The sequence below is a fragment of the Streptomyces sp. NPDC048481 genome, assembly GCF_043200075.1.
GTDB lineage: Bacteria > Actinomycetota > Actinomycetes > Streptomycetales > Streptomycetaceae > Streptomyces.
In genome coordinates this window covers 1-46,326 of sequence record NZ_JBICXC010000018.1, presented here as the reverse complement: position 1 = coordinate 46,326, position 46,326 = coordinate 1, and the positions used below count along the sequence as shown (strand labels likewise).

Below are 46,326 nucleotides of genomic sequence, written 5' to 3'. Positions count from 1 at the left end.
ACACCCCACCAAATGCCGCGCCACCAACGCACCCAACCCACCCGTACCACCCGTCACCAACACCGTCCCCCCACCCCACACCACACCCCGCCCGGGAGTCGCCTTCTCCATGCGCGGTACGAGCCAGGCGCCCGTGCGGTGGGCCAGTTCTGTCTCCCCGGAGGCCACGACGGCCTGCCACGCCTCGGAGTCGAGATCTTCGGGGTTGTCGACGTCCGCCAGGACGAAGCGTCCGGGGTTCTCCGCCTGCGCCGCCCGCACCAGGCCCCACACGGCGCCGGCCGCGGGGTTGTGCGGACCGTCCGGTCCCATGCCGCCGCGGGTGAGCACCACCAGGGTGCCGTCCGCCCGACGCCCGTCGGCGAGCCAGCTCTGTACGGCGTCGAGCGCGGCCTCGGTCGCGGCGGCGGTGATCGCGGGGACGTCGTCTCCGTCACGGGGCGTGCAGTCGCACACCACGATCGGCGCGTCGGCGGCCGCCAGACCGTCCGGGGTGACGGCCTGGACCGGTCCGGAGCCCTCCCGCGTCCCCATCGTGACCGGTTTCCAGACCACCCCGAAGAGCGCGTCGGCGCCCGGGGTGGGGGCGGCGGCCGAGAAGTGGTCGGCCGCCAGCGGCAACGAGGCCACCGAACCGATGGTGGCCACCGGCTGTCCGCTCTCGTCGGCGACGAACACCGCGGAGGCGGGCCGCCCTTCACTGCGCTCGATACGTACCCGCAGGGCCCGTGAGCCGGAGGCGTGCAGTGCGACGTCGGTCCAGGTGAAAGGCAGGAAGGTCTGTCCCTCCGCCTCCTCGTCCCCGGCGATCAGGTCGATGTGCAGGGCGGAGTCGAGCAGTGCCGGGTGCAGACCGTAGCTGTCGGCGTCGGCGGAATCGGGCAGGACGACCTCGGCGAAGACGTCGGTGCCGCGACGCCAGGCGGCGCGGAGGTTCCGGAACGTGGGGCCGTAGCGGTAGCCGCGTTCGGCCAGCCGTTCATAGCCTCCCTCGACCGGAATGGGCTGGGCGCCGGGAGGCGGCCACGCCGCAAGATCGAACGCGGCCGGGACGTCGGCCGTCGACAGCACCGCCTCGGCATGGCAGATCCACTCGCCGCTGTCCCCGCCGTCCCCGCTGTCGCCGGTCCGCGAGTACACGCCCACGGCGCGCCGTCCCGAACCGTCCGCCGCGGCAACGCTCACCTGTATGCGGACGCCTCCCGACGCGGGAACGACGAGCGGGGTCCGCAGCGTCAGCTCCTCCAGGGTGGAGCATCCGACCTCGTCACCCGCCCGGACGGCCAGCTCCACGAAGCCGGTTCCCGGAAAGATGATCGTCCCGTTGATGTCGTGGTCGGCGAGCCACGGCTGAGCCTCGGCCGAAAGCCGTCCGGTGAGGACGACGCCCCCCGTCCCGGCGACCGCGACCGCCGCCCCCAGCAACGGGTGACCGGTCGGTGACTGACCCACCCGCCGTGGATCGGCGCCGGCGAGGTGCGGCTCCTGCCAGAAGCGGCGGTGCTGGAAGGGATACGTGGGCAGATCGAGGTGGCGGACCGGGACGGGCAGGTGCCAGTCCACGGAGACACCGGACACGTAGAGGGCGGCGGCCGCCGTGAGGAGGAGGGTGTGCGCCGTGGGAGCCTGCGGCTTGGGGCGGCGCATCAGAGGGACGAGGGTCAACTCATCCACGTCGTCGAGGGTTTGGCGGGCGAGCGCGGTCAGGACCGCCTCCGGGCCGACCTCCACGAACCGGGTCACACCGAGCGTTCGGACCGTAGCCAAACCGTCGGCGAAACGGACCGCTTCCCGCACATGCCGCACCCAGTGGCCGGGGTCGGTCAGCTCCGCCGACACCACCTGCCCGGTCACGTTCGAGACCACTGCCGTCGTCGCCTCGTCGTAAGTCACGCTCGCGGCGACCTGCGCGAACTCATCCAGCATCGGCTCCATCAGCCGGGAGTGGAAAGCGTGCGACACCGACAACCGGGTCGCCCGCACCCCGGCCTCAGCGGCACGGGCCGTCACCTGCTCCAGTTCCGCGACCGGACCGGACACCACAACGGCCCTCGGTGCGTTGACGGCCGCGATATCCACGGCCAGTCCGGAGATCAGCGACGCTACCTGTTCCGGGCCGGCGGACAGGGCCAGCATGCCCCCGCCGTCCGGCAGGGCCTGCATCAACGACCCCCGCGCCGCCACCAGACGCGCTGCATCGTCCAGCCCGAACACCCCCGCCGCGTACGCAGCCGAGATCTCCCCGACCGAATGGCCCAGCAGCACATCCGGGCTCACACCCCAATGCCGCAGTACTGCCACCAGACCAGCCTGCACAGCGAACAAGCCCGCCTGCGTGAACACCGTCGCATCCACCAGCGACGCATCCTCACCCCACACCACCTCACGAAGCGGCCTCGGCAGATGCCGGTCCAGCGCCTCGCACGCCTCGTCGAAAGCAGCCGCGAACACCGGCTCGGCGCCGTACAGTTCACGGCCCATCCCCAGCCACTGCGACCCCTGCCCCGTGAACAGCCACCCCGTCCGCCCGGCAGACACCCGCCCCGTGACAGCGACTCCGGCACCCTGCGCATCCGATGCGAACGACCCCAGGCCGGCCAACGCCTCCTCGCGGGACGAGGCGAGGACGACGGCCCGGTGTTCCAGCGCGGCGCGTCCGTGCGTCAGCGCCGAGGCGGCCTCGTCCACCTCCACCTCCTCGCGTCCGGACCACCACGTCGCCAGACGGGCGGCGGACGCCGTGAGGGCCTCCGGGGTTCGAGCCGACCAGGTCAGCGCCACCGGCCGTCCGGTCCTCGGAACGGAGACCTCCTCTTCCTCGGGGACCTGTTCGATGATCACGTGGGCGTTGGTGCCGCTGATGCCGAACGACGACACCGCCGCCCGCCGTGGACGATCACCCACGGCAGACCAGGCCCGCGCCTCCGTCAGCAGCTCCACCGCGCCCGCCGACCAGTCCACCTGCGACGACGGAGCGTCCACATGCAGCGTCCGCGGCATCACACCGTGCCGCATCGCCTCCACCAGCTTGATCACACCGGCGACACCCGCCGCCGCCTGCGTATGACCCAGATTCGACTTCAACGACCCGAGATACAGAGGCTCTTGATCCTCCCGCCCCTGCCCGTACGTCGCCAGCAAAGCCTGCGCCTCGATCGGGTCGCCCAACCGGGTCCCGGTGCCGTGCCCCTCCACCAGGTCGACCTGGTCCGCGCCGACACGGGCGTTGGCGAGCGCGGCCCGGATCACCCGCTGCTGCGACGGCCCGTTCGGCGCCGTCAACCCGTTCGACGCACCGTCCTGGTTCACCGCCGAACCCCGCACCACCGCCAGCACCGGGTGCCCCAGCCTGCGCGCGTCCGACAGCTTCTCGACCAGCAGCAGACCGACGCCCTCCGACCAGCCGGTGCCGTCGGCCGCCTCCGCGTACGACTTGCACCGGCCGTCGGCTGCGAGTCCGCGCTGCCGGCTGAACTCGACGAAGGTGTCCGGGGTCGCCATCACCGTCACTCCGCCGACCAGGGCCAGGGAGCACTCCCCCGACCGCAGCGCCTGCACCGCCAGATGCAGGGCCACGAGCGACGACGAGCACGCCGTGTCCACCGTCACCGCCGGCCCCTCCAGGCCGAAGACGTAGGAGATGCGGCCGGAGGCGACGGCGCCGGTCGCGGCGTTGTACGGATAGTCGTGGTACATGACTCCCGCGAAGACACCCGTGCGGCTGCCCTTCAGCGTGCCGGGGTCGATGCCGGCGCGTTCGAACGCCTCCCAGGACGTCTCCAGCAGCAGGCGCTGCTGCGGATCCATGATCTGGGCTTCGTTGGGGCTGATGCTGAAGAACGCCGGATCGAACGACCCCGCGTCGTGGAGGAAGCCGCCCTCGCGGCAGTAGGACTCCCCTTCAGCGCTCGCCTCGGGGGCGGAGCAACCGCCGCCGTCCCAGCCGCGGTCGGTGGGGAACGGCGACACCGCGTCGCGGCCCTCATCGACCAGTCGCCACAGCTCCTCCGGGGACGTGACGCCACCCGGGTAGCGGCAGGCCATCGACACGATGGCGATGGGCTCGCGGCTGTCCGCGGTGACCTGCCGCAGTCGCCCACGCAGCCGCTCGGTCTCCTTGACGGAGGCGCGCAGCGCGGTGACCAGCTTCTCGTCGGTTCCTGTCATGACAGTCTCACGCATCCTCGGCGACGTCGTCGAAGTCGGCGCCTTCGAGCGCCAGGTTGATCAGGGCGTCCGCGTCCAAGGCGTCGACGTCCACGGCGCCGGAACCGGCGCCGTCGGTCGGTGCGCCGGCGGAGGTGGCGGTGGTGTCGGGTCCGGAGCGACCGGCGAGTTGGAGCAGGGTGTCGAGCAGCCCGGCGTCGCGCAGCCGGGCGAGGGGGATGCTCTGCAGGGCGGAGCGCACGTCGTGTTCCGCGGTGTCGTCGGACTGCCCCTCGGGGAAGAGCTGTTCGGCGAGGTGCGCGGCCAGGCTCGCGGTGGCCGGGTAGTCGAAGCTGAGCGTCGCGGGCAGCCGCAGACCGGTTGCCGTGCTGAGCGCGTTACGGAACTCGACGGCCGCCAGCGAGTCGAATCCCATGTCGCTGAACGGGCGTTGCTCGTCGATCGCCTCGGGGCCCGGGTAGCCGAGCAGCGTTGCGGCGTGTCCGCGGACCAGTTCGGAGATGTGTCCGAGCCGCTCGGCAGGAGCGAGGACGCCCAGCCGGTCGCGCAGCGCGGCTCCGCGGTCGGCGGTGGCGGCCTGGCGGCGTCCCGGCGCACGGATCAGGCTGCGCAACAGGTCGGGTACCTCGCCCTCGCCGGACGCGGAGGTGTCGAGCAGCATGGGGACGAGCAGAGGCGCGCCGGATCTGGTGGCCCGTTCGAAGAGTTCGGCGCCCTGCTTCTCGCTGAGTGGCTCGATGCCGGCTCTGCGCAGGCGCTGGAGTTCCGCGTCGCCGAGTTCGCCCGCCATGCCGCCGTCGAGCGACCACAATCCCCAGGCCAGGGACTGGGCGGGCAGCCCGGTGGCGTGACGGTGTGCGGCGAGAGCGTCGAGCAGTGCGTTGGCGGCGGCGTAGTTCCCCTGCCCCGGCGCGCCGAGCACGCCCGCGGCCGAGGAGAAGACGACGAAGGCCGACAGGTCCAGGTCCCGGGTCAGTTCGTGCAGGTGCAACGCGGCGTCGGCCTTCGGCCGGAACACCGTGTCGACGCGCTCGGGCGTCAGCGACGCGAGCACACCGTCGTCGAGCACGCCGGCCGAGTGGACGACCGCGCTGAGCGGGGCGTCCTCGGGTACGCCGGCCAGGACCTCGGCGAGCGCCGCACGGTCGCCGACGTCGCACGCGGCCACCCTGACATCGGCGCCCAGTGCGGTCAGCTCGTCGACGAACTCCGCCATCCCCGGCGCATCCACCCCCCTGCGTCCCACCAGGGTCAGGTTCCGTACGCCTCGTTCGGCGACGAGATGCCGGGAGAAGAGCCGGCCCAGGTTGCCCGTCGCGCCGGTGACGAGCACGGTGCCGGCGCCGAATCCGGCAGCCACCGGGGGTGTCGTGTCCGGTGCGGAGGGCGTCGGAGTGGTCGTGGCGCGCAGCAGCCGAGCGGCGAAGATCTCCCCGTCGCGGAGGGCCAGCTGGGATTCGTCCAAGTCGATCAGCATGTCGAACGGGAGCCCGTCGCCGTTCCGGCCGGTCCTGACGCCGCTGCTGGTGTCGGTACCGGTGTCGGTGTCGGTGTCGGTGTCGGTGTCGGTGTCGGTGTCGGTGTCGACGAGGACGATCCGGCCCGGGTTCTCCGCCTGCGCCGAGCGCACCAGTCCACGGACGGCAGCCCCTGCCAGGTCCGGCACCTCCTCGCCCGCGACGGCGACGGCGCCGCGTGTGAGAACGACGAGCGTCGATTCCGACGTCCGCGGGTCGGCGAGCCAGCCCTGCAAGGCCGCGAGCGCAGCGTGCACAGCCGCGCGGGGCTCCCCGTCGCCGGTGCGCAGCACGACGTGATCCGGCACCTCGCCGGCCGCGGGCAGCTCGGAGAGGTCGACCGTCGGACGTCTCGTCGCCGTCCCAGCGGGCGACGCGAGGCGCCCGCGCGAGACCCACCTCACCTCGTACAGCCCGTCCCCGGCCGGCGCGGCAGCTTCCAGGTATTCGGGTGACAGCTCGCGCAAAGCCAAGGAATCGACGGAGAGCACCGGCAGCCCGGTCGGATCACATGCCTGAAGCCGTACGCCGGTCCCGTCGAGGGTGAGACGGACCCGCAGCTGGGTCGGCCGTACCGCCAGCAGGGCGACCCCGGACCAGGCGAACGGCAGCCGTACGGTCGCCGCTCCGTCGTCGACGTCGTCGTCGCCGCCGCCGCCGCCGCCGCCGAGCAGGGCTACAGCGTGCAGCGCGGCGTCGAGCAGGGCCGGGTGAACCGTGTGTCCGGAGACGTCGATCTCCTCCGGCAGCACGACTTCCGCGTACACGTCGTCGCCGTGCCGCCAGGCCGCGCGCAGCCCTCGGAAGGCGGGGCCATACTGCAACCCGAGATCCTGCAGCTCCGCGTATGCGTCGGACACGTCGATGGACGCGGCACCGGTGGGGGGCCAAGTGTCCAGTGCGGCGGGCGCGAGGGCGGGAGCGGTTGTCCTTGTGAGGGTTCCGGTGGCGTGGGTGGTCCAGGGTGTTTCGGTGTCGTCGGCGGGTCGGGAGTGGATGGCGAGGTCGGCCTGCTCACCGGCGGTCGTGACCTGGACCTGCACATCCCGGTGACCGTGGGCGGGCAGGGTCAGGGGCTGGGCGATGATCAGTTCGCCGACCTCGGTGTAGTCGGTGACCTCGGCGGCGTGCAGTGCCATGTCCAGCAGGGCCGTCCCCGGCACGAGGACGACCCCGGCCACCGCGTGATCGGCCAGCCACGGGTGAGTGCTCACACCGATCCGGCCCGTCAACACCGTCGACACGCCGTCAGCGGTCGTCACCGACGCCGCCAGCAGACCATGACCCGACTCCCGCAGGCCGGCCGCACCCACTCCGACGGACACCTGCCCGGCACCCGACCCGGACACGGGCTCCGACAGCCAATAGCGGCTGCGCTGGAAGGGGTAGGTGGGCAGGTCGAGATGACGGACGGGGGCGGACAGGTGCCAGTCGACGGTTACTCCGGACACGTGCAGCGTGGCGGCTGCCGTGAGGAGGAGGGTTTGCGCCGTGGGAGCCTGCGGCTTCGGGCGGCGCATCAGCGGGGCGAAGGTCAACTCGTCCGCTTCGTCGAGGGTTTGGCGGGCGAGTGCGGTCAGGACCGCCTCCGGGCCCACCTCCACGAACCGGGTCACACCCAGCCCGTGTGCCGTGGCTACACCGTCGGCGAAACGCACCGCCTCCCGCACATGCCGCACCCAATAGCCGGGATCGGTCAACTCCGTCGAGACGACTTGCCCCGTCACGTTCGAAACCACCGCAGTCGTCGGCTCGCGATACGTCACCGTCGCGGCGACCTGGGCGAACTCCTCCAGCATCGGCTCCATCAACCGGGAGTGGAAAGCGTGCGACACGGACAACCGGGTCGCCCGCACCCCCGACTCAGCCGCTCGGGCCGCCACCTGCTCCAGATCCGCGACCGGACCTGACACCACGACGGCCCTCGGTGCGTTGACGGCCGCAATATCCACGGCAATGCCGGAGATCAGTTCCCCAACACGTTCAGGGCCGGCGGCCAGGGCCAGCATGCCCCCACCGCCTGGCAGGGCCTGCATCAACGACCCGCGTGCCGCCACCAGACGGGCCGCATCCTCCAGCCCGAAGACACCAGCCGCGTACGCAGCAGAAATCTCCCCGACCGAATGGCCCAGCAGCACATCCGGACTCACACCCCAATGCCGCAGAACGGCCACCAGACCAGCCTGCACAGCGAACAAGCCCGCCTGCGTGAACACCGTCGCATCCACCAACGACGCGTCCTCACCCCACACCACCTCACGAAGCGGCCTCGGCAGATGCCGGTCCAGCGCCTCGCACGCCTCGTCGAAGGCGGCCGCGAACACCGGCTCGGCCGCGTACAACTCACGCCCCATGCCCAGCCACTGCGAGCCCTGCCCCGTGAACAGCCACCCCGTCCGCCCCGCAGACACCCGCCCGCTGATCGCACCGGTCCCCTCCGAAGCGAACGCGGCCAAACGTGTCAGCGCCTCCTCGCGGTCGGCGGCGACGACCACCGCCCGGTGCTCCAGCAGGGCACGCCCATGCGCCAACCCCGAAGCCACCTCGGCGACTTCGACATCGTCACGCCGGGACCACCACGACGCCAGCCGGGCAGCCGAAGCCGTCAGCGCCTCGGGCGAACGCGCCGAGAGGGCGAGGGCCATAGAGGTCTCACTCGTGACATTGGCGTCTGCCTCGGCCGGCGTCGGCGTCCCCGTCGACGTCGGCGTCGCCTGCTCAATGATCACGTGTGTATTGGTGCCGCTGATGCCGAACGACGACACCGCCGCCCGCCGTGGACGGTCGCCCGTCGCGGGCCAGGGTCGCGCCTCCGTCAGCAGCTCCACCGCCCCCGCCGACCAGTCCACCTGTGACGACGGCACGTCCACGTGCAGCGTCGGCGGCATGACTCCGTGCCGCATCGCCTCCACCAGCTTGATGACGCCCCCGACGCCCGCGGCCGCCTGGGCGTGCCCCAGGTTGGACTTCAACGAGCCCAGATACAACGGTTCCTGGCCGTCCCGTCCCTGCCCGTAGGTCGCCAGCAAGGCCTGCGCCTCGATCGGATCACCCAGCCGGGTCCCGGTGCCGTGCCCCTCGACCAGGTCCACGTCCGCCACGGTCAAGCCCGCGTTGGCGAGCGCGGCCCGGATCACCCGCTGCTGCGACGGCCCGTTCGGCGCCGTCAGGCCGTTGGACGCACCGTCCTGGTTCACCGCCGAACCCCGCACCACCGCCAGCACCGGATGCCCCAGCCTTCGCGCGTCCGACAGCCGCTCCACCAGCAGCAGTCCGACGCCTTCCGACCAGCCGGTCCCGTCGGCCGCGTCCGCGAAGGCCTTGCACCGCCCGTCCGCGGCGAGCCCTCGCTGGCGGCTGAACTCCACGAAGGTCTCCGGCGTCGACATCACCGTGACGCCGCCGACCAGGGCCAGGGAGCACTCACCCGACCGCAGGGCCTGGGCCGCCAGGTGCAGGGCGACTAGCGAGGACGAGCACGCCGTGTCGATCGTCATCGACGGGCCTTCGAAGCCGAAGGCGTACGACACCCGGCCGGATGCGATGGCGCCGGTCACCGTGTTGTGGGGGTAGTCGTGGTACATCATGCCCGTGAAGACGCCGGTGTCGCTGCCCTTCAGCGTGCCCGGGTCGATGCCGGCGCGTTCGAAGACCTCCCAGGAGGTCTCCAGGAGCAGGCGCTGCTGCGGGTCCATGATCAGTGCCTCGTTGGGGCTGATGCCGAAGAAGTCGCCGTCGAAGAGGTCGGCGTCGTGGAGGAAGCCGCCGCTGTCGACGTATGAGGTGTCCGGCGCCGTACGGCTCGGATCCACGAGCCGGGCGATGTCCCAGCCGCGGTCGGTCGGGAACGGGGAGACGGCGTCGCGGCCCTCGGCGACCAGTCGCCACAGGTCCTCAGGGGAGGTGACGCCGCCGGGGTAGCGGCAGGCCATGGACACGATGACGATCGGTTCGTCGTCCTGGGGGGCGGGTGTGCGGCGTACCGGCGTCGCGGCGACGGCGGTCGGGCCCGCGGCCTCCTCCCGGAGGAGCCGTGCCAGCACGGCGGGCTCGGGTTGGTCGAAGACCAGCGTGGCGGGCAGCCGCAGGCCGGTGGCGGTGTTGATGCGGTTGCGCAGTTCCACGCCGGCCAGCGAGTCGAAGCCCATGTCCCGGAAGGCCTTGGTCGCCTCGATGGCGGCCGGGTCCGGATACTCCAGTACGGCCGCGGCCTCGCGCTGGACCAGGGCCAGCAGCGTCTGCTCCCACTCGGCCTCCGGGACGTCCTGGAGCAGGCGGCGCAGGCCGGACGTGTCGCCGGCCCGTGCGCTTCCGGCCCGTCGGCGGCGGACCGGGGCCAGCGTACGGAACATCGCGGGCAGCGACTCCGGGTCACGGCGGAGTTCCGCGAGGTCGAGGCGGATCGGTACGACGAGGGCCGGGGCGCAGTGCAGGGACGCGTCGAGCATGGCGAGCCCCTGCTCCGCGCTGTGGCCGAGGAGCGCACCGGACCCGGCCGCTTCGTCGGTGCCGGCCATGCCGTCGGCCACCGCCCACATGCCCCAGGCGAGGGAGAGGCCGGGCAGCTCTTGAGCGCGCCGGGTCTCGGCGAGCGCGTCGAGGAGGGTGTTCGCCGCCGCGTAGTTGCCCTGGCCGGGGGCGCCGAGCAGGCCTGAGGCGGAGGAGAACATCACGAACGCCGACAGGGGGATGTGGCGGGTGAGTTCATGCAGGTGGAGTGCGGCGTCGGCTTTGGCGGCGAGGACGACGTCCAGTCGCTCCGGTGTCAGTGCGGGGATCGCACCGTCGTCGAGTACGCCGGCGGCGTGGACGACCGCGGTCAGCGGTGCGTCGGCCGGGACCGCCGCAAGGAGGTCCGCGACCGCGTCACGATCCGACAGGTCGCAGGCAGCGGCGGTGACCTCCGCCCCCAACTCCCTCATACCCGCCATTAGTTCGGCCGCCCCCGGGGTGTCCGGGCCGCGACGGCCGACGAGCAGGAGGCGACGTACACCGTGTGCGGTCACCAGATGCCGGGCGACGCGTGCGCCGAGCGCGCCGAGGCCGCCGGTGACCAACGTCGTGCCCTCCCCGGCGAAGACGGGGGGCCTTTCGGCCGGGACGGCCAACGGCGTCAGTCGCGCGGCGAGCAATCGGGAACCGCGCAGAGCGAGTTGGGGCTCAGCGGTCGCCAGTGCCAGGCCCAGGACCCCCACTCCGGTGGCACCGCCGCCTACCTCTTCGTCGCCTCCGACCTCACCGCCGACGACGAGGTCGGGGTCGAGGTCGGGGTCTGCGTCGATCAGGACGAAGCGGTCCGGGTTCTCGGACTGCGCCGAGCGGACCAGCCCCCAGACAGCGGCTCCCGCCAGGTCGGCGACCGGCTCCCCGGCGGCGCGGACAGCCCCCTCGGTGACCACGGCGAGGGTTGCCCCTGCCAGTCGCGGCTCCGAAAGGAAGCGTTGCAGCACGGTGAGGACGTCGGCGGTGCGCGCATGGACCTCCGCTACGACGTCCCGGTCGCGCGCTCGCATCGTCCGCAGCACCACCACCCCGGTAGGCGCGTCCGCCGGGCCGACCTTCTCCCACTCCTGGACGGCGACCGGCTCCAGCGGCGTCGCGACCGGAACCCAGCTCTGCTGGTAGAGCGGCGGCGTCGCGTCGGACCGCCGGTCCAAGCCCGCGAGCGGGCGCAGCGAGAGGGCGTCTGCCGTGGCCACCGCGTGGCCTGCCTGGTCGGCGACGGTCAGCGCGACCTCGTTGACGGCGAGGGGCCGGATCCGCACCCGGAGCGCGCCGGCCCCGCTTCCGTGCAGCTCGAAGCCTGACCAGCTGAAGGGCAGCGCCGCCCCGCCTTCGTTCGCCGAGGAGAGGACGACAGCGTGCAGGGCGGCGTCGAGCACGGCGGGGTGCAGGCCGAACCCGGCCCCGTCCCGCACGTCCGCGAGGGCGACGTCGGCGAAGATCTCGTCATCGAGCCGCCAGGCCCGGCGCAGCCCCTGGAACACGGGACCGTAGCGCAGCCCCGCCTCGGCGAGGTCGGGGTACAGGGCCCCGACGTCGATGGACTGTGCCCCGACGGGCGGCCATTCGACGCCGAGCGCTTCCGCCGCGGCCGAGGTGGACGACACGGCGGCGGACAGCGCTCCCGAGGCGTGCCGCGTCCACTGCCCGGCGGTGTCCGCCCCGGCGGGGCGCGCGTGCACGGCGACCGGGTGCAGACCCTGCTCGTCGGCCGGCCCCACCGTCACCTGGACCTGAACGGCGCCCGTTTCGGGCAGCACCAGCGGTGCGTGCAGGGTCAGTTCCTCGACCCTGCGGCAGCCGACCTGGTCACCCGCCCGCACGGCGAGCTCCAGCATCCCGGTACCGGGGAAGAACACCTCGTCTCCGACGCGATGGTCCGCGAGCCACGGCTGCGTCTCGACGGACAGCCGGCCCGTGAGCAGAGCACCTCCGGTGTCGGCGACGCTCACCGCCGCACCGAGCAAGGGATGCTCGGCGGCGTCGAGTCCGGCCGCGCCGACATCGGTGACCGACACGGTGGGCTCGACCCAGTAGCGGCTGCGTTGGAAGGGGTAGGTGGGCAGGTCGAGGTGACGGGCGAGGGCGGGCAGGTGCCAGTCGACGGATACACCGGACACGTGGAGGACGGCGGCCGCGTTCAGCAAGGTGGCCTGGGCCGAGATGCCTTCCTTCGGTCGGCGCATCAGCGGGACGAAGGTCAACTCGTCCGCACCGTCCAGGGTTTGGCGGGCCATCGCGGTCAGGACCGCCTCCGGGCCCACCTCCACGAACCGGGACACACCCAGCCCACGTGCCGTGGTCAGACCGTCGGCGAAACGGACCGCTTCCCGCACATGCCGCACCCAGTGGCCGGGGTCGGCCAGCTCCGCCGACACCACCTGACCGGTGACGTTCGAGACTACTGCCGTCGTCGGCTCACGGTAAGCCACGCTGGCGGCGACCTGGGCGAACTCCTCCAGCATCGGCTCCATCAACCGGGAGTGGAAAGCGTGCGAGACCGACAACCGTGTCGCCCGGACTCCGTGCTTGTCAGCCCGCTCGGCCACCTGCTCCAGATCCGCGACCGGACCTGACACCACGACGGCCCTCGGCCCGTTGACGGCCGCAATATCCACGGCAAGCCCGAAGGTCAACTCCCCGATGCCTTCGAGGCCGGCGGACAAGGCCAGCATGCCCCCACCGTCCGGCAGGGCCTGCATCAACGACCCCCGCGCCGCCACCAGACGCGCCGCATCCTCCAGCCCGAAGACACCAGCCGCGTACGCAGCCGAAATCTCCCCGACCGAATGGCCCAGCAGCACATCCGGACTCACACCCCAATGCCGCAGAACAGCCACCAGACCAGCCTGCACAGCGAACAAGCCCGCCTGCGTGAACACCGTCGCATCCACCAGCGACGCATCCTCACCCCACACCACCTCACGAAGCGGCCTCGGCAGATGCCGGTCCAGCGCCTCGCACGCCTCGTCGAAAGCAGCCGCGAACACCGGCTCCGCGCCGTACAGTTCACGGCCCATCCCCAGCCACTGCGACCCCTGCCCCGTGAACAACCACCCCGTCCGCCCGGCAGACACCCGACCGGTGAGCGCACCGGCCCCCTCCGAAGCGAACGAGGCCAAACGTGTCAGCGCCTCCTCGCGGTCGGCGGCGACGACCACCGCCCGGTGCTCCAGCAGGGCACGCCCATGCGCCAACCCCGAAGCCACCTCGGCGACTTCGACATCGTCACGCCGGGACCACCACGACACCAGCCGACGAGCGGAAGCCGTCAACGCCTCCGGCGACCGCGCCGACAGGGTCAACGGCAGCGGGCCGTCGCAGCTTGGTGCGCCCACCGTCTCTGCCGTCTCGACCGACTCGGCCGTCTCAGCCGTCTCAGTCGGCTCATCCGGCGCGGCCGCCTGCTCCAGGATCACGTGGGCGTTGGTGCCGCTGATGCCGAACGACGACACCGCCGCCCGCCGTGGACGTTCGCCCTCCGTCGACCAGGCCCGTGCCTCGGCCAGCAGTTGCACCGTCCCCGACGACCAGTCGACCTGTGACGAGGGAGCGTCGACGTGCAGTGTCATCGGCATCACACCGTGCCGCATCGCCTCCACCAGCTTGATCACACCACCGACGCCCGCCGCCGCCTGCGTGTGTCCCAGGTTCGACTTCAACGACCCCAGATACAGCGGCTCCCGGCCCTCCCGCCCCTGCCCGTACGTCGCAAGCAAGGCCTGCGCCTCGATCGGATCGCCCAGCCGGGTCCCGGTGCCGTGCCCCTCGACCAGGTCCACGTCGGCGGGTGACAGACCGGCGTTGGCGAGCGCGGCACGGATCACCCGTTGCTGCGCCGGACCGTTGGGCGCCGTCAGCCCATTGGACGCACCGTCCTGGTTGACCGCCGAACCCCGCACCACCGCCAGCACCGGATGCCCCAGCCTGCGCGCATCCGACAGCTTCTCGACCAGCAGCAGACCGACGCCTTCGCCCCACGCGGTCCCGTCCGCCGCGTCCGCGAACGGCTTGCAGCGGCCGTCGGCCGCGAGGCCGCCCTGTTTGCTGAAACCGACGAAGGCCCCGGCGGTCGACATGATCATGACTCCGCCGGCCAGGGCCATGGAGCACTCACCGGCACGCAGGGCCTGTGCCGCGAGGTGCAGCGCGACCAGCGACGACGAGCACGCGGTGTCCACGGTCACCGTCGGCCCTTCGAAGCCGAAGGTGTAGGCGACGCGCCCGGCGAGCACGGATGCCGCCGTGGACGTCGCCTGGTAGGTCTGCGCGAGTTCGGGTGCGCCTTCGAGCAGGTAGCCGTAGTCCTGGAGGCCTGAGCCGATGAAGGTGCCGACCGGCATGCCCTTCAGCGTGTGGGCGTCGATCCCGGCGAGTTCGAAGGCCTCCCAGGCCGTTTCGAGCACCAGTCGCTGCTGGGGGTCCATCGCGACGGCCTCGCGCGGCGAGATGTCGAAGAAGCCCGGCTCGAACAGTGCGGCGTCGGTGACGAACCCGCCCCGGGTCACCGCGCTCGCCTCCGTCTCGTCGCCCATGCCGTCGGGCCCCGTGCCGTCGGGCTCGGCCGGGCCGTGGGGAACGATCGGGTCCGCGGGGCCGGCGGGATCCGCCCCGGACGCGTGCGGTGCCGCCGAGGTCCGCCAGCCGCGGTCGGCGGGGAAGTCCGACGTCGCGTCGACGCCGTCGCGGACCAGGTGCCACAGGTCGTCGGCCGAGGTCACCGAGCCGGGGTAGCGGCAGCTCATCGCGACGATGGCGATGGGCTCCTGATCCCGGGACTCGGCTTCGGCGAGGCGCTGCCGGGTCCGTGCGAGGTCGGCCGTGACCCGCTTGAGGTAGTCGAGGAGCTTGCCGTCAGAGGACATCGGTTCCGCCGCTTCCTTCGGGTCAGTTGCTCGCGCCGAGACCGAGCTCACTGTCGATGTAGTCGAAGACGTCGTCCGCGCTGGCGGACTCGAGCCGGTCGGTGAGTTCACCGCCGTCGGCGGGCTGGTCGAGCGAGGTGAGCAGTGAGCGCAGCCTCGCGGTCGCCCCGGACGCCTCCAGGCCGGCCGGCGTCATGGACTCGATCGCCCGTTCCAGGCCGGCCAGGTGCTCGCCGAGCAGTGCGGCCGCCTGTTCCGCCGGGTCGGGGCAGAGCCGCGAGAGGATGTGCTCGGCCAGGGTGGCGGGGGTGGCGAAGTCGAAGGCGAGCGTGCTGGGCAGTGCGAGTCCCGTGGCCTTGCCGAGCCCGCCGCGCAGCTCGACCGCCGCGAGCGAGTCGAAGCCGAGGTCGACGAAGGGACGGTCGAGACTGAGCGCCGAAGGGTCCGCGTAGGCGAGGACGGCCGCCACCTGGGCGCGTACGGCGTCCAGGACCGCGTGGAGCTGACCGGCGGGCGGCAGCGAGGCCAGCCTTCGCGTGAGTTCGGTGGTACCGCCCTCTCCCTCGGCCTGGCCGCCGCCGAGCGCGGCGCGCACCTCGGGCAGGGTGTCGAGCAGCGGTCGTGGCCGGGCGAGGGTGAAGGTGGGCGCGAACCTCTCCCAGTCGAAGGCGGCCACCACCTGGTGCGCCGGAGCACCCTCACCGGCGTGGCCGAGCGCCGTCAGGGCGGTCGCCGTCGCCATCGGGGGTGCTCCGATGCGCCGCATGTAGTCCGCCGCCTCGGCGTCGAGCATGCCGGTGTCGAGGGGTCCCCAGGCCATGGCCGTGGCGGGCCTGCCGCGTCGGCGCCGGTCCTGTACGAAGCCGTCCAGGAAGGCGTTGCCGGTGCTGTAGGCGGTCTGGTTGACGCTGCCCCACACCGCCGCGCCGGACGAGAACACGACGAAGGCGTCCAGGGGACGGTCGCCGACCGCCTCGTCGAGCGCCAGCGTGCCGGCCGCCTTGGCCCGGATCACGTCGACGAACTCCTCGGCGGACAGCTCGGTCAGTGGCGCCAACCGCTGCGACTGGCCGGCTGCGTGCACCACGGCGGTGAGCGGCCGGTCGGCGGGAACGCCGTCGACGAGACGTCGCAGACCTCCGGTGTCGGTGGCGTCGCACGCGGCGAGCGTCACCGGAGTACCGGCGGCGGTGAGCTCCTCCGCGAGCGCGGCGGCCTCGGGCGAGGCGCCGCCGCGACGGCCGGCCAGGACGATGTGCTCGGCTCCGTTCGCGGCGAGCCAGCGGGCGACCTCGCCGCCCACGCCTCCGGTCCCTCCGGTCACCAGGACGGTTCCGCGCGGCCGCCAGCTCGCCTTGATCGGATCCGGCGCCGGGGCGTGCCGCAGCCGCCGGCCGTACGGCGTTCCACCCCGCACCGCGACCTGGTCCTCGGTGCCGTCGGCCAGTACGCCGCAGAGCGCGTCGACGTCGGCCTCGCTGAACGCGACGGGCAGGTCGATGATCCCTCCCCATACCTCGGGGTGGTCGAGCGCGGTGCCGACGGCGACGCCCCACAGGGATGCCTGGTCGAGCGCGCCCAGTTCCCCGGGGTCGGCGACGGCGACGGCTCCGGTGGTCAGGAACCACAGCCGCGTGGCGAGCCCGACGTCCACGACGGCCTGCACGGTGGCGACGCTGACGAGCAGACCGTGCGGCGCGGCGGGCGGGTCCCCGGCGCGCCGCTCACCACCGAGCAGGGAGACGATCCCCGCCGGGGCGGGCTCCTCTGCCAGCCTGGCGAGCAGCAGGCCCGCGATGTCCTCACGGTCCGCTTCGGGTACGTCGATGACGGTCAGCCGGGCTCCTCCGCGGGCCAGGCCGCAGAACACACGGCAACCGTCCGCGTCGTCGCTCCCGGCCGGTACGAGCAGCCACCAGTCCCCGGTCAGCTCCGCGGGCCCACGGCCGTCCAGCTCCTCCCAGCCGACCTCGTAGCGCCACTGGTCGAGCAGTTGCCGCGCCCGATCCTCCGGGCCCCGGGTGGCCGTCGGCGCGTCGGGCCAGTAGCGGCTGCGCTGGAAGGGGTAGGTGGGCAGGTCGAGGTGGCGGGCGGGGGCGGGCAGGCGCCAGTCGACGGATGTACCGGACACGTGGAGGGCGGCGGCCGCCGTCAGCAAGGTGGCCCGCGCCGAGGTGCCCTCTTTGGGGCGACGCATCAGCGGGGCGAAGGTCACATCATCGGCTTCGTCGAGGGTCTGGCGGGCCATCGCGGTCAGGACGGCCTCCGGACCGACCTCCATGAACCGCGTCACACCCAACTCCCGCGTCGTGGCCAGGCCGTCCGCGAAACGGACCGACTCGCGCACATGCCGCACCCAGTAGGCCGGGTCGGTCAGCTCCGCCGACACCACCTGACCGGTCACGTTCGAGACCATCGGGACGCTCGGCTCGCTGTAGGTCACCGTCGCGGCGACCTGCGCGAACTCCTCCAGCATCGGATCCATCAACCGGGAGTGGAAAGCGTGCGAGACCGACAACCGCGTCGCCCGCACCCCCGCCGCAGCCGCACGGGCCGCCACCTGCTCCAACTCCCCGACCGCACCGGACACCACGACGGCCCTCGGCCCGTTGACGGCCGCGACGTCCACGGCAGTACCGGAGATCAGCTCGCCGACGCCTTCGACACCTGCGGCCAGCGCGAGCATGCCTCCGCCCTCCGGCAGGGCCTGCATCAACGACCCCCGCGCAGCCACCAGACGCGCCGCGTCCTCCAGCCCGAACACCCCCGCCGTGTACGCGGCAGAGATCTCCCCGACCGAATGGCCCAGCAGCGCATCCGGGCTCAGGCCCCAGTGCCGCAGCACTGCCACCAGCCCCGCCTGCACAGCGAACAAGCCCGCCTGCGTGAAGACCGTCGCATCCACCAGCGCCGCGTCCTCGCCCCACACCACCTCACGGACCGGCGTCGGCAAGTTCGCATCCAAGGCGTCGCACGCCTCATCGAAGGCAGCCGCGAACACCGGTTCGGCGTCGTACAGTTCGCGGCCCATCCCCCGCCACTGCGAGCCCTGCCCGGTGAACAACCACCCCGTCCGCCCGGCAGACACCCGACCGGTGAGCGCACCGGTCCCCTCGGACGCAAACGAGGCCAAACGTGTCAGCGCCTCCTCGCGGTCGGCGGCGACGACCACCGCCCGGTGCTCCAGCAGGGCACGCCCATGCGCCAACGCCGAAGCCACCGCGTCGACTTCGACGTCGTCACGCTCGGTCCACCAGGACGCCAGGCGGGCAGCCGAAGCCGTCAGCGCCTCCGGCGAGCGGGCCGACAGCGCCAGCGCCACCGGGCCGTGACAGACATGGCCGGTCTCGTGTGACGTCAACTGCTCGTCGACGACGGCTTGTTCGATGATGACGTGCGCATTGGTGCCGCTGACCCCGAAGGACGACACCGCCGCCCGCCTCGGGCGGTCCTCTCCTGCAGGCCAGGCTCGCGCTTCCGTCAGCAGTTCGACCGCTCCCGCCGACCAGTCCACCTGTGACGACGGCGCGTCGACGTGCAGCGTCCTCGGCATCACGCCGTGCCGCATCGCCTCCACCAGCTTGATGACGCCGCCGACGCCCGCCGCCGCCTGTGTGTGTCCCAGGTTCGACTTCAACGACCCCAGGTACAGGGGCTCTTGACCCTCCCGTCCCTGTCCGTAGGTGGCGAGCAAGGCCTGTGCCTCGATCGGATCGCCCAGCCGGGTCCCGGTGCCGTGCGCCTCGACCAGGTCCACATCGGTCGCGTTCATGCCCGCGTTGGCGAGCGCGGCCCGGATCACCCGCTGCTGCGCCGGGCCGTTGGGGGCCGTCAGACCGTTGGACGCGCCGTCCTGGTTGACCGCCGAACCCCGCATCACGGCCAGCACCGGATGCCCCAGCCTGCGCGCGTCCGACAGCCGCTCCACCAGCAGCAGCCCCGCGCCTTCACCCCACCCCGTGCCGTCCGCCGCCTCCGCGAAGGCCTTGCACCGACCGTCCGGTGACAGGCCCCGCTGCCGGCTGAACTCCACGAAGGCGTCGGGTGCGGACATGACGTTCACGCCGCCGGCGAGGGCGAGCGTGCACTCGCCCGAGCGGAGCGCCTGGGCCGCCAGGTGCAGGGCCACGAGCGACGACGAGCACGCCGTGTCCACCGTCACCGCCGGGCCCTCCAGGCCGAGGGTGTAGGAGATCCGGCCCGAGACGATGGAGCCCATGTTCGCGTTGCCGGGGTAGTCGTGGTAGACGAGTCCGGCGAATACTGCGGTGCGGCTGCCGCGGGCGAGGGTGGGGTCGATGCCCGCCGACTCGAAGGCCTCCCAGGCGAGTTCGAGGAGGATGCGCTGCTGGACGTCGGACTCGACGGCGTCGCGGGGGCTGAGGGAGAAGAAGTCGGCGTCGAAGTGGTCCGCGTCGTGGAGGAAGCCCCCGGCCCGGGTGTACGTCTTGCCCTCGGCGCCCGGCTCGGGGTCGTACAGGGCGTCGACGTCCCAGCCTCGGTTGGTGGGGAAGGCGGACACGGCGTCCCGGCCCTCGGCGACGAGGCTCCACAACTCCTGCGGGGACGCGACGCCGCCGGGGAACCGGCAGGACATGCCGACGATGGCGACGGGTTCGCGTGCCGCGTCCTTCAGCCTGGTCAACTGCCGCCGCGTGTTCTGCAGTTCCGCGGTCGCCCGCTTCAGGTAGTCACGGAGCCTGTCATCCTGCTGGGGCTGGGATGCTTGGGTCATGGAAGCCGTCCTGACTGAATGACTCGATGCTGGTGAGCGGGCCAGGGTGCCGTTCAGCGCCGGTCGAGCAAGGCGTCGACCGCCTCCACCGTCCGCTTGGCGTTCTCGGCCGGGGAAAGGGTCCGCATCGGTGCGGAGAGAACCTCCACCGACAGGTCGACGTCGGGCCGCTTGCGGTCGATCTCGCCGAGCAGCCGGGGCAGGTCGAAGCTGCCGGCGCCGGGCAGGAGCCGGCCGTCCGCGGAGTCCTCCATGAGGGACACCTGCGGTTCGGCGACGCCGTCGCAGAGTTCGAGTCCGGTGATGTGCCGTCCGTCCAGCCGGTCCAGGGCGGCGAAACCGGTCGGGTCCCGGAAGAAGTGCCAGGCGTCGATCTCCACGCCGCCGTTGGGCCGGTCGGCGTCCAGGACGACCTGTGCCGCGTCCGCGTAGCCGAAGTGCGGGAAGGCCGCGACCGGTTCGAGGGCGATGCGCAGTCCGTGCTCGGCCGCCCGGTCGCAGAGGGTCGCGAACCGCTCGGCGAGCGTCTCCAGCGGGGGCCGGTCGGAGAGTTGCAGGAACACCGCGGACGCCTTGAGGCGGCCGATGCCGAACTCGTCGGCCAGCGCGAACATCGACTCCGCCATCGGGCGGGAGGCGTCGGCGTCGTCCCTGGTGCCCCACCACCAGGTCAGCACCTCGAGTTCGCCGATGTGCAGGCCGTGGCCGTCGAGTACGTCGCGGACCCGGTCGGCGGAGTGGGCGCCGACCAGCTGGGTGAGTTCCTGCGCGTCGAAGCCGATGCCGGTGGAGCCGACGGCGGCCACGGCGGCGGCCCGTTCGGCGAACGGGTGGAGGGCGGGCTGCCCCCAGGCCGCTCCGGTCAGATGGTGGTGGGCGAAGAAGAGACGGCGTTCGCGCAGAAGCGCCACGTGCGAGTCCTGCCGATCATTCCCTCGCTCGTCGGCTCGCTCGTTCGCTCGGTCGTCCGTTCGCTCGTCCACTCGCTCGTCCAATCGTCGGCTGAGGGGCTGTGGCGCCGGTCGGGTCCGGCGCCGGATCGCGGGGCGCGGGGACCTGTCCCGGCCTCGGTCATTCAGCCACCCGGCCGATCGGGGGCGCCAGCGGACCGGACCCCAGATCACGGGAATCGGCCCCCCTAAGAGACCCCGGCCGGGGTCCTGCCGGCTCCTGCGGGGCCCTAGCCTCGTCGCCGAACCCGGTGCTCAGCCGGATGTCCCGACGCTGATGCGATCCAGACGGTTCGGGCCCGGACGGGCTCTTCCCGATTCGATCTCCGCTCGGACTGGCCACGCCGGCCAGCTCCCTCGACGCCCGGAAGGCGTGGCATGACGACACTGCAGAACGAGAAGGTCAGCGCACTGCTCGACCGCCTCTACGAGGACGAGAAGGTCAAGGACGCGGACCCCATCCAGAAGCTGATCGCCGACGGACGGCCGCCGGAGGAGATCGGCCACGAGGCCCTCAACGAGATGTTCGAGGACGCCTACCTGCCGGTGCACCGGGACATCGGCAACCTGATGTACGTGCTGTGCCGCACGCGCAACGTGCGCACGGTGGTGGAGTTCGGCACCTCGTTCGCGGTGTCGACGATCTACCTGGCTGCCGGCGTGAAGGACAACGGCGGCGGCAAGGTGATCGGCACCGAGGTGATGCCGTCCAAGATCGAGGTCGCCCACCGCAACATCGCGGAGGCGGGTCTCACCGAGTACGTCGAGATCCGCGAGGGCGACGCGCTGAAGACGCTGGCGGACCTCGACGGCCCGATCGACCTGCTGCTGCTGGACGCGTGGAAGGACGACAACCTCACCGTCCTGAAGATGCTGGAGCCGGTCCTGGCCCCGAACGCCCTGGTGCTGGGCGACGACGTGAACCTGGCGCGCTGGCTGTGGCAGCCGTACCTGGAGCACGTCAACGGCCCCGAGTACGCCACCGTCGAACTGCCCATCGGTGACGGCCTGGTGCTGTCCACGCGCCTGTCCTGAAGGTCCCGAGCCGGCACGGTCCTGCCACCCGTGCCGCTCGGTCGCCCGTTGACTCCCCGTCGGCACGCCGGTGACGGCGGGGAGTGAACGGCGCCGAGGCTGCCCCTCCTGTCCGGGGACGCCGGCCGATCGCGTCGGGAGGGCGCACGGTCCGGGTCTCGGGGACGTCCTTGACGACGCCGGCGTCAGCGGGCGTCCGCGGACGCGGGCCGCGCGGTCCGGACGTGCTCGGCCGCCTCGGCCGCGGTGTGGGGGGAGGAGAAGGTGAAGGCGCGGGGAGACGGCCCGTGCGCCCGCAGGTCCGCCAGGCGCTCCAACGCCTCGTCGACGGTGGGGAGATGACCGACCGGGACCCACCAGAGCACCAGATGCGCCTCGACGTGCCGCTCGAACCATTCGCGGCGCCGCCGCATCGCCTCCAGATGTCCGCTGCGGTAGGTGAAGTCCCACAGGGCTTCCTGGGTCTGCCACACCGTCAGGTTGACGATCACGTTCTCGCCCGCCGGACGCACGCCGGTGGCGTCGTTCGCGCCCTCTCCCGTGAACCGCCACACGAAGCCGGGCGCCTTGTCGGCCGCGGCGTTGACCGGGTCGAGCATCTCGACGAACGGCGCGGTGCGCGGGTCTTCGAGCGGGTGGCGGAGTGTGGCGACGTTGAGTTGGGCGAGGTGGGCGGCATGCGTGGATGCGGTCATGACGTCATCCCAGCATGGCCGTCTTTTCTATGTCAATCATTATGGTTTTTAGAAGCCTCGATCACTACGCAGCACTCCCCCGGCCTGGCGTCCATACGGGCCCGGACCGCTCCGTCCGTGCCGAGCAGCCCTTCCAGCAGCGCGAGATTCATGCCGCAGACCAGGGGCGGGAAGCGTTCGGCGACGGCGTGGAAGGGACAGTTGCGCATGCGGACGACGCGCTGGGCCTTCTCCGGCGGCCGCGCTCCCTCGCCGGCCTCGCGCTCTTCGCGGTCTTCGCCGCCGCTCCGGCCGTCGGCGCCCTCCAAGTGCGGTTCATAGCCGCGGGCGGCCAGCAGTTCCAGGGCGTCTTCGAGACCGTCGCAGGGCGCGGCCGAGCCGCGCAGTGACTCGCCGCGGCGGCGTGCGGCCGTGCGCAGTCCGTCGTCCAGCCCGGCCTGCTCGGCGGCCTCGGCCAGCAGTTCGGCGGCGGTGCGGTAGTCGCGGGCGGGCAGCGACACCGTCCGCTCGCTCCGCGACCGCGTGTACACCTTGGCGGGACGGCCCGCCCCCGGCCCCGAGCGGCCCGTCAGGCGACGGCTGCCGCTCTCCAGCAGCCCCGCCTCGGTCAGTCTGTCGAGATGGTGTGCGGCGAGCGTGCGCGCGATGCCGGTCGCCTCGGCGGCCTCGTTGCGGCCGACCTCGCGGCCCTGCCCCGACACGTACTCGTACAGGCGACGCCGGACCGGATCCTGCAACGCCGCGATCGCTTCGATGTCCTCCACCCGGCCATTCTATGAACAACACCGGTCGTAGATAGAAGGCCGGGACCGCACGCGAGGCCTGGGACGCACGCGCCCGGACACCCGGCGTCCGGGCCCGGCGCCCGCCACCCAGGGCCCGGCTCCCAGGGCTCTGCTCCCGGTCTGCGACGGCCGGCGAGCGGGGGCCGGCGCCCGGCACCCGGACGCGACGTCGCCGGAGCGCAGTGACGCTCGGGCCGACCTAGGCTGGAAGCAGTGCGGGACACCGGCCTCGGCGGGCGTGGCCGTCCGGACGGAGGCGTGGTGCGTGGAGATGGCAGCCAAGCGGGACGTGCCCACTGCCGTTGTCGTGGTGGACCCGGACGGCTTGGTGAGCGGCTGGAGCGAAGAGGCCCGGCTGCTGCTCGGCTGGACGGCGAAGGACACCGTCGGCCGCCCCCTGGCCGACCTCACGGTCAGTCCGCCGCCGCCCGGCTTCCCCGACGGCTACGGCGCCGGCTCCGACGCCTCCAGGGTCGTCGCCCTGCGTCACCGGGACGGCTCCCCGGTGGAGGTGCTGGTCACGGCCCACCCGTTGACCGGCTCCGAGGGGACGCTCGGCCACGCGGTGACCGTCCAGCGTTGGGGACGTCGCCCGGTGATCGCCGATCTGGCCTTCGAGCAGTGCCCGTTCGCACTGGGCGTCTACGACCCTGACCTGCGGTTCCTCTGGATCAACGCGTCCTCGGGCCGGGTGATCGCGCACTCCGAGGAGCAGTTGCTCGGCAAGAGGTACCGCGAGGTGCTTCCCGAGGTGGACCGCACGCTGTTTCCGGAGCGGGACGACAAGCCGTACACCGACAAGCTGTCCGAAGTGGCGCGGACGGGCGAGCCCGCGCGCCTCATGACCGTGTTCCAGCCTCGCGGCAGCAGCTACGCCACCGCCTGGGCCACCAGCATCTGGCCCGTGCGGGATGCCGAGGGCCGCGTCCGCGCCGTCGCCAACTGGGGCTTCGACATGAGCGCCGAGTACTGGGCTCGGCAGCGTCTGCTCATCCTGAACGAGGCCGGCGGTGGCATCGGCCGCACGCTCGACGTGATCGACACCGCCCGGGAGCTGGCCGCGACCTCGGTGCCGAGGTTCGTCGACCATGTCGGCGTGGATCTCTTCGACGAGGTGATGCGCGGCGAGGAGCCGCCCTCCGTGTCCGCGTTCGCCCCGGACGAGGCGATCGGGCTCAGCCGCGCCGCCCAGGGGAGCGTGGGGGACGACGCCGGCCCGCCTCCCGGCCCCACGGTGCGGGTCACGCACGCGGCCGGTTCCGTCGCGGCTCGCTGCGTGATCACCGGCAGGTCCACGGTCGAGCTCGCCGCCGAGCCGGGCGAGGGCGGCGAGTGGGCCTTCGGCCCCGGGCTCGCGGCCGATCCCGCCCACTGGCCGCCGGGCAACCCGGTGATCGACGAGTCCCTCGCCGTGGAAGGGCTGACCGGCCGGATCACCGTGCCGCTCCGGGCGCGGGGCGCGCTGCTCGGAGTCGTCACGTTCTCCCGCAGCCGACGGCCCGAGGCGTTCACCGCCGACGATCTTATCCTCGCCGAGGAGCTGACCGCCAAGGCGGCCGTCGCCATCGACAACGCGCGGCGGTACTCGCACGAGCGCACGACCGCGCTGACCCTGCAACGCAGCCTGCTGCCGCAGGGGTTGCCGAACCAGGAGGCCGTCGAGGTGGCGTTCCGCTACCTGCCCGGCGGCGCCGGGGCTGAAGTGGGCGGCGACTGGTTCGACGTCATTCCGCTGTCCGGCGCCCGCGTGGCCCTGGTCGTCGGCGATGTCGTCGGGCACGGTCTGCACGCCTCGGCCGGCATGGGCCGGCTGCGCACGGCGGTACGCACCCTCGCCGACGTCGACCTGCCGCCCGACGAGCTGCTGACACATCTGGACGACCTGGTCCTCCATCTCGGCGGCGACCTGCGGCCCGACGGTCACTTCCAGCCGACCGGCGAGTCCGGCGCCACCTGCCTGTACGCCGTCTACGACCCCGTCTCCCGCCGGCTCACCGTGGCGAGCGCCGGGCATCCGCTCCCCCTGGTCATAGCCCCGGACGGCACCGCCGCCCCGGTACCGGTCCATCCCGGACCGCCGCTCGGCATCGGCGGGCTGCCGTTCGAGTCGGCCGAGCTGGAACTCCCCGAGGGCAGCCTCCTCGCCCTCTACACCGACGGGCTGCTGGAGAGCCGTGAGCACGACGTCGACGAGCGCGTCGCCCAACTGCGGCGCGCACTGGACCACTCGGTCACCTCGCTGGAGGCCCTGTGCGACACGGTGATCGACGTCATGCTTCCCGAGCGCCGCACCGACGACGCGGCCCTGCTGCTCGCCCGCACCCACGTGCTGGCTCGTCACCACGTCGCCGACTGGCAGGTGTCGCCCGACCCCGGACAGGTGCCGCTCGCCCGGAAGTTCGCCGTCGAGCAGGTGGACGCCTGGGGTCTGGAGGAGGCGGCGTTCGTCACCGAACTGGTCGTCAGCGAGCTGGTCACCAACGCCATCCGCTACGGCGAGCCGCCGATCAGGCTGCGGCTGATCCGCGACAGTTCCCTGATCTGCGAGGTCTCCGACTCCAGCAGCACCGCCCCGCACCTGCGCCGGGCCCGCGCCTTCGACGAGGGCGGCCGCGGCCTGCTGCTCGTGGCGCAGCTCACCCAGGGATGGGGCGCCCGGCACACCGCCGACGGCAAGACCATCTGGTGCGCGCAGGCCCTCCCCCAGGGCCGGGACGCCACTGACGGGTGAGCGGAGGGCGGCAGGCGCCGCCGGTCCCGCTCGGCACGGCTGTCACCCGAACGGCCCCCGCCCGGTCGGCGCAGGTCGCCCGGACGGGGTCTCCTGGGAGGAGAACGGCATCCCGCCAAGGAGGCCAATCATGTACGAGATGCGTCCGGGACCCGACCAGCCCGGCACCGCCGTGGTCTGGCACGTCACCGCCAAGCAGGCAGCCATCGCCCTGTGCGGGCAGAAGCTCGCCGACCGTGCGGACACCGCGGAGGATGAGCAGGCACGTCACTGTCCCCCGTGCATGGCTTCCTTCGCCCAGCTCGTCACGGCCAAGGCGGTCTGAGCCCGCCCCACCCGTGCACCCGACGTCCGACACCGCCCCGACGGCGGACAGGCGGACGCCTCACCGGCCCCCGCCGGACGCCTCACCCTCGCCCGCCTGACGATCAGTCGTGACGACATTCGTGACGATCGGTCGGTCGGTCGGTCGCGAACGCGGACCGGACCAGTTCTACGACTCGGACGCGGACACGGAGGTGGACGGGGCCTCGGGCGCCGGCGCGGGTTTCGCTCCCGGCCCCGGGGCCGCCAGGACCTGGCCCGGCGCGGTGATCCGGTGCCCGGAGGCGCAGGTCACCGCGGCGCTGACCGGGCTGCCGCATTCCTGGTGGAGCAGGGAGATCGTGGCCGCGCCGGACGGGACGATCCAGCGCTCGGCCCAGTCGTTGAGGGCGATCAGGACGGGCAGCAGACTGCGCCCCTTGTCCGTGAGCCGGTACTCGTCCCGACCGCGCGCGCCGGGAGCCCGGTACCGGGTCTTCTCCAGGATGCCGTCGGCGACGAGGTCGCGCAGACGGGCGGACAGCACGCTCGGGCTGATGCCGCAGTGACGCTCGAAGTCGTCGAAGCGGCGGGTGCCGTAGAAGGCCTCCCGGATGATCACACCCGTGGTCCGCGGGCTGAGGGAGCGCAGGGCGAGGTTGATCGAGTCGGGCTCGATGTCCCACGCGTCCCGCTGCCACCGCTGCGGATGGCCTGCCGTCGCTGCTTCGGCTTCGTCGCTCACGTGTCCCTCTCCTGTGCGTTGCCCGAGTCTAGCCGCCACCCCCCGCCTGACTACGGCATTGCGGAGCCAGGAGGAACGGGTGCTCGGGCGCACCGTGCGGCACCCGGTGCGACACGACGAGCGCGCGGTTGCGAGGCGGCCCGCCCGTCTCCCGCCGACGTCGCCTCGCCGGAGGGCCTGACAGGATGAGGCCGCGGCCTGTCGGTCTAATAGCTGTCGTAGGTCGGCTCACCGTTGGGCCGGTACACGGCGACGACGGTGCCGCCCTTCGTCGTGGAGACGCTGACCGGCTCCAGCGCCGTGGGGATCGCCCCGTCGGCGAACAGCCGCTTGCCGGTGCCGATGATCACCGGATGGATGGTGAGCCGGAACTCGTCGACGAGACCGTTGCGCATGAGCGTCTGAGCGAGGTCGCCGCTGCCGACGACGTTGACGTCGCCGCCGTCGGACGCCTTGAGCCTGCGGACGGCTTCGACGACGTCGCCCTCGAGCAGTGTGGAGTTCTCCCATTCGACGGACGTCAGGGTCCGGGACGCCACGTACTTGTCCATGCCGTTCATCCGCGCGGTGAACGGGTTGCCCGGGTCGGCGGTCGGCCAGTAGGACGCGAAGATCTCGTACGTCTTGCGTCCGAGCAGCATCGCGTCGGACTGCTCGTACCAGCCGGCGATGGCCGCGCCGACCTCGTCGTCGTCCACCGGCTTCTGCCAGCCCCCGTGCGCGAAGCCGCTCTCGGGGTCCTCGTCGGGACCACCGGGGGCCTGCATGACGCCGTCCAGCGTCAGGAACGTGCAAACGATGATCTTGCGCATGGTGCGCTCCTTTCGTTGCGAGGTAGACCACGCGGTCGCCGGAAACTCATCGGCGCGCTCCTGCGGCGCACGGCTGCGCCGGGCGAGGGGTCGTCGGCTCGCGTCACGACGTTCCTGTGCCCTCCCTCATGGTCCGGGCGCGGCGCGACGCCCGCGAACCGCGCAGCCCGTCGGAGTGGCGGGCCGGCGGAGTGGCGGGCCGGCGGAGTGGTGCGTCGCCGATGTCACGGCCGTGTGTTCCCGTCGGCCGCAGCGGTCGGCGGCTCCGGCGGCCGCCGGTAGGCTGCGCTCGTGCGCACGGTCGAGGTTCTGCTGGACGAGACGGCGGACGCGGCCGTCCGGGAAGCCTGGCGGCGGCTCGCGGAAGCGGGTCTGCCCAGTCAGGCGCGCCACCGCTCCCCCACCAACAGTCCGCATCTCACCCTGGCCGCGTGCCGGGAGCTGACCGCCCCGATCCGCTGGGAACTCGCGGCCGTGGCCGCCTCGTTGCCGCTGGCGGTGCGGTTCACCGGGGCGGTGAGATTCGAGCGGCCCACCTCGGTCCTGGCCTGGGCGCTGGACCTGGACGCCCCGCTGGCGGCCCTGCACCGACGCGTGTGGGAGGCGGTCACCTCCGACGGCGGGCCGCAGACCCTCAACCCCTTCCACGAGCCCGGGCGCTGGAGCCCGCACGTCACCCTCGGCCGGACCCGGCGGGCGGGGGCCTTCGCCGACCGGCGGATCCCCGGGCTGCTGCCGGCGCCGCCCGTGTCGGTCCGCCTCACCACCTTGCGCAGCTACGACACCGAGACCGGCGCCCTGGAGGTGCTCCGGCCCCGTCCCTGAGCCGCCGGCCGGCCGACGGCGGTCTCGTGTCGGCCGCCGCGCCTGCACAGCGCGTGGGCCGATTCCCCGGGGGGACAATGCTCGCGTGGAGGCAGACCGGGCACCGGAGAAGACCGCCGACGGCCACTACGTCGTCATCAAGGGACGGAAATGGCGGGCGACCGATCCGGCCGTCCCCGAGGAGATCGCCGCCCGTCTTCGGCGTCACCTCATGTCGGCCCGTCGCGCGGTCCGCGCGGCGACGACGGGCGAGGACGCCCGAGCCGAGCGGGAAGCGCGCGCCCGCGTGCACCGGGCGAAGGTCGCGTTGGGGGAACGGGGCGCCGCCTGGTGGGAGCAGACCGACGACGAGCGCCGCCGGCGCTGGGAGGAAGGGCTTGCGAGTCTCGACGCCGATGCGGGGTGAAGGGCCGGGAAGACGAGTGGTGCCCGTGGCGCCCGTGGGGCCGCCGAGGCGTCGTACAGGCCGCGGCCGGCGGGCCGACGGCGGTGATCGATCGGGGCTCGGGGCACGGGCAGCGCGGGCGGACCCGTGACTAAGCGGGGCCCGGAGTGCTAGAAAGGCCGGATGGGAGACCGTTTTGCCCGGCTTCGGCACATACCGCGGATGAGTGCGGCGGCCCGCAAGGGCACGCGCACCGTCGCGGGCCAGATGTTCCTGATGCAGGTGACACTGGTGGTGCTGCTCGTGGCGTTCGCCGTCTTCGCACTCGTCCTGCAATCGGAGCGGCACACCAACGCCGAGGCGAAACGGAGATCCGTAGCCGTCGCCCAGACCTTCGCGCACTCCCCCGGCGTGCTGTCCGCCCTGCGCTCGCCGGACCCGACGAAGATCCTTCAGCCCCAGACGGAGGCCGGCCGCAAGTCGGCGGGCGTCGACTTCGTCGTCGTCATGAACACGAAGGGGATCCGGTACACCCATCCCCTGCCGGACCGGATCGGGAAGCGGTTCGTGGGAAAGATCGGGCCCGCGCTGCGGGGACAGGTCTACACCGAGAGCGTGCACGGTCCCCTCGGCGAGGAGGTCCAGGCCACCGTCCCCATCCGTGACGACCGGGGACAGGTGGTCGCCCTCGTCTCCGCCGGGCTGAAGGTCAAGAACGTGACCGGCCTCGTCGAGCGCCAGATACCGATCATCCTGACGGCCGGCGCGTGCGCCCTCGCGGCGGCCACCGCCGCCACGGTGCTGGTGAGCCGGCGGCTGCGGCGGCAGACGCACAGCCTCGGGCCGAACGAGATGACCCGCATGTACGAGCACCACGACGCGGTGCTGCACTCCGTGCGCGAAGGGGTCCTCATCGTCAACGACGAGGGGCGACTGCTCCTCGCCAACGACGAGGCCGTACGGCTGCTGGAGCTGCCTGCGGACGCGGAGGGCCAGCTCGTGTCCCGGATGTCGTATCTCGAACCGGAGATCATGGCCCTGCTCAGCTCCGGCCGCGAGGCCAACGACGAGGTGCACCCCTCCGGATCGCGGCTGCTGGTGGTCAACCAGAGGTCCACGGGGCGCGGATCGGGCGGCCCCGAGGGCACCGTGGTCACCCTGCGCGACTCGACGGAACTGCAGGCCGTGTCCGGCAGGGCCGAGATCACCGGTGAACGGCTGAAGCTGCTGTACGACGCCGGACTGGGCATCGGCACCACCCTCGACGTCGTGCAGACGGCCGACGAACTCGCCCGGATCGCCGTCCCCCGCTTCGCCGATTTCGTCACCGTGGACCTGGCCGACGCCGTGCTGCACGGCGAGGAGCCGGCCGCCACGGCGAAGGGCATGAGGCGGGTCGCCGTCTGCGGCATCCGCGACGATCACCCCCTCTACGAGAAGGACCGGCTGATCGACTTCCTGCCCTCCACGCCCCAGGCGCGCGGCTACGGCACCGGCCGCTCCGAGCTGGTGGCCGACCTGTCCACCGCGACGGGCTGGCATCTGCAGGACCCCGAACGCACCGAACAGATCGTGGACTACGGCATCCACTCGCTCATCGCGGTGCCCATCCAGGCCCGCGGGGTCATGCTGGGCATGGTCAACTTCTGGCGCTCCGACGAGCACAAGCCCTTCGAACAGGAGGAGCTGTCCCTCGCGGAGGAACTCGTGGCCCGCGCCGCGGTCAGCATCGACAACGCCCGCCGGTACACGCGCGAGCACGCCCTGGCGGTCACCCTCCAGCGCAGCCTGCTGCCGCAGGGCCTGCCCGAGCAGAGCGCCCTCGACGTCGGCTACCGCTACCTGCCGGCGCAGTCGGGCGTGAGCGGGGACTGGTTCGACGTGATCCCGCTGCCGGGCAGCCGCGTGGCGCTCGTCGTCGGCGACGTGGTCGGCCACGGACTGCACGCCGCCGCGACCATGGGGCGGCTGCGCACCGCCGTGCACAACTTCTCCACGCTCGACCTGCCGCCCGACGAGCTGCTGAGTCACCTGGACGACCTGGTCGGGCGCATCGACCAGGACGAGGCCTGCACGGACGAACCCGCCGCCGTCGTGGGCGCCACCTGCCTCTACGCGATCTACGACCCGACGACGCTGCGCTGCACGATGGCGCGGGCCGGGCACCTGGCGCCGGCGGTGGCCGATCCCGACGGCAACGTCACCTTCCCCGACCTGCCGCCGGGTCCGCCGCTGGGGCTGGGCGGCATGCCCTTCCAGACCGCCGAGCTGGACATCGCCGAGGGCTCCCAGCTCGCCCTCTACACCGACGGTCTCGTCGAGGACCGCACCCGCGACCTCGACGAAGGGATGGAACTCCTGCGCAAGGCCCTGGCGGGACACCCCGAACGCGCCCCGGAGGACAGCTGCCGGGCCGTCCTGGGCTCCCTGCTGCCCGAGAACCCCACCGACGACGTGGCTCTGCTCATCGCCCGCACCCACGCGCTGCCGCCGGACCGGATCGCCGAGTGGGACGTGCCGCCGGATCCGGCCGCCGTCGCCTCGGTGCGCGCCAACGCGACCGGCAAGCTCGACGAGTGGGGCCTGTCCGAACTGGCCTTCAGCACGGAACTGGTGCTGAGCGAGCTCGTCACCAACGCCGTCCGCTACGGCTGCGGGCCCATCCATCTGCGGCTCGTCCACGACCGCACCCTGATCTGCGAGGTCACCGACGGCAGCAGCACCTCGCCCCATCTGCGGTACGCGGCGACGACCGACGAAGGCGGCCGGGGCCTGTTCCTGGTGTCGCAGCTGACCGAACGCTGGGGCACCCGCTACACCCCCCAGGGCAAGGTCATCTGGGCCGAGCAGGCCCTGCCGGACCACTGACCGGTCCTGCGCCCGGCACGCGGTACGGCGGCCCCGTCGCGTCCCCGCCCGCCCGTCTCAGCCGGTCGGCTTGAGGGCGTGGCCGCAGACGGTGCAGACCAGGGCCGGCGCGAGAAGCGTCCACGAGTGGGTGAGCAGACTCGCGACCAGCAGCAGGAGCCCCAGCCCCCACAGGCGGGGGTTGCGCACCAGCCGTCGCAGCGGCCGGCCCGGCACACGGTTACGGGTGAACGCGTAGAAGCCCAGCGAGCCCACGCCCACGGAGGCGAGGACGACCAGTGCCCACGCGACCAGCAGCAGCGAACCGAACGCCATGCCCCTCCGTCCAGCGCCCTCCCGGACGCCCCGTCCCTCGCCGGCCCTCCGCCGGACCGTCCCACCCAGGACGGAACACTACGCCGGACGAGCAGCGCCTCGCGCGCCCGGTGAACGACAAGCGCCGCTACGGCGGTCGGGCGGCCCACCCGCAGCGCACGAGGGCGCGGCGCTTTCGTCGCCCGACTCGGTGCTGCGCGCCCGGGCCCTCGCGATGCCCCGCAGGGCCCGGCGCGATGCTGCTCGCTCCTCGGTTCAGCTTCGCCTGCGGCGCAGGAGCACGAATCCGACGGCCGTCAGCCCACCGGCGGTGAGGCCGAGACCGAGGCCGACGTCTCTGCCGGAGGGGCCCGTGTCGGTCGCTCCGCCGAGGCCGCCCTGAACGCCGCGCGTGGGTGTGACGACGGGCCGGGGCACGGCCGTCGGGGCACCGATGGAAGAGCGGTGGGGCAGGGCTTCGCAGGCGATCCCGTCGTCCGGCCCCTGGTCCTCGTCGAGCCGGTCGGGGTCGGTGGGGTCCTGGTCGAACACCGCCTGGGCGTCCTCCTGGAAGGCGAAATCGCGGCAGTCGAGGTCCCGGGCCTGCGCGGTCCCGGCCAGTGGGCTGATGCAGATGATCGCGGCGGCTATGCCTGCGAGGGGAGCACGGTGCGACATGGACGTCTCCTCCCGGTCCCTGTGGGATTCCGTTGCTCCGACGCTAGGAGACGTCCGGCGCATCGGCGCGAGCACATGGGCCATGCAGGTGAGCGGGTGTCACGTGCAGCCGCGGCGCCGACCGGTGACGGCGCGCGCCGTTCGCGTGGGGGTCGGCCACGGCGTCGGCGCCGGGGTAGGGGTCCCGGCGGTTGTGCGATCCGTGTCGCCTAACTCCGCCGTCCGGGGTACTCGCCCGCGCATCGGACCGTCGGGTGCGCACCCGGTGCGGCCCGACGTGAGCACACGGACCGGAACGGACGGGAGGGACCGCGGTGTCGAGCACGCAGTCGCACCAGGAACCGGTGGGCGAGCTGGTGCAGCGAGCCTCACAGCAGCTGACCGAGCTGGTGCGGGGTGAACTGAGGCTGGCCCAGGCGGAGATGAAGGAGAAGGGCAAACTCTACGGAAAGGGCGGCGGCCTGTTCGGCGGTGCCGGTGTCGTCGGCTTCCTGACGCTGGAGGCGCTCGTCGTCACGGTGATCGCCGCGCTCGCGGTGCCGCTGCCGGTGTGGGCCGCGGCACTGATCGTCACCGCGGTGCTGGGTGTGATCGCCGCGGTGCTGGCCATGAGGGGAAAGAAGGAGATGGACCGCGCCGCGCCACCCGCGCCCGAGCAGACCATCGAGAACGTCAAGGCCGATGTGGCCGAGATCAAGGAGAGTGCCCAGCGATGACCCAGCCGCCCCACGACGAGCCCACCGCGTCCGGCCCCGAGGAACTGCGCGAGCAGGTCGAGCACACCAGGGAGGAACTCGGGCAGACGGTAGAGGCGCTCGCGGCCAAGACCGACGTCAAGGCACGCGCCCAGGAGAAGGCCGCCGAGGTCAAGGACCAGGCCGCGGTCAAGGCCGCCGAGGTCAAGGACCAGGCCGCGGCCAAGGCCGGAGAGCTGAAGGAGAAGGCCGCCGGGCTGGCCCAGCAGGCCCACGACAAGCTGCCCGACCCGGTCAAGGACAAGGCGGCGCTGGCCGCCGAGCAGGCCCGGGCCAAGGCGGCACAGGCCGGACAGGTCTGGCAGGACAAGGCCCCCGAGCCCGTGCGGCAGAAGACGGCGCAGGCGGCCCGGCTGGCCCAGGACAACCGCAAGCTGCTGCTGGCCGCCGCGGCGGCGGCCGCCGTGTGGCTGGCCTGCCGCCGCCGGAAGGGGTGAGCCGGTGACGGACGGCCCGGGCCGTGCCGCTGAAGGCGTCGGTCCGGTCGTCCGGTGAACCGGGGGCGCGCTACCGGCGGACCGCCGAGATCAGTCCGCCGGGCCGCTCCTCGTGCTGCGGCGGGGTGCCGAACGGACGCCCGTAGGCGGCCGCGCGGTCGCGCAGGGTGTGGCAGTCGGCCTCCCAGCCGTGCCCGGCCAGCCAGCCGACGGGGTCGTCGGGCATCTCCGAGAGCCACAGGGACGCGGCCGATCCGGGCGCAGCGTCCGCGCCGAAGCGCTCGATCACGCCGCGCGAGCCCAGCGTCAGCCCCATCCGGCTGCCCGGCGCCGACCGCGCGCCGATCCGGGAGAGCAGCTCTTCCACCGCGTCCTCGGGCAGATAGATCAGCAGCCCTTCGGCGATCCACACGGTGGGCGCCGCCGGGTCGTGCCCCGCGGCGGCCAGCGCGCCCGGCCAGTCCTCGCGCAGATCCACGGGGACGGTGATCCGCTCGCAGCGTGCGACGGCCCGCTCCCGGCGCAGCACCGCGGCCTTGAAGTCCAGGGGCGCGGCGGTGTCGACCTCGAACAGCCGGGTTCCCTCGGGCCAGTCCGTCCGGAAGGCGCGGCTGTCCATGCCGGCGCCGAGCAGGACGACCTGCCGGACTCCGGACGCGGAGGCCTGCCGCAGCAGGTCGTCGAGGAACTTCGTCCTGATGACGATGGAGAACGCCAGGGCCGTGCGGCGGCGTCGCGCTGCCTCGTCGTCGGGCGGGGAGGCGGGGGACGGCGGGGAGGGCCACAGTCCGCCGGCAGTGGCGAAGGCCCGGGCGAGTGGGTCGTGGAACAGGGCGTTCTCGCGCTCGCTCTCCAGCGCGCGCACCCTGGCCACCCCCACCGCTGTGGCCCACACTCCCGACGGCCGCACCCGCTCCTGGTCATCAGTCACCGCGTCACCATAGACGACCGGCAGCCGTACGGGCCCTGGTTCCCGCTCCCGGCAGCTGTCCTGCCGGAGACGCGGAACGCGTCCCGTGACCGGGACCGGGCGCCGGACCGGGCTCGCGCTTCCACGCGGCGGCGCCCGGCGCCTGCCGTCAGCCGTCGTTCGTCAGCCGTCCTTGCTCATGGCCTTGCGCACCGCGTCCTTGGTGCGGTCCATGAGCGCGGCGACCGGCCCGAGCATCATGTTCGCCGCACCCGTCTCGACGCCCGGGTGCGGACGCGTGGGCGCCACGGCCTCGGCCGCCTTGACGGCCTTGGCCATGGCGGTCAGGGTGGCGGAGTCGGCGCTGCGGCGGATGTGGGTGAACTCGTAGCGTTCCTCGGCTCGCGCGTGGGCCTGGACGTCCTTGCGCAGCTTCATCAGCCGGGGCATGAACGTGGGGTCGTCCGTGTCGAGGTCGTCGAGCGCGGACAGGGTCTCCTTGGCGGCACGCTCCTCGGCGAGCCGGTCCTCGACGACCTGCTCGCCGCCGGGCAGGGAGCGCCGGGCGAACGGGTGGACGACCTCCTCCTCGGCGGTCTCGTGCACGGCCAGCAGGCGCACGAGGCGGCGGAAGGCGTCGCGTCGCTCCTCTCCCGCGCCGGCCTCGACCTCGTCGAAGAGGTTGCGGATGTCGCCGTGCTGGCGCATGAGCAGGGCCACCACGTCGTCGTCGCGGGACAGGTCGTCGCCTGCCTGCGGGGTGTCGAGATCGCTCATCGGGCTCGCCTCACTTCTCGCGCATGGCGGGGTCGGGGTGCTCACCCTCGGACTGGATGCGGTACTCGCGCCCGAACATGTCGTCGTGCTCGGTCATGACCTGCTCGCTGGGCGGTTCCTCGCCGCCGTGGATCTGCTCCTGCATCTTCTCGAACCGCTCGTGCTGGTCGCGCACGTATCCGGCGCCGAGCGTGGTCAGGTCCATCTGGGTGTCGAGCAGTTCGCGCAGGTAGGCCTTGTTGGGCTCGAAGGTCAGCACGTTCGGCAGCTCGGGGGCGAGCACGGACTCCGGGTCGCGGCCGTCGTAGCGGCGCATCAGGTCGCACGCGATGTGCAGGTGCTCCAGCTCCATGTTCAGGTGGAGCTCCCAGATCGCCTTCACCCGGGGATCGCTCTCCTGCTCCATGAAGGAGTAGTAGAGGTAGCACTCGTTGTACTCGTGGTTGACGAGTTGCTCCCACCAGGTCTCGCCCGGGTCGACCAGCGACTCGTAGTGCGTGACGTGCTCCTCCTCGATCAGCCCGATCTCCTGGTAGAGGCGGCGGGCGATCGGCTCCATGTAGGTGGGGCCGGTGTTCATGTAGAAGTTCATGGTCTGCTGCTCCGCCGACATGATGGTCAGGGCGTGCAGTTTGGACAGCGGGTTCGTCTCGTCCTTGGCGTAGGGGTCGCGCACGTTGTCGTACGGGTCGCGGTGGTGGTACTTCGTGGGCCGTCCGGGCATGACCTCGGTCAGCCCCTCGACGATCGACTCCGCCTTGCGGTGCTCGATCATCTCGTACAGGTTCGCGTACCGGTACAGGTGGTCGAAGTCCTCCAGGACGCCGAACTGGTAGGCCTGTTTCAGGTACGGATCGGGTTCCATCCGCGCCACCCACGCCGTCAGGTCCACCGCGACCTGCTCGTAGGCGATCGTCGTCTCCAGGACGGACGACACTCCCGGCAGCAGCCAGTTCACCACCTTCTGCTGCTGCGCCTCGATGTAGCGGGTGCGGGCGAGCTGCCGTTTCACCTCGGGGTCGACGGTGTTGCGGGCCAGCTGGTGGCTGAACATGATCGCCTCGACCTCGATGCCGTTCATCGTGATGATCCGGCAGCGGGTGTACGGATCGCAGTGGTCGGGGTCGATGGGGGCGACGTTCAGCTCGCGCCAGTTCCTGGTCTGACGGTCCAGCGGGATGCCTCGTTGCTCCAGCGGATTGAAGGTCATGGGGAACTCCTGTGTGGGTGGCGAGGAGGGCGAAGTACCCCCGAGGCCGTGCCGCATGTCAGCGGCGGCACGCCCCGGCCAGGTTTCCTCCGTCCCGACGCGGCGGCCACCCCAGGCACCCGGACGGCCGTGCCTTTTCGCCGTCCGGGCGTACGTCGGCCCGCCGGGGAGGTCCGGCGGGCCGATGTCCGTTCGTGTGCGGTGCGCGGCTCCGCGTCGGGTCAGTCCTTGCCGGCGAGCCGCCAGATCTGGTTCTTCTTGGTGGTCAGGGCGCTTGCCGGGTCGCACGTCCATTGGTGGGCGAGGGCGCCGGGGGCGGTGGAGACGGTGCTGACGTCGACGCACTTGCCGCTGTGCGCGGCGACGAGCTGGTAGTCGTGGCTGTTGCCGAGCGCGGTCACCGGGGCGAGCCGGAAGCGCTGGTTGGCGCCGCCGGTGCAGGTCCACTGCTGGACGGCGGCGCCGTCGGCCGTCGACAGGGCGGAGACGTCCAGGCACTTGCCGCCGGCGTGGTTCACGAGCGTGTAGGTGTCGGTCGTGCCGGTGACGGGGTGGAAGTCGAAGATCTGCTCCTGTCCGCTTGCGCAGGTGTTCTGCCGGTACTGGACGCCGTTGGCGGTGGAGTGGGCGGGGTCTTCGAGGCAGAGGCCGCTGTGCTGGGCGACGGCGGTGGAGGAGAAGCCGGTCGCGGCGCCGATGTGCAGGGCGGCGGGCGCGAAGGAGACCTGGTCGAGGTGGGGTGCGGAGCTGGAGCGCATGGGCTGTCCGATGTCGCTGCCGCCGCCGGAGTAGACGACGCCGACGGTGGTGCCGTCCCAGTTGTGCAGCTGTGAGGCGGTGAAGCGGACGCTGTTGGCGCCCTTGGCGAGGGTGACGGGGACCGTGTAGTGCGCGAACTGGTTCCAGTGCAGGGTGCTCGCGAAGTCGACGCGGGTGGGGGCGGCGCCGTTGACGCTGACGTCGGCGTGCTCGGCGTACAGGTCGGGGTTGTAGTGGTTGGAGGGCAGTTCCTCGGCGTTGGCGTAGCGCATGGTCATGGCGTAGGCGCCGGCCGAGGGCGCGTTGACGGTGAGGGTGAGGGAGTTGGCGGTCCCGTCGCCGATGCCGGTGACGACGCCGCCTTCGGCCTGGCTGTAGGCGGTGGCGACGGCCGCGGTGCCGGTGAGGGCGCCGTTCTCCGCCTGGTAGGTGACGACGTTGCCGGTGGTGACGGAGGAGGTCGGGCTGAAGGGGGTGACGGCCAGGTCGTCGAGGGTGAGGGTGCCGCCGGAGCCGGTCACCTGCACCTTGTTGACGCCGCCGCTCAGGAAGACCCGGTCGGTGGCGGTGGACCAGGCGCCGGTCGTCGCGCCGGCGAGGGTCTGGTCGTCGAGGGTCTTGCCGTTGACGGTGAGTGCGGCCTGGCCGGTGTTGCGGTAGCGGGCCGTCAGGTCGGCGTAGCCGTCGCGCGGGGCGAAGACCCAGAACGTGGCGGACTTGCCGGAGGTGAGGTCGGCAGCGCCCGCGCCGGACTGGCCCTGCGCGGTGTAGACGGCGGTGGCGCTGCCGGAGAGGTCGGCCTGCTCGGCCTCGTAGAGCGTGGTGCCCTGGACGGCGGCGTCGTGGTGGCGGAGGTCGATCTTGTCGATGATGGCGTCGCCGGTGGTCTTCGCGCCGTTGTCGCCGGTGGTGGCCAGGGTGAGGGTGTGACTTCCGGCGGTCAGGTGCACGATGGCGTCGCTGCGTCCCCACACGACCCACTGGAAGCCCACGGGGACGTCGATCCGGGCCGAGGCGCCGCCGTCGACGCGCAGGTAGACGTCGGTCGGGCCCTTGACGTCGGCGTCCTTGGCGTAGCTGTTGCCGAACACCGACACGTCGTAGTCGCCGGTGGTGGGCACGGTGACGGGGAAGCCGATGACGGTGGTGGAGCCGGTGCGCAGGCCGCCGACGTCCTTGGTTCCGGAGGTGGCGAACTTGTCGATGCGCCCGGTGGTGCCCTCGGTGTTGATGTTGTAGCCGCTGCCGCCGAGCGTGGCGTTCTCGGCTTCGTACGTGTGGGTCCAGGTGCTGTCGGAGGCGGTGGCGCCGCCGGTGCCGCCCGGGGAGACGATCACCTGGTAGGCGGACATCGCGTCGAGGGTGAGGGGGACGGTGATCGAGCCGTCCGGGCCCACGGCGACGTCGGCGTCGGAGAGCCGGGTCGGGGTGGCCGCCGCGCCGAGGTACCCGCTGTAGCGGTCCTGGAAGACGCTGACGTGCACGGTGGTGCCGAAGACGGCGGGGTCGATGTTCTTGACGACCGTGTCGGAGTCACCGCTGGTGCCGCCGCCGGCGAGGATGACGCGGGCCTGTCTCTTGGCCGTGTCGAGGCTCGCGAGGCCCTGGAGGGTGTACGCGGCGTCGGCCCCCGTGCTGGTGACCTTGACGGTGTTGCCGCCCTTCATCGAGCTGTACCAGTTGTACAGCCACCACTGGGCGTTGGGGGTGTTCTGGGCGGCGGCGGAGTCGCCGAGGTTGCCGTTGATGTTCCAGTAGGGCAGGTTGCCGTCGACCTTCTCGTCCTCGATGCCCGCGATCCACTGGACCATCTGGCCGGGGTCGGTCAGGTGGTAGCGGTGGGCGTACTCGTTGAGGTTGACGGTGATCGGGGAGGTGATCCCCGCGGCGGTCTCCACCGCGCGGTAGGAGTCCACGGTGCTGCGGACGGCGGCCGGGCTGCCCAGGGTGTGCCAGGTGACGACGTCCGGCAGGCAGTTGTGGGCCTTGCAGTAGGTGAGGAAGCCGCTCAGCGCGGAGTCGGAGTAGCCGGAGGTGTTGGGACCCGCCAGCCGTGCGGCGGGCCAGATGCCTTTGATGAAGTCGTGGGTCTGGCGCCACTCGGCGTTGAAGGCGGCCAGCGCCGTCGCGTTGGAGTTCATGCCCCTGAACCAGTTCAGGTCCGGTTCGTTGTAGGGGATGAAGACGATGTGGCCGGCGTACGGGCTGGCCATCGCCTGCTCGACCTGGGTCTTCATGGTCGCCTGGTAGGCGGCGTAACCGGTGCGTTCGTAGTTGGCCCGGTACACGTCCGTCATGTAGATGAACTCGTCGCCGCCGCCGTTGTCGACGAAGGACGGGGCGATCTCCAGGGCGTCCGAACCGGGGTGCTGCTGGCCGTCCTGGTACTTCGTGTTGGTGGTCTTGAGTCCCATCCCCTCGATGAGGTTGCCGGTCGGGACGTGCGGGCCGTACAGGCCGTACAGCGCCCCGGAGGCGCCGCCGCGGAAGGCCCCGGTGGTTGCGCCCAGGTCCACGGTGAGGGTGGGGGTGGCGGCGGAGGCCGGCGGGGCCGTCAGGGTGATCACGCCGGCTGCCACGGTCAGCGGGAGGAGCGCTCTGCTGACGCCGTGCAGAAGGCGTGTGATGGCCGAGCGTCTCGGCCCGATTCCTGCCATGTCGGTGCGTCCTTTCAGGGATGGGGCTCTTTGCTGCTGCGCCGGCCCCCGTGCCGGACGTGCGGGTGGGCTGCCGTGCGGTTCAGGCGACGGCCGAGTCAAAGGCGGCGTCCGCGCGGCGGCGGAGGTGGTCGCGGGCCAGCACCAGGTAGCCGGCGGCGGTCCAGGTGTAGGCGCGGTCGCGCAGTCCCCGGCCGGTCAGCGCGTCGAAGTTCTCGGCGAAGCCGGACGTCTCGCACAGGGCGCGGAAGCGGGCGCTGATCTCGTCCGCGAGGCGTGCGTGGCCGGCGCGGCGCAGGCCGTCCTCGACGAGGACGGTGGCGGGGGCCCAGATCGGGCCGCGCCAGTAGCCGTCGGCCTCGTAGCGCGGGGAGCCGGGGTGTTCGGTCGCCAGGCCGAACGCGGTGAGGTGGGTTTCGATGCGGGCGGCCAGCCGGTCGCGGACCTCGGGGGGCAGTCGGTCGCCGAGCACGATCGGCATCAGGTCGAGCAGGCTCGCGCTCGGGGTGGGGGCTCCGCCGTGGGCCGGGCGGCTCAGGAACCGTTCGCCGTCCCACAGTCCGTCCAGCAGGGCGGCCTGGAGGGCGTCGGCCGTCCGCGTGCGGTGGCGGGCGTCGTCGGGGAAGCCGAGTTCGGCGGCCAGCCGGGCCAGTTCGTCGAGCTGGAGGATCAGCACGGCGGTGAGGTCGGCGGTCACCGCCACGCGGGCCGTGTCGAAGGTGGTGGCGTTGTCCCAGCCGCTGTCGTTGCCGTGCTGGTAGTGCGGCAGGACGGAGCCGGGGGCGCGGCGGGCGGTGAGCCAGAAGTCCGTCCAGCACGTCAACCGGGCGTATGCGTGGGCCAGTTGGGTGCGGTCGAGTGGTTCGTGGAGTCGTTCGCGCAGGCGGCGCAGGGCCCAGCCGTGGATGGGCGGCTTGACGAAGTTGTACAGGACCTCGGAGTGGGTGACGGAGTCGGGAAGGGCCCCGGTCTCGTCCTGGTGGTCGAAGGGCAGGGAGAACTGGTCCCAGGCCAGGGCGGGTGAACCGGGGGCCAGGGCGAGGGCGTTGAAGCAGTGGTCCCAGCTCCAGACCTTGTCCATCCAGTGCTTGGACATCAGCACGGCGGGCCGGGTGACGAGGCCCGCCGGGCGTACGGTGGCGGACCAGATGACGTAGGCGGCGAGTTCGGCCGCCGGGGCGTCGGCCGAGCGCCACGGCGCGACCGCGGCCGCGAACCCGGCGAACGAGCGTCGCGCGGCCTCCCGCACCTCGCCGAAGTCCGCCGAGGGGCGGTACGGCCGCCGGGCGCTGTCGAGTTCCTCGACCGCGACCTCCCACGATCCGCCGGCCTCCGCGGTGACGGTGAGGCCGCGGTCGCCGGCGCCCAGGGTCTGGGAGCCGGACGTCTCGGCCACGGCGCCGGACAGCACGGTGATCCGATAGCGGCGACCCGTCTCGTAGGAGCTGAAGGTGTGCGATCCGTCCACCGGGTCCCGGTAGAAGTAGGTGCCGCTGAAGGGGGTCAGGGCCTTCGCCGCCGCGGTGACGCGCAGGGCGAGCCCCGTGCCGTGCACGCGCACGGTGTCCGGCGACTCGTAGGCGAGGTCGACGCGGCCGTCCGCGGCGGTCCAGCTGAGCAGGGCGGGCGTCGCCCGTACACGGGTCTCGGCCCGCTCGCCGGTGGCCGCGTCGAGAGGGACCATGCGCAGGACGGGGTGCATACCGTTCTGATGGGAGACGAGGTGGAGGTCCTCGGAGCGCGTCTTCTCGGCCAGCACCGGGGAGATGCCGAACCAGGATCCGTACGTGCTGAAAGGTATGTCGTGGATGTTGAAGGGGGTGCCGGGCGGGTCGGCGCTCATGGCGGCGGTACTCATTTCTCGGGCGGGGCTCGGGCGGGTCCCGGGCGGGACGCCCAGGGGTGTGCCGGTCGGCACGCGGAGGGCCGGGCGGCGGCCGGACGGCTGTGCCGCGGCGGGTGCTGCCGGGTCAGTCCTTGACGGCTCCCGCGGACACGCCGGCGGCGATGTAGCGCTGGGCGAGGACGAGGATCACCGCGGCGGGCAGCGAGGCCACGACGGCGGTGGCCATGATGGCGTTCCACTCCTGGTTGTTGTTGCCGATGTAGTGGTAGATGCCGAGGGTGATCGGCTCATGGGCGCCGCCGTTGACCAGCGTGCCCGCGAAGACGAAGTCGGACCACGACCACAGGAACGCGAACAGGGACACCGTGACGACGGCGTTGCGGCTCATCGGCAGCACGATCGACCGGAAGGTGCGCCAGGTTCCGGCGCCGTCCATCGTCGCGGCCTGGAGCAGTTCGCGGGGGATGCCCGACATGAACGCGGTGAAGACCAGCACGGCGAAGGGGACCGCGAGGGTGGAATCGGCGACGATCAGTCCCGGCACGGACTGGAGCAGGCCGAGGCTGAGATAGACGGCGTAGAAGCCCATCGCCATGATGATGCCGGGGATCATCTGGGCGGCCAGCAGGACGAAGCCGAGGACGCCGCCGCCGCGCGGACGGAGCTGGGCCAGGGCGTATCCGGCGGGCGCCGCGAGGGCGACGGTCAGCACGACGGTGCCGAGGGCGACGACGAGGCTGGTGCCGAGGTAGGGCAACTGCTCGTCGAGGACGGTGCGGTAGCCGGTCAGGGTGCCGTGCAGGGGGAGCAGGTCGGGCGGGCTCCTGCGCATGTTCTGCTCGCGGGTGAACGACACGTTGATCATCCAGTAGACCGGGAACAGCATGACGGCCGTCAGCACGACGCCGGTGGTCGTCTTGCCCCGCGTCCCGCGACGGCGGTTCGGGGCCGGGGCCGGTGCCTGGGTCGTCATGACTGTGCCTGCTTTCGCTGCATCCTCAGGTACACCAGGCCGAAGGCCAGGGCGGCGACGACGAGCAGGTTGCCGACGGCGGCGCCGGGGCCGAAGGCGGGCAGCAGGTTGCCGAAGCCGAGTTCGTAGGACCAGGTGGCGAAGGTGGTGGAGGAGCCCGCCGGGCCGCCCTTGGTCATGATCCAGATGATGTCGAAGACCTTGAGCGTGTAGACCAGCCCCAGGAGCAGGGTGATCGCGGACACCGGGCGCAGGAGCGGGAAGGTGATGCTCCAGAAGCGCCGCCAGGCGCCCGCCCCGTCGAGGGCGGCGGCCTCGTACAGGCTGCCGGGGATGGACTGCAGGCCGCTGTGGAGGACGACCAGGTTGAACGGGACGCCGATCCAGATGTTGGCGATGATCACCGAGGTCAGCGACCAGGCCGGTGAGGTGAGCCAGTTCACCGGCGCGATGCCCACCGCGTGCAGGAGCGAGTTGACGAGGCCTGAGTCGCTGTTGAGCATCCACGACCACGTCGAGGCCGACACGATGAGCGGCAGCAGCCAGGGCACCAGGAACAGAGCGCGCAGCGTGGCGGAGAGACGGAAGTTCTGGTGGAAGAAGACGGCGAGTGCCAGGCCGAGGGCGTACTGGAAGAAGAGGCAGACGGCGGTGAAGACCACGGTGTGCACCAGGGCCGGCCCGAACGTCGGGTCGTCGAGTACGGTCCGGTAGTTCTTCAGGCCCGTGAAGGGCGCGTTGCCCTGGACGAACGAGCGGACGGTGTAGTCACGCAGGCTCAGATCGACGTTGCGGTAGAGGGGGTAGGCGTAGAAGGCGGCGAGGTAGAGGGTGACGGGGGCGAGGAACGCCCAGGCGGCCCACTGCGGGGAGGCGGGACGGCGCCGTGCTCGCGCGGGGGCCGGGAGCGGGGCGGTGGTGACCGCCCCGTTCCGGGCGGGCGCGGACCGGCGGTCCGGCAACTGTCGGGTGTGGTTCATCTGCGACCGGGAGTCCCTCGTCACTTGACCGCGGACTGGGCCTTGGCCAGCGCGTCCCCGGGTGACTCGGAGCCGCTGAGCGCGGACTGCACGGCCTTCCACAACTGCTCGGAGATCTTCGGGTACTTGGTGCCGAGGTCGTCGCTTGTGCGGCCCTTGGCGGCCTTGACCGCGTCGACCCAGGGCTTCAGTCCGGGCTTCGCCGCGACCTGCTTGTCCCGCACCTCGGCGGTGGGAGCGACGTAGGACAGGGCGGTGTCGGTGGCGTTCAGGTTCTCGGTGCTGGTCAGGCAGGTCACCAGCTTCTGCGAGGTGGTGTAGCGGGCGGTGTCGCCCTTTACGGGAAGGGTGACGAACTCACCGCCGGTCGGGGCCGAGGCGTCGCCCCCGGTCGCGTTCGGGACGGGCAGGACGCCGTAGTCGAAGCCGGCCTTGTCGGCGTTGGCGAGCTGCCAGGTGCCGTTCTCCGCGAAGGCGTAGTCGCCGGCGGCGAACTCCTGCCAGCTGGTGGTCTGGGTGTTGTTGATGACCGAGTTCGGGGCGTACCCCTTCTTCATCCAGTCCGTCCACAGCGTCAGCGCCGACTCGGCCTGGGAGGAGTCGAGTTCGGCGAGTTCCGCGCCCGATCCCCAGAACCAGGGCAGGAACTGGAAGCTGCCTTCCTCCGTGCCGATCGCGGAGAAGGTGATGCCCTTCTTTCCGGCGCTCTTGACCTTCGCCAGCGCGGACGTGAGCGACTTCCAGTCCTTGACGGACGCGACGTCGACGCCCGCCGCCTTCAGCACGGCCTTGTTGTAGTAGAGGGCGAGGGTGTTGGCGCCGATCGGCGTGCCGTACGTCCTGCCGCCCGACTGCCCGGCCGCGAGCAGGTTCGGGTCCACCTTGGAGGTGTCGAGCTTGTTGTCGTCGGTCGTGGTGAGGACGCCCGCCTCGGCGAGGGTGGACACCACGGGGTTGTCGACGACGAGCACGTCCGGCGCGTTGTCCTGCTGCGCCGCGAGCAGGGTCTTGTTCGTCAGGTCGCTGGTGTCGAACGCCGTGCGCTTGATCGTCACTCCGGCCTTCGTGCCGCAGTCGTCGAGCAGCTTCGCCCAGGCCGAGGTCTTGTCGAACTGGGGGTACGGGTCCCAGACGGTGTAGCTGCCGCCGTCGGCGCCCTGGGCGCCGGTGCTGCCCCCACCGGAGGAGCAGGCGGTGCCGACGACTGCGGTGACGGTGGACAGGGATATCGCCGCGACGAGACGGCGCCGGGAGGATCTGTGCATCGGGGTTTCCTCGGTTCTGGTTCTTGTTGCGGGGTCGGGGTCGGGTGTGAGGGGGGTGGGTGCGCGGGGGCATCCGCGGAGGGGGCCGGGGAGGTGTCCGGGCATGCCGAACAGCGGTGGTGGGCCGGTGGAGCGGGAAAGGGGCCGCTGCGGGTCACGTCCGCTCCGGTCGGGGGCGGCTCGTGGCGCGCGGGGCGGGGAGGCCGGTCGGGGTTCGGGTCAGGGGCGGCGCACGGCTTCGCGTCCGTCGCGCCCCTGACCGTCGGGCGGAGACGGCGCCGTGGCGGGGCCGGTGCTGGCGCGCAGGGAGATGGGTGGGGCGAGGAGGTGGTGGCGGGGCGGGGCGCCGGGGTGGTCGAGGCGTTCGACGAGGAGGTCGACGGCGAGGCGGCCCATCTCCTCGGCCGGCACGTCCGCCGCGGTCAGCCGCGGGGTCACCGTCTCCGCCCACCGGCCCGCCACCACGCCGGTGACCGAGAAGTCACCCGGCACGTGACGGCCCGCCTCCGCCAGAGCCCGGTACAGCCCGCCCAGCGCCGCCTCGTTCAGGGTGACCACCGCCGTGGTGGCCGCATCGTCGCGCAGGATCCGCTCCATGCACGCCTGCCCCGACGCCGCGTCGTCCCCGCAGCAGTACGTCCGCACGCTCAGCCCGCGCTCGGCCGCCGCTTTCGTGAACCCCTCCAGACCACGGTGCGCCGACTCGTACCCCGCCCGCACCAACGGCTCGGGACGGTTGACGAACGCCACCCGCCGATGGCCGAGATCAGCGAGATGGTGGACGCAGGCCGCCGCCAGCGCCGTATGGTCCAGGCCCACCCACCAGCCACCCTCCGGCGCGGCCGTGCGGCCGATCGCCACCGA

26 protein-coding genes and 1 pseudogene are annotated in these 46,326 nt (G+C 72.2%); 8 read left to right on the top strand and 19 right to left on the bottom strand.

Features of this window, described 5'->3' with window-relative positions; all coding sequences use genetic code 11:
• The 4 genes and pseudogenes from ACGFSH_RS33685 to ACGFSH_RS33670 all read right to left on the bottom strand — a co-directional run.
• Positions 1-4,146, bottom strand: a pseudogene (locus ACGFSH_RS33685) (type I polyketide synthase); the annotation flags it as partial.
• 28 nt (positions 4,147-4,174) lie between these two features.
• A complete protein-coding gene (locus ACGFSH_RS33680; RefSeq protein ID WP_393355300.1) occupies positions 4,175-15,052 on the bottom strand; it encodes an SDR family NAD(P)-dependent oxidoreductase in 10,878 nt (3,625 codons plus the stop codon).
• 22 nt (positions 15,053-15,074) lie between these two features.
• Complete coding sequence (locus ACGFSH_RS33675) at positions 15,075-19,787, bottom strand: SDR family NAD(P)-dependent oxidoreductase (RefSeq protein WP_393355297.1); 4,713 nt, start codon at positions 19,785-19,787, stop codon at positions 15,075-15,077.
• A 53-nt stretch (positions 19,788-19,840) separates the two neighbouring features.
• On the bottom strand, positions 19,841-20,698 hold the full coding sequence (locus tag ACGFSH_RS33670; protein WP_393355294.1) for a sugar phosphate isomerase/epimerase family protein: 858 nt from the start codon (positions 20,696-20,698) through the stop codon (positions 19,841-19,843).
• Between the two features lie 417 nt (positions 20,699-21,115).
• Here ACGFSH_RS33670 and ACGFSH_RS33665 point away from each other — a divergent pair, with 417 nt between their 5' ends.
• Positions 21,116-21,772 (top strand): O-methyltransferase, encoded by a 657-nt coding sequence (locus ACGFSH_RS33665; protein WP_393355291.1) that lies wholly within the window; start codon positions 21,116-21,118, stop codon positions 21,770-21,772.
• Positions 21,773-21,957: 185 nt separating this feature from the next.
• On the opposite strand, the gene ACGFSH_RS33660 is transcribed toward ACGFSH_RS33665, so the two are convergent.
• Positions 21,958-22,467, bottom strand: coding sequence for a DUF3291 domain-containing protein (locus ACGFSH_RS33660; protein ID WP_393355288.1), 510 nt, complete (start codon positions 22,465-22,467; stop codon positions 21,958-21,960).
• Positions 22,468-22,499: 32 nt separating this feature from the next.
• Positions 22,500-23,231, bottom strand: a complete 732-nt coding sequence (locus ACGFSH_RS33655) for a helix-turn-helix transcriptional regulator (protein ID WP_393355285.1) — start codon at positions 23,229-23,231, stop codon at positions 22,500-22,502.
• Between the two features lie 292 nt (positions 23,232-23,523).
• Between ACGFSH_RS33655 and ACGFSH_RS33650 the strand changes: the two genes are divergently transcribed.
• Both ACGFSH_RS33650 and ACGFSH_RS33645 read left to right on the top strand, forming a co-directional pair.
• Complete coding sequence (locus ACGFSH_RS33650) at positions 23,524-25,983, top strand: SpoIIE family protein phosphatase (protein WP_393355282.1); 2,460 nt, start codon at positions 23,524-23,526, stop codon at positions 25,981-25,983.
• A 130-nt stretch (positions 25,984-26,113) separates the two neighbouring features.
• Positions 26,114-26,308: a hypothetical protein gene (locus tag ACGFSH_RS33645; protein WP_329406168.1), complete on the top strand. Its 195-nt coding sequence runs from the start codon at positions 26,114-26,116 to the stop codon at positions 26,306-26,308.
• A 168-nt stretch (positions 26,309-26,476) separates the two neighbouring features.
• Here ACGFSH_RS33645 and ACGFSH_RS33640 read toward each other — a convergent pair whose 3' ends face one another.
• Positions 26,477-27,031, bottom strand: a complete 555-nt coding sequence (locus tag ACGFSH_RS33640) for a winged helix-turn-helix transcriptional regulator (protein WP_393355280.1) — start codon at positions 27,029-27,031, stop codon at positions 26,477-26,479.
• 206 nt (positions 27,032-27,237) lie between these two features.
• Positions 27,238-27,843: a dihydrofolate reductase family protein gene (locus tag ACGFSH_RS33635; RefSeq protein ID WP_393355277.1), complete on the bottom strand. Its 606-nt coding sequence runs from the start codon at positions 27,841-27,843 to the stop codon at positions 27,238-27,240.
• Positions 27,844-28,134: 291 nt separating this feature from the next.
• Between ACGFSH_RS33635 and ACGFSH_RS33630 the strand changes: the two genes are divergently transcribed.
• From ACGFSH_RS33630 to ACGFSH_RS33620, 3 genes are all read left to right on the top strand, one after another.
• Entirely contained in the window at positions 28,135-28,668 is a 534-nt protein-coding gene (locus tag ACGFSH_RS33630; protein WP_393355274.1) for a 2'-5' RNA ligase family protein, read from the top strand.
• A gap of 85 nt (positions 28,669-28,753) precedes the next feature.
• Entirely contained in the window at positions 28,754-29,074 is a 321-nt protein-coding gene (locus tag ACGFSH_RS33625; protein ID WP_393355272.1) for a hypothetical protein, read from the top strand.
• Between the two features lie 201 nt (positions 29,075-29,275).
• Positions 29,276-31,921 carry a SpoIIE family protein phosphatase gene (locus ACGFSH_RS33620; RefSeq protein WP_393355270.1) on the top strand — a complete coding sequence of 882 codons (2,646 nt, stop codon included), beginning with the start codon at positions 29,276-29,278 and terminating at the stop codon, positions 31,919-31,921.
• A 57-nt stretch (positions 31,922-31,978) separates the two neighbouring features.
• Here ACGFSH_RS33620 and ACGFSH_RS33615 read toward each other — a convergent pair whose 3' ends face one another.
• Complete coding sequence (locus ACGFSH_RS33615) at positions 31,979-32,236, bottom strand: hypothetical protein (protein WP_393355267.1); 258 nt, start codon at positions 32,234-32,236, stop codon at positions 31,979-31,981.
• 255 nt (positions 32,237-32,491) lie between these two features.
• Positions 32,492-32,893, bottom strand: coding sequence for an excalibur calcium-binding protein (locus tag ACGFSH_RS33610; RefSeq protein ID WP_393355265.1), 402 nt, complete (start codon positions 32,891-32,893; stop codon positions 32,492-32,494).
• A gap of 314 nt (positions 32,894-33,207) precedes the next feature.
• On the opposite strand from ACGFSH_RS33610, the gene ACGFSH_RS33605 reads away from it, so the two are divergent.
• Both ACGFSH_RS33605 and ACGFSH_RS33600 read left to right on the top strand, forming a co-directional pair.
• Entirely contained in the window at positions 33,208-33,609 is a 402-nt protein-coding gene (locus ACGFSH_RS33605) for a phage holin family protein (RefSeq protein ID WP_393355263.1), read from the top strand.
• Positions 33,606-34,085, top strand: coding sequence for a DUF3618 domain-containing protein (locus tag ACGFSH_RS33600; RefSeq protein ID WP_393355261.1), 480 nt, complete (start codon positions 33,606-33,608; stop codon positions 34,083-34,085). Before ACGFSH_RS33605 ends, ACGFSH_RS33600 begins: the two co-directional genes overlap by 4 nt.
• A 70-nt stretch (positions 34,086-34,155) precedes the next feature.
• Here the strand turns inward: ACGFSH_RS33600 and ACGFSH_RS33595 are convergent, their stop codons facing one another.
• The 9 genes from ACGFSH_RS33595 to ACGFSH_RS33555 form a co-directional block, all read right to left on the bottom strand.
• A complete protein-coding gene (locus tag ACGFSH_RS33595) occupies positions 34,156-34,980 on the bottom strand; it encodes a class I SAM-dependent methyltransferase (protein ID WP_393355303.1) in 825 nt (274 codons plus the stop codon).
• A gap of 198 nt (positions 34,981-35,178) precedes the next feature.
• Positions 35,179-35,772 (bottom strand): hemerythrin domain-containing protein, encoded by a 594-nt coding sequence (locus tag ACGFSH_RS33590; protein ID WP_393355259.1) that lies wholly within the window; start codon positions 35,770-35,772, stop codon positions 35,179-35,181.
• A gap of 10 nt (positions 35,773-35,782) precedes the next feature.
• Positions 35,783-36,982, bottom strand: a complete 1,200-nt coding sequence (locus ACGFSH_RS33585; RefSeq protein ID WP_393355256.1) for a hypothetical protein — start codon at positions 36,980-36,982, stop codon at positions 35,783-35,785.
• Between the two features lie 221 nt (positions 36,983-37,203).
• Positions 37,204-40,398 (bottom strand): RICIN domain-containing protein, encoded by a 3,195-nt coding sequence (locus tag ACGFSH_RS33580; RefSeq protein WP_393355253.1) that lies wholly within the window; start codon positions 40,396-40,398, stop codon positions 37,204-37,206.
• 82 nt (positions 40,399-40,480) lie between these two features.
• The gene (locus tag ACGFSH_RS33575) at positions 40,481-42,241 is read right to left on the bottom strand and encodes an amylo-alpha-1,6-glucosidase (RefSeq protein ID WP_393355250.1); all 1,761 of its coding nucleotides are present in this window, start codon (positions 42,239-42,241) and stop codon (positions 40,481-40,483) included.
• Between the two features lie 127 nt (positions 42,242-42,368).
• Positions 42,369-43,217 carry a carbohydrate ABC transporter permease gene (locus tag ACGFSH_RS33570; RefSeq protein ID WP_393355247.1) on the bottom strand — a complete coding sequence of 283 codons (849 nt, stop codon included), beginning with the start codon at positions 43,215-43,217 and terminating at the stop codon, positions 42,369-42,371.
• Positions 43,214-44,197 (bottom strand): carbohydrate ABC transporter permease, encoded by a 984-nt coding sequence (locus tag ACGFSH_RS33565; RefSeq protein WP_393355245.1) that lies wholly within the window; start codon positions 44,195-44,197, stop codon positions 43,214-43,216. The genes ACGFSH_RS33570 and ACGFSH_RS33565 overlap by 4 nt, the downstream gene beginning before the upstream one ends.
• A gap of 20 nt (positions 44,198-44,217) precedes the next feature.
• Positions 44,218-45,462, bottom strand: a complete 1,245-nt coding sequence (locus tag ACGFSH_RS33560) for an extracellular solute-binding protein (protein WP_393355242.1) — start codon at positions 45,460-45,462, stop codon at positions 44,218-44,220.
• A gap of 219 nt (positions 45,463-45,681) precedes the next feature.
• On the bottom strand, positions 45,682-46,326 hold a 645-nt coding region (locus ACGFSH_RS33555), incomplete at its 5' end, for a LacI family DNA-binding transcriptional regulator (protein WP_393355239.1).

What these genes read in the sequence shown, in the direction of transcription:
- ACGFSH_RS33675 (WP_393355297.1), bottom strand. Translation starts at nt 19,787, where the DNA reads ATGACCCAAGCATCCCAGCCCCAGCAGGATGACAGGCTCCGTGACTAC.
- ACGFSH_RS33610 (WP_393355265.1), bottom strand. Translation starts at nt 32,893, where the DNA reads ATGTCGCACCGTGCTCCCCTCGCAGGCATAGCCGCCGCGATCATCTGC.
- ACGFSH_RS33660 (WP_393355288.1), bottom strand. Translation starts at nt 22,467, where the DNA reads ATGACCGCATCCACGCATGCCGCCCACCTCGCCCAACTCAACGTCGCC.
- ACGFSH_RS33580 (WP_393355253.1), bottom strand. Translation starts at nt 40,398, where the DNA reads ATGGCAGGAATCGGGCCGAGACGCTCGGCCATCACACGCCTTCTGCAC.
- ACGFSH_RS33615 (WP_393355267.1), bottom strand. Translation starts at nt 32,236, where the DNA reads ATGGCGTTCGGTTCGCTGCTGCTGGTCGCGTGGGCACTGGTCGTCCTC.
- ACGFSH_RS33560 (WP_393355242.1), bottom strand. Translation starts at nt 45,462, where the DNA reads ATGCACAGATCCTCCCGGCGCCGTCTCGTCGCGGCGATATCCCTGTCC.
- ACGFSH_RS33600 (WP_393355261.1), top strand. Translation starts at nt 33,606, where the DNA reads ATGACCCAGCCGCCCCACGACGAGCCCACCGCGTCCGGCCCCGAGGAA.
- ACGFSH_RS33590 (WP_393355259.1), bottom strand. Translation starts at nt 35,772, where the DNA reads ATGAGCGATCTCGACACCCCGCAGGCAGGCGACGACCTGTCCCGCGAC.
- ACGFSH_RS33575 (WP_393355250.1), bottom strand. Translation starts at nt 42,241, where the DNA reads ATGAGCGCCGACCCGCCCGGCACCCCCTTCAACATCCACGACATACCT.
- ACGFSH_RS33620 (WP_393355270.1), top strand. Translation starts at nt 29,276, where the DNA reads ATGAGTGCGGCGGCCCGCAAGGGCACGCGCACCGTCGCGGGCCAGATG.
- ACGFSH_RS33650 (WP_393355282.1), top strand. Translation starts at nt 23,524, where the DNA reads ATGGCAGCCAAGCGGGACGTGCCCACTGCCGTTGTCGTGGTGGACCCG.
- ACGFSH_RS33570 (WP_393355247.1), bottom strand. Translation starts at nt 43,217, where the DNA reads ATGACGACCCAGGCACCGGCCCCGGCCCCGAACCGCCGTCGCGGGACG.
- ACGFSH_RS33585 (WP_393355256.1), bottom strand. Translation starts at nt 36,982, where the DNA reads ATGACCTTCAATCCGCTGGAGCAACGAGGCATCCCGCTGGACCGTCAG.
- ACGFSH_RS33565 (WP_393355245.1), bottom strand. Translation starts at nt 44,197, where the DNA reads ATGAACCACACCCGACAGTTGCCGGACCGCCGGTCCGCGCCCGCCCGG.
- ACGFSH_RS33665 (WP_393355291.1), top strand. Translation starts at nt 21,116, where the DNA reads ATGACGACACTGCAGAACGAGAAGGTCAGCGCACTGCTCGACCGCCTC.
- ACGFSH_RS33635 (WP_393355277.1), bottom strand. Translation starts at nt 27,843, where the DNA reads ATGCGCAAGATCATCGTTTGCACGTTCCTGACGCTGGACGGCGTCATG.
- ACGFSH_RS33645 (WP_329406168.1), top strand. Translation starts at nt 26,114, where the DNA reads ATGTACGAGATGCGTCCGGGACCCGACCAGCCCGGCACCGCCGTGGTC.
- ACGFSH_RS33680 (WP_393355300.1), bottom strand. Translation starts at nt 15,052, where the DNA reads ATGTCCTCTGACGGCAAGCTCCTCGACTACCTCAAGCGGGTCACGGCC.